The organism is Duganella sp. LjRoot269, from assembly GCF_964254095.1.
In the GTDB taxonomy this organism is placed as follows: domain Bacteria; phylum Pseudomonadota; class Gammaproteobacteria; order Burkholderiales; family Burkholderiaceae_D; genus Rugamonas; species Rugamonas hordei.
This window is the reverse complement of record NZ_CAXUSL020000001.1, coordinates 6,261,621-6,319,291: the sequence shown is the minus strand read 5'-3', so window position 1 is coordinate 6,319,291 and position 57,671 is coordinate 6,261,621. Positions and strand designations below refer to the sequence as shown.

Sequence of the window (57,671 nt, the reverse complement as noted above, 5' to 3'; positions counted from 1 at the left end):
GCGCGACGCCGCCACCGGCCGCGTCGACGATATCGCCATCGCGGGCGGCGTCAGCGACGCCGTGTTGTCGCTGAGCGAAAATGCGCAGGGCGGGGTGGTGTTCGGCACGTTCAGGAGCGGCATCGGCCTGGCCGGCGCGGACGCGGCCACCGCCGGCGCGCGCATGCTGGTGCTGGATCAGGTCAAGGACAGCAACAACGCCATGGTGCTGTCGCTGGCGGAAACCAAGCCGGGTCAGTGGTGGGCGGCCACCTACGGCGGCGGTATCATCGAGTTCGACGCCGGCGGCCATGGCCGGCGCATCGTGCACCGGCCGGCGATCGCGATCAGCCTGGCCAACGACCGCGTGGCGGCGCTGTGGCGCGACCGCAGCGGCCTGATGTGGGTCGCCAACGAGCGCGGCGTCGACGTGCACAATCCGCGCAACAGCATCTTCAGCACCATCCTCGACGGCGTGGGCATGCCGGAAGTCTCCGTACCCTCGTTCATGACCGATTCTGCCGGCCGGCTGTGGGTGGGGCTGGCCGACCAGGGCATCGACCTGGTGGCCGCCGACGGCAGCCGCACGGCCGGGCTGCGTCCCGATCCGCTGCATCCGGAAACGGCGCTGCCCAACCGGATGATCACGGCCATGGCCGAGGCCGAGCCGCAGGAGGCGTGGGTAGGCACCTTGCTGGGCCTGTACCACACCAGCGGCAAAGGCAGCCGCGTGGTCCGCGTGCCGCTGCCTCACACCGATCCGTTGCCGCGCATCGGCGCCATCGTGCCGCAGGACGGGGTGCTGTGGCTGGGCACGGCAAACGGCCTGCTGCGCTACGATTCGCGCGCCGGCAAAGTGCAGGTCTATGGCCAGGGACCGGCCGACTCGGGCGGCCTGTCGGACAGCCGCATCAGCACCATCCTGGCCGCGCCGGACGGCGCGCTGTGGATCGGCACCCGCAACGGCTTGAACCGCTTCGACCCCGCCAGCGGCAAGGCCGAGCAGATAATGCCGGCGCCGGAAATCGCCACCCGCCTGCCGCAGGGATTTATCAACTGGATGGCCTTCGATGCGCAGGGCCGGCTGTGGGTGGCCACCAACAGCGGCGGCGTCGCGGTGCTGGACGGCCGCGCCGCCGATGGCACGCGCCGCTTCCACCGCGTGGGCCTGGAAGCGGGCATGCCCAGCAAGTTCGTCAACGGCCTGCGCGCCGACGCCGCCGGACGCATGTGGGCCTCGACCAGCGAGGGCATCGCCGTCATCGATACCGGCACGCTGCGCGCGCAAGCGCTGGGCCGCGCCGACGGCCTGGTGTACCAGGCCTATTACGGCGGCTCGGTCGGGCAGACGGCCCATGGCGAGATCGTCTTCGGCACCTCCGGCGGCTATGTCGTGGTGCAGCCGGAGCCGCCGGCGCGCTGGACGTTCCAGCCGCCGCTGGTGGTCAGCTCGGTGCGCCTGGACCGGCAAAGCGTGTCGGCGGCGCCGCTGCTGGCGCCGGACGGCGCCAGCCTGAGCATCCCGGCCGGCACCCGCAATGTCGAAGTCGAAGTGGCGGCGCTGGATTTTTCCGCCAGCCAGCGCAACCGCTACGCCTTCCGTCTCGAAGGCTATGACAAGGACTGGGTGGAAAAGGATGCCAACCACCGCAGCGCCACCTATGCCAACGTGGCGCCCGGACGCTACCGGCTGCGCATGCGCGGCAGCAACCGCGAAGGCGTGTGGAGCCCGCAGGAATTGAGCATGACGCTGGAGTTCCTGCCGGCCTGGTACCAGACCTGGTGGGCGCGCTCGGGCGGCGTGCTGGCGATCCTGGCGCTGGGCTGGGGCCTGTACCGCTGGCGCGTGCGCCAGCTGCAGCGCGCGCAGATCGAACTCCAGCTGCAGGTGTATTCGCGCACGCGCCACCTGGAGCGGGTGCACGCCATCGTCAAGTCGATCAACGAGCAGCTGGACTTCGACGCCCTGCTGAACACCATCCTGCGCGAATCGAGCGCGATCGGCGCGGTGCGCATGGCGTATGCGCTGATCGGCGAAGCCGGCGAGGCCGGCGAGGCCGCGCTGGCGCTGCGCGCCGGCTGGCCGGACGGCGTGCCGCTGGCGCGTACCGGCATGACATTGGCCGAGGCCCATGCGCAGCTGGTCGACGCTGCCGACAGCATCGCGCCGGACATGTTCCTGAGCCGGGCCGGCGCCGTGCTGGCGGTGCGCATCTGCGTCGAGCAGCAGTTGCAGGGCTACCTGGTGTTCGAGCAGGACGCGCCGTTCGCCGGCGGCGACCTCGACATGTTCAAGGCGCTGAAGGAGCCTTTCGTCTCGGCCTTCCAGAAGGCCCACGCGATCCGCGCGATCCAGCAGGCGCGCGCCGACGCCGAGGCATCGACCCGCGCCAAGAGCGACTTCCTGGCCAACATCAGCCACGAGATCCGCACGCCGATGAACGCCATCCTCGGCTTCGCCGGCCTGGGCACCTACCTGGACCTGCCGGCCAAGCCGCGCGACTACTTCAACAAGATCGGCCGGGCGGGGCAGAACCTGCTTGGCATCATCGACGACGTGCTGGACTTTTCCAAGATCGAATCGGGCAAGCTGGAACTGGAAAACGTGCCCTTTGAGCTGTCCGACACGCTGAGCCAGGTGGCCGACCTGTTCTCCTGGCGCGCGGCGGAAAAAGGCCTGGAACTGGTGGCCTGGGCCGATCCCGCCGTGCCGACCCGGCTGTCCGGCGATCCGCTGCGCCTGAGCCAGGTGCTGGTCAACCTGGTGGGCAACGCGCTCAAATTCACCGCGCGCGGCTACATCGTGCTGCGCGTCGAACTGGACGGCCCGGCCGGTGCCATGGATGGCCAGGTGCGGCTGCGTTTCTCGGTGGCGGATACCGGCGTCGGCATCAGCCCCGAGCAGCAGGCGCGCCTGTTCCGCGCCTTCAGCCAGGCCGACACCAGCACCACGCGGCTGTATGGCGGCACGGGCCTGGGGCTGGCCATTTCGCAGCAGCTGGTGCAGGCCATGGGCGGCGTCATCGGCATCGACAGCCTGCCCGACAGCGGCAGCTGTTTCCATTTCAGCGTGGCGCTGCATTGCCTGGCGGACGAGCCGGACGGCTTGCCGGCGCTGCCCGAAGGCGCCGCCGGCAAGCGCGTGCTGATCGTCGACGACTGCGCGCCGGCGCGCGAGATGCTGGAGCGGCAACTGCGCAGCGCCGGCTTCGCGACCGATTCCGCCGCATCGGCCGCGGCCGCCATGCAGGTGCTGCGGGAGCAGCCGGCCGACCTGGTGCTGATGGACAGCCACTTGTCCGAGGGGGACGGCATCGAGGCGTCGCGCCGCATCCGCGCCGAGCCGGCGTGGCGCGCCCTGCCGGTGGTGCTGATGGTCACCGACTTCGCGCGCGAGCCCATCGTGCAGGCGGCAGCGGAGGCGGGCATCCACGCCTGCCTGGCCAAGCCGGTGCATCCGCCCCAGTTGATCAACAGCGTGCTGCTGGCGCTGGGCTTCGAGGCCGCCGAGCCGGCGCTGCCGGAGCCGGCGCCGGTGGCCTTGTCCGAGGCGGCATTGCGCATCGCCGGTGCCCGCGTGTTGGTGGTCGACGACAACGTCATCAACCAGCAGGTGGCGCGCGAAGTGCTGATGCGCGCCGGCGTGCAGGTCGAACTGGCCGGCAACGGCGTCGACGCGGTGCACATGGTCGACAGCGGCCGCTACGACGCGGTGCTGATGGATATCCAGATGCCGGAGATGGATGGCTACGAGGCGACCGCCCGCATCCGCGCCAAGCTGCAGCAGGCGAGCCTGCCGGTGATCGCGATGACCGCCCATGCGGTGGCCGGTTTCCGCGAGAACAGCCTGGCCATGGGCATGAACGATTACGTGACCAAGCCGATCGACCCGGAACGCCTGTTCGGCGTGCTGGCCAGCTGGATACGGCTGGACCCGGACCGGGTGGTGGTGGCCGCGCCAACGGCGGCGCAGGATGCGGCGCCGAATGTCCCAGGCGTCGACATGCCGGACGCGATGGCCCGGATGGGCGGCAATGGTCAGTTGGTGATGATCTTGCTGAACAAATTTGCCCGGGAATTCGAGGCCACTCCGCAACAGCTGCTGGAAGCCATCGACAGCGGCGACTTCGAGGAGGCCTCGGTGCTGGTGCACAAGATTCGTGGCGCGGCCGGCAATTTGTCGATGGCCGAACTGCACCGCGCCGCCGGCGGGCTGGAGAATCTGCTGCTGCCGCCGCGGTTAACCCAGCTCGACGAGGCGCTGGCGGCCTTTGGCGCGGCGCTGGAAACGGTGATCGACGGGGTGCACGCGCTGGACGGTGTGGCGCAACACTAAGTTGCTTGGCAAGGAGCATGGTTTACCGTAGCATGGATCGGCGGCAACGCTTAATTCCATCCATAAACTAGGGGATAACTATAATGACCAAGCATACTTCCGGCGAACTCAGCACGGTACTCGACAAACTGGCCAAGGACGACGCTTTCCGCGACCACATGCTGCGCGATCCGGTGGGCGCCCTCGGCGGCCTCGGCATCTCGCTCGACCCGGCACAGGTGCCTGCCGTGCGCAGCCTGCCGTCCAAGGACAGCATCGTCGCCGACCAGACCGCGATGCACAGCAATATCGTCAGCGAAGGCACCATGGTGGTCTTCCTGTTGTCGGGCGGCGCCGCCGCCTGAGTCGGCGCCACACGCCGGCCCGGCATCAGTCCGGGCCGGTTTCTCCATAACGCAGTTCGACCATATTGCGCGGGCCGGTGGATGCCGGCCCGCAACCGCAGACCGCGATGACGGCATGGCGCAGATGGTCCAGTTCCAGCAAGCGTTCGATGTCGACGTCGTTGATCGCGGCCGTGATAAACGCCGGCAAGCCCGCTTCCGCCGCCAGCAGGTAGAAGGTCTGCGACAGGTGGCCGGCATCGAGGGCGAGCGCGCGGTAGGCCTTCTGGTGGTTGCGGTACTTCCAGAAACTGCGTTCTATCCTTCCCACCATCACCACCTGCATGGGCGCGTCGGCCAGCCATTGCTGTTCGGCCACCATCAGCCGCGCCACGGCGGCCGCTTCCTCGCTTTCCATGGTGCGCAGCGGACGCAGTTCGTGCTCGATCGGATGATAGTAGTACAGTCCCGGCGCCACGCCGGCGATGCGCTGCACCAGCACGAAGGCCTCGACCGGATGCAGGCCGCCGCCCGACGGGCTGGTTTTCTTCAGCACGTTGGCATGCGGCCCCACCTGGCGCTGTTCCTGCGCGCCGAAGGTTCGTTGCAGCAGGCGCGCCGCCACGGCCAGTGGCAGGCTGGCCCCGGTGTCGAAATTGCGGCCGGTGTAGCGCTTCATCAGCGTTTCATCGAGGATGCCGCTGGCGGCCTTGGGCAGCTTGAAGGCGCTGGCGGGCGTGCCCAGGTCCATCGTCGGCGCCGGCGGCGCGCCGTAGCGGTCCAGCAGTTGCTGGATGCTGGGCGCTTCCATGCCGGTTTCGGTGCGCACGTCGTGCCAGCGCGAGAAGGTGTGGGCCAGCGCCGCCAGCGGCCGCCAGTGCTGGGCGCGCAGGGTTTCGTCGCGTTCGCGCAGGGCCTCGTGTTCGGGCGCGTCGCCGATCAGCAGGCCCAGCTCCAGCAGGCGCGCGACGCAGGCGGCGCCGTGGCGCTGCTCGCATGCTTCCAGTTCGGACCAGACCGTCTGGCTGACGGCGGCCATGGCGGCCAGGTCGGCGGCATCGACTTCGATTTCGCGGTCCAGGTGCGGCGCCAGCGCCAGCCAGCGCGTGCTGGCGGCCAGCGTGGTGGAACCGGCAAACAGGGAGGACCAATCGATGGCGAGTTCTTCGCGTGGTTCGATGTACAGTACAGCGCAACGTCGTATTTTCATGAACTCACTGGCCTTGCGGTGGTTGCCACAACTCGACCTTGTTGCCGTCCGGGTCCACTACCCATCCGAACTTGCCGTATTCCGATTCGTCGACCTTGTCCAGCACCTGGCATCCTTCGGCGCGCAGCGCGGCCAGCAGGGCGTGCAGGTCGTCGACGCGGTAGTTGATCATGAAAGAGGAAGAACTCGGAGCGAAGTAATCGGTGTCCGCCTTGAACGGATTCCACACCGTGGTTCCCGTGCCGCCTGGGTTGTCCGGATTGGACCACTGGAATGAGGCGCCGCCCCATGCCTCGACATTCAAACCAAGATGGACCCGGTACCATTCGGCCAGCCGCTTCGGGTCTGCGGATTTGAAGAACACACCGCCAATACCGGTGACACGTTTCATATGGGGCTCCTGAAGTAATCGGGCTACTTTACTCTGATGTAAGAGCGCGATCAAGATGCGGGGGCATGAACCAGCCCATCACGTGCGAGGCCACCGTCTCGGGCTGGATCGCCGTCATGCAGGGGCAGGGCACGGCCTGGTTGCTGGCGGCCTCCGATACCCTGCGCTCGCCGCGGCAGCGCACGCCGCTGTGGATCACGCTGGCCGATTCGCCCAGCGGCCGCCAGCGGTGGATGTCCACCTTGCGCGACTGGAACAGGCCCAGCGTGTTGATGCCCAGCGCCGCCGCCAGGTGCAGCGGGCCGGTGCTGCCGGCCACCAGGCCGTCGCAATGGCTCATGAAGCCCATGAACTCGGTCAGCGACATCTTGCCGACCAGGTTGGTCACATTGCCGGCCTCGGAATGGCGCAGCAGCAGCGGCTGCAAGGCTTCGCGGTCTTCGTTGGTGCCGCAGATGAACCAGTGCACCAGCTGCGGATCGATGCTGCGTATCAGCTTGGTGTAGTAGGCCAGCGGCCATTGGTGCGACTTGGCCGTCACCAGCGCGGGGCTGAGGATGACGGTCTTGCGTCCCTGCGCGAAGTGGCCGGGATGCAGCTCGGCCACCGCCTCGGCGATCCGTTGCGGCGGCGTCAGGCGGCACAGCGCGGGCAAGGTCTGCTGGTCGTCGATGACGATGCCGAGCGGCCGCAGGTACTGCAGGTCCAGCAGCCGCTTGTTCAGGCCCGAGGTGGGCGCGGAGATCGCCACCAGGTGGGTGCAGCGGCGCCAGTTGTAGACCCGGAACAGCGAGCCTATGCGCACCGGCACGGCGGCGTCGCAGGCGCCCCGCGCCAGCCTGCGGCAGGTGTTCACCTGGACGAAGATATCCAGCTTCAGCGACACCAGCAGGGCGGTCAGTTCCTCGTCGGATTCGGGAGCGGCGTAGACCTCGTCCACGTCCGGGCAGCGGCGGGCGATTTCCACCGTGCGGCGGTTGGTCAGCAGGATCACAGTGCAATGCGGGTCGCGCTGCTTCAGGGCGGCGGCCATCGGCAGGCTGATGACGAGGTCACCAAGCTGCGTGGTCTTGGCCAGCATGACCCGCCCGTAAGGCGCGGAGATCGCCCTCGGCGATCGAAGCAATTTCTGAAAAAACGTCATTGTCCCTGGCACTCCCGTTGTACCCGGCGAGTATCGCATATTCGCCGATTTTGCTGGCAATAATATGCTGCGGTGCCGCATGGTGAAACGGAAGGTGCCGGGATACGGGACGTGGAGGAAGGCGCCTTACTTGACGGGGATGCAGAACTCCGCTTCGAACACGCCGGTGGCCGGATCCATCGCGAAGTCGGCCGGGTAGCGTTCGAAGCAGGGGCCGGCGTCGGCCTTGCCTTCGGCGTGCAGCCGGCCGAAGAACGCGCCCCAGGCGCCCGGCACGTCGGCGCCGCTGCCCTTGAACCTGGCCACGGCGTAGCGGCCGGCGGGGATATGGGCTTCCCTGGCCGGCTCCCTGATCGGATAGTCGGCCGAGACCTCGACGCAGGCGTCGTAGCGGCATTCGGACGGCGGCGTGGTGGCCGGGTCGTCCTGCGCCACGCCGTACGTCACCTTGTTCACCAGGCCGCAAGCCTTTTGCCACGGCGTGAACACTTCCTTCCAGAACTCGCCGATCGGCGCGCCGAACGGGCCCTTGTAGCGTAGGTAGGCTACCCGCACTTCCGGTAGATCTTGTATCGTGTATTCCATGTCGGTCTCCTCGCAGATGCTGTGCTTAATGACCGCCGCCGGCGATCTTGCGCAGCGACGGCACGGTTTCCTGCTCGGGCGAGGCCGCCGGCTGGCGGCGCAGCTTGCCCATCACGCGTTTCAGGAAGTGCTCGAGGTCGTCGATGTAGGTGAACACGGCCGGCACCACCAGCAGGCTCAACAGCGTCGATGTGATCAGGCCGCCGATCACCGTGATCGCCATCGGCGAACGGAAGCTCGGATCGGCGCCCCAGCCCAGCGCCAGCGGCATCATGCCGGCGCCCATCGCGATGGTCGTCATCAGAATCGGACGGCTGCGCTTGTGGCAGGCGTCGACCAGCGCATCGAAACGGCTCATGCCTTCCTGACGTGCCAGAATAGCATAATCAACCAACAAGATTGAGTTCTTTGTAACGATCCCCATCAGCATGATCAGGCCGATCATCGACGGCATCGACAGCGCGCGGCCGGTGATCAGCAGCGCCACGAAGGCGCCGCCGATCGACAGCGGCAGCGCGGCCAGGATGGTCATCGGCTGCATGAAGTCCTTGAACAGCAGCACCAGCACGCAGTAGATGCACAGCACGCCGATCAGCATGGCGATGCCGAAGCTGGCGAACAGCGCGGCCATCTCCTGGGTGTCGCCCAGTTCGGCGATCTTCACCGACGGCGGCAGGCTCTTCATCGACGGCAGCGCGCGCGCCTCGGCGTTGACCTCGCCCAGCGAACGCTTGCCCAGCTCCACTTCCAGCGTGACGTTGCGGCTGCGGTTCAGGCGGTTGATCTGCGCCGGGCCGCTCTCCATCGTGATGGTGGCGACGGTGGCCAGCAGCACCGGACCGTTCTTGCCCGGCACCGTCAGGCGGCCGATGGCGTCGAGGTCGGCGCGCACGGCGTCCGGCAGCTTGACGCGGATCGGCACCTGGCGCTCCGGCAGGTTCATCTTGGTCAGGTCGGTGTCGTAGTCGCCGGCGGTGGCCACGCGCACCGTCTGGCCGATGGACGAGGCGGTCACGCCCAGATCGGCGGCCTTGGCGAAGTCCGGCGTGACGATGATCTCGGGACGCACCAGCGAGGCGCTGGAGCGCACGTTGCCGACGCCCTTGAGCGTGCGCATTTCACGTTCGACCTTTTGCGCGGTTTCCTTCAGCGCCACCGGGTCTTCGCTGCGCAGCACCAGCTGCATCTTGACGCCGTTGTCCGGCGGGCCCACCTTGAAGCGGGCGCCGGGAATCGCGTCGAGCTTGTGGCGGATTTCCGCTTCCAGGTCGGCCATCGATTCCTTGCGCTTGTTGCGGTGGACGGTGGTCAGCGTCAGCACGGCGCTGCGCGCCTCGGCCGCCGCGCCGGGCGCGAAGGCGTCGCCGGACGAGCCGCCGCCGATGGAGCTGAACACGGCCTTGATGCCCTTGACCTGCATCGCGGCCTGGCGCGCGCGCTCGGCCACCACGCCGGTTTCGGCCAGCGTGGAGCCGGGCGGCAGTTCCAGGTTGATCTGCGTTTGCGCGCGGTCGGCCGCCGGCACGAAGCCGGTCGGCAGCAGGCCCACCAGCATGATCGAGCCGGCGAAGAACAACGCCGAGGCGATCGCCGTCACCAGCCGGTGTGTCAGGCACCAGCGCATCACGCGGATGTAGCGCGTCATCAGCCAGCCATCTTTTTCCTCGCCGTGGATGGCGGGCTTGAGGATGTAGGCCGCCATCATCGGCGTCAGCAGGCGGGCCACCACCAGCGATGCCAGCACGGCCACCACGGCGGTCCAGCCGAACTGCTTGAAGAACAGGCCGGGCACGCCGCCCATGAAGGCGGTCGGCAGGAAGACGGCGACCAGCGCGAAGGTGGTGGCGATGACGGCCATGCCGATTTCGTCGGCCGCTTCCATCGCCGCTTCCATCGGCGTCTTGCCCATGCGCAGGTGGCGCGCGATGTTTTCGATTTCCACGATGGCGTCGTCGACCAGCACGCCGACCACCAGCGCCATCGACAGCAGGGTCACGGTGTTGAGCGTGTAGCCGAACAGGTACAGGCCGAGGAAGGCCGGCATCACCGACAGCGGCAGCGCGGCGGCGGCCACCAGCGTGGCGCGCCAGTCGCGCAGGAACCACCACACCACCAGCACCGCCAGGATGGCGCCTTCGTACAGCAGCTCCATCGAGCCGGTGAAGTTTTCCTCGACCGGGAAGGCGTTGTCGATCACCTGTGCCAGCGCCACTTTCGGATTGTTCTTCTGCAGTTCCTCGATGGCGGCGCGGGCGCCCTTGGCGACGGCCACTTCGCTGGCGCCTTTGGTGCGGAAGATTTCAAAGCCGATCACCGGCACGCCGTCCTGCAGCGCGACGGCGCGCGGTTCGGCGACGGTGTCGGTGACGGTGGCCACCTGGTCGAGGCGGATGCGGCGGCCGTCCGGCAGCGGCAGGTCCATCGCCGCCAGTTCGGCCGCGCTCTTGACGGTGCCGATGGTGCGCACCGATTGCTCGGCGCCGCTGATGTCGCCGCGTCCACCCGGGGCTTCCTTCTGCACCAGGCGCAGCTGGCGCGACACGTCCAGCGCGGACACGCGCAGCGCCGCCATGCGGGCGTCGTCGAGCTCCACGCGGATCTCGCGGTACACGCCGCCGACGCGCTTGACCGCGCCGATGCCGGGCACCGCCAGCAGGCGCTTGGCGACGGTGTTGTCGACGAACCAGCTCAGTTCCTGGTTGTCGAGCTGTTCGCCGGTGGTCTTGGCGGCCGATGCGGTGAAGGTCAGGATCACGCGGCCGGCGGTGGACGCCTTGGTCACCGTCGGGTCGCGCAGCTCGGCCGGCATGTCGGCCTTGACGCGGGCCACCGCGTCGCGCACCTCGTTGACGGCGTCGGAGATCTGCTTCTCCAGGATGAATTCAACGGTGGTGGTCGAGACGCCGTCGAGCACCGTGGTGTAGATGTTCTTCACGCCTTGCAGCGTGGCCACCGAGTCTTCGATCTTGCGCGCGACTTCGGTTTCCAGCTGGGCCGGCGCGCTGCCGTCCAAGGTGGCGACAATGGTGACGATGGGCAGTTCGATGTCCGGGAAGTCCTGCACCGGATTGGCCTTGTAGGCCAGCATGCCCGCCAGCGTCAGCAAGGCGAACAGCATGATCGCCGGGATCGGGTTCTTGATTGATAAGGAAGAGAAGTTCATGGCGCGTCCTTACTTGGCAGCCAGCTTGGCGGCGGCCGGCGACGATTCGGCGACGTTGTTCACCAGGTCGCCGTCGTTGAGGAAGCCGGCGCCGCGCACCACCACCTGCGAGTCGGCGGTCAGGCCGCCCAGCACTTCGATGCGGTCGCCCAGGCGGCGGCCCGGCTGCACCTTGATCTGGCTGACATGCTGGTCGGCGTTCAGGCGGAACACGAAGCTGAAGCCGTCGCGCACGACGATGGCCTGCTGCGGCAAGGTCATCGCATCCGAGGTGCCCAGTTCGAACTGGCCGCTGGCGAACATGCCGGCCTTGAACGGCGCGTCCTTGGCCGTGGCGCCTGCGCTGGCCGGCAGGTCGACGTAGACCAATGCCGAACGGGTTTGCGTGTCGACGGTCGGCGCGATCATGCGCACCTTGCCGGTCACTTCGCTGCCGTTGGCGGCCTTGACGACGGCGCTGGTGCCGGTCTTCAGGTTGCGCAGGTCGGCGGCCACCACTTCGGCGCGCCATTCAAGGCGGCCCTGGCGGATCATGCGGAACAGTTCCGTGCCGGGGCCGGACACGGCGCCGACGGTGGCGCTGCGCGCGGAAATCACGCCGCTGTCCGGCGCCACCACCTTGGTGTACTTGAGGCGCAGCTGCTGGCTCGCCAGCGCGGCCTTGGCCGAGGCGATGCGGGCGTTGGCGGTTTGTTCGGCGGTGGTGTACTGGCTGATCTGCTGCGCGCTCAGGGCGCCGGTGTTTTGCAGCGTGCGGGCGCGGGCCGCGTTGGCGACGGCGTCGGCGGCGTTGGCTTCGGCCTCCTGCACGGCGGCTTTCGCCTGCGCCAGGTCGGCGTTGACGGTATCGGCCGAGAACACGGCCAGCACGTCGCCGGCCTTGACCACGTCGCCGACATTGACGCGCACTTCGGTCAGACGCAAGCCGTTCGATTCGCTGCTGACGCTCGCTTCCTGCCAGGCGGCGACGTTGCCGTTGGCCGCCAGCTTGATCGGCAGGCGCGCGGCCACCGGCTTGGTGGTGGTGACGGTCAGCGCCGGCTTGGCGGTGGCGGCTTTCTTGTCGTCGGCCGCCTGCGTGGCGGGCGAGTATAAAGCGATGCCGGTGCCGCCGATGGCGAATACGGCCAGCAGGACGACAGCGACGGGTTGCAGCTTGGTTTTCAGATTTTTCATGATGTCGTTCTTTTAGTTGACGCTGATGTCGGCGACGGCGGGGGCGCCGTCGGTCGGGGCGGTCCAGCCGCCGCCGGCGGCGCGGTACAGCGCTACCCAGGCGGCGCTGCGTTCGCGCTGCAGGTTGATGACGGTTTGTTCGGCGGACAGGCGGGTGCGGCGCGCGTCCTCCAGTTCGAACAGGCTGGCCAGGCCGTTCTTGTAGCGGTCCTCCACGGCGGTGAAGTTGACGCGGTAGCCTTCCAGCGCGGTTTGCGCGTCGGTGGCGCGTTCGCCGGTGGCGTCCAGGTTGACCAGGGCCTGCTCGACTTCGCTGACGGCCTGGCGCACGGTGGCGCGGTAGGCCGAGACGGCGGCGTCGTAGCGGGCGCTGGCCGCGTCGACGTTGGCGCGGCGCCGGCCGGCGTCGAAGATCGGCAGCGACAGCGAGACCGGGCCGATGTTCCAGGTGTCGGTCTTGGTGTTCTCGCCGGCGGCGCGGAAGTTGGCCACGCCGACCGCGCCGGACAAGGTCAGGCGAGGGTAGCGCTGCGCCTGCGCGGAACCGACATCGGCGCTGGCCGCCGTCACTTCGCGTTCGGCGGTGAACACGTCGGGCCGCTGGCTCAGCGTGCGTGCCGGCAGTTCCGCGATCGCGATCGACGGCGCCACCGCGGCGGATGCCGCGCCCGCGGCCAGCTTCTGCCGCAGCTCAGGCTCCGGCATCGATGTCAGCGCCACCAGCGCCTTGACGTCGACATCGCAAACGGCGCGCTGGGCGATGTAGCGGCTGTTGCCGTCGGCCGCGCTGGCGCGGGCCAGCGCCATGCTGGCGGGAGACTGGAAGCCGGCCTTGGCACTCAGCTCCGTCAGGCGCGCCGTATCGGCGCGGGACGATGCATCCTGCTTTGCCACCGCCAGCAGCTGCTCGCAGGCGCGCAAGCCGTAGTACTGGTTCGCCACCTCGGCAGCCACCGACACCCGCGCATCGTGCCAGCCGGCGTGCGCGCTGTCGAGCCGCGCCTGCGCCGCGTCGCGCGCCGCCCGCTTGCCGCCGAACAGATCGATCTCCCACGAAGCCTGCAGGGCCGCCTGCGAGGTGGTCCCGGTCGGCAGTGCCGATTGCTGGTTCGAGCGGCTGACGCTGGCCGCCGCGTCGAGCGACGGCGCCAGCGCCGCACCGGCCGCCACGCGCTCGGAGCGCGACTGCGCGATGCGCGAGCCGGCCGAGGCCACGGTCGGGCTGACCGCCTGCGCCGATTCGATCAGCTGCACCAGCAGCGTATCGGACTGCTGCTTCCACCAGCTGGCCAGGTCGGCCTGGCTGCCGTTGTGCGGCAGCGGCGCCTGCCACTGCTGCGGCGCCTGCGCGGCCACGTGCGGCGCTGGCGCCTGCGTGACGCAGCCGGCCAGCGCCGCGGCGACGGCCAGTGCCGCCGCGCGTAAGAATATCTTCATGCTTTCCCTTTTTGGAGTTTGAGTTTTTCGGCGTTGACCAAGGCTTCGGCATAGCCGACCAGATGGTCCACCCAATGTGCGATCGTGTCCGTGGACTCCAGCATGTGCGGCGTGATGGCGTTGACGACATCGCGCCCGATCATGATCTGCAGCGCCATGCCGACGATGGCGTACGCCAGCCGGTGCGCAGCGTCGGTGGGCTGCTCCAGCCCCAGATGGCGGCTCAACACTCCGACCATCGCCAGATGCTCCGGCATGATATTGTTTTGAATTTCCTGCTCCCACAGCCCGGTGGGTTCCAGCATCTCCCGATAAAACAAACGCAGCAGCAGTTGCGCATCCTCGCCGGCCATCAGCGGCGCCATCATCTGCCGGTAGAACCCCTCCAGCGATTGCCGCAGCGTGAAGTGCGGCTGGTCGAACATGGCGATGTTCTCCGGCGACGGCGAACACATGGAGCCGAAACAGGCCTGGTACAGGCCGGCCTTGTCGCCGAAGTAGTAGCTGATGGCCGCGACGTTGGCGCCGGCCGCCTGCGAGATTTCCCGCGTCGAGGTCTTGGAAAAGCCCTGGCTGGCAAACAGCCGCATGGCCGCCAGCAGCAGGCGCTCGCGCGACTGCTCGCCGTCCGAACGTGGCTTGCGGCCTTCTTCGGCTGGCTGGCTGGTATCGATGGAAGTAGGTTTAGGATTCATTGCGACATTACAACACATAATTTAAACAATTGATATAAGTAAATCGATTGTTTAATTTATTGCTGAGGTTACCGTAACAGGCCGTTACAATCGATACATGGGAGTCGTTTGAGCGGCGAGGATATTGCGTTATAAAGGAAATATTTCCTGAATGGAGTGCCGCCATGACCATGACACGCTGGATTGCCGCCGCCGCACTGATGGCGTCCGCCATCGCCGCCGTCGCCGCCACCCCGACGCCGCTGGCGCCCGAACAGGCCGCGGCCCATGTGCTGAACCGCATCGCCTACGGTCCCAAGCCGGGCGACATCGAGCGCGTGACGCAGATGGGCGTGCAGCGCTACATCGACGAGCAGCTCAATGCCGCCGCGCCGCTGCCCCCGGCGCTGACCGGACGCCTGGCCAGCCTCGACGCGGCGCAGCAGCCTGCCGGCGAAGTGCTGCGCCGCTTCCTCGCCGTGCGCGGCATGGCGAAGAACGAGTCCGAAGAGGACAAGGCCAGGCGGCGCGAGGTGGTCACCGCGATCACGCAGCAGACGGCGGAGGCGCGCATCGCCCGCGCGGTCGACAGCCCGAACCAGTTGCAGGAGGTGATGGTCGATTTCTGGTTCAACCACTTCAACGTCTTTTCCGGCAAGGGCGTCGACCGGGCGTTGGTCGCCAGCTACGAGCGCGATGCGATCCGTCCTTACGCGATGGGGAATTTCCGCGATCTGCTGGGCGCCACCGCGCATCATCCGGCGATGCTGTACTACCTGGACAACTGGGTCTCGACCGCCAACGGCTATGTCCCGCGCGGCAAAAAGCAGGGCGGCCAGAAGGCCAAGAGCAGCGGCCTGAATGAAAACTATGCGCGCGAGCTGATGGAGCTGCACACCATGGGCGTCGACAGCGGCTACACGCAAAAGGACGTCACCGAACTGGCGCGCATGCTGACCGGCTGGACCTACGACCAGCGCGAGCTGGCCGCGCGCAACCGCACCTTCGCCTTCGATCCGGCGCGCCACGACCGCGACGACAAGGTCTGGCTGGGTCGCCGCATCAAGGCCGGCGGCCAGGAGGAGGGCGAGTATGCGCTGGACGTGCTGGCGATGCTGCCGGCCACCGCGCATCACCTGAGCTTCCGGCTGGCGCAGTACTTCGTGCAGGACCAGCCGCCGCCCGCCCTGGTCGACCGCATGGCCAAAAGTTACCTCGACAGCAAAGGCGATATCCGCACCGTGCTGCGCACGATGCTCACCAGCGCCGAGTTCATGGCGCCGGAAGCGGTGGGCGCGAAATTCAAGACGCCTTATCAGTACGTGATTTCCGCCGCCCGCGCCAGCGCCGCGCCGGTCACCGACATCAAGCTGACGATGGGCGTACTGAACCGCCTCGGCATGCCGTTGTACGGCTGCCAGACGCCGGACGGCTACAAGAACACGCAGGACGCATGGCTCAATCCCGACGCGCTGAGCCGCCGCATCGGCTTCGCCACGATGCTGGCGCCGGCACTGGATGCGCAGGCGCTGCAGGCCACGCTGGGCGGTTCGATCTCGCCCAAGACGCAGCTCGCCATCGCCGGCAGTCCCGAACCGCTGCGCGCGGCCATGCTGCTGGGCAGTCCCGATTTCATGCAGCGCTAATCACCTCGGAGTTCACCATGCAACGCAGAGACTTCCTCAATACGCTGGCCGCCAGCGCCGGCCTGATGATACCGCTGGGCCGCGGCGCCTGGGCGGCGACGTCCGCCACCGCGGGCGACAAAGCCACCGGCCGCAAGCTGATCGTCATCATGCTGCGCGGCGCCGTCGACGGCCTCAACGTGGTGGCGCCGGTGGCCGATGCCAATTACGCTCGGCTGCGGCCGACCATCGCGCTGGCCAGGCCGGGCGAGGACGGCGGCGCGCTGAACCTGGACGGCTATTTCGGCCTGCATCCGGCGCTGGCGCCGCTGCTGCCGCTGTGGGAGCAGAAGAAGCTGGCCTTTGTCCACGCCAGCGGCTCGCCGGACGCCACGCGCTCGCACTTCGATGCGCAGGACTACATGGAATCTGCCACGCCCGGCGTCAAGAGCACGCAGGACGGCTGGATGAACCGGCTGGTGGCGGCGCTGCCCGGCGCCACCACGCCGACGCGCGCGCTGAGCATCGGCCCGACCATGCCGCGCATCCTGTCGGGCCGCGCGGTGGCGGTCAACCTGGCCAACGGCGCGGCCGGCACCAAGGCCAATGTGCTGGACCGGCCGGCGGTGAGCAAGGCCTTCGACCAGCTGTATGCGGGCAACGAGCGCTTCGGCGCGGCCTACCAGCAGGGCCAGGACGCGCACAGGGAAGTGATGGATGCGGCGGCCGGCAAGATGGTCGGCGGCGGCATGGGCGGCGGCGGGATGTCGGCCGAGATGCAGGCCGCGAACGGCGGCGCGCCGCTGCCTAACGGCTTCCCCGACGACGCGGCGCGGCTGGCGGCGCTGATGCGCAACGATCCGAATATCCAGCTGGCCTTCGTGGCGCTGGGCGGCTGGGACACGCACGCCAGCCAGGGCGCGGCGCGCGGCCAGCTGGCCAATCGCCTGCAGCCGCTGGGGCAGGGGCTGGCGGTGCTGGCGCAGCGGCTGGGTCCCCTGTTCGACGACACCACCATCGTCGTGATGTCGGAGTTCGGCCGCACCGCGCGCGAGAACGGCAACGGCGGCACCGATCACGGTCACGGCAACGTGATGTGGGTGCTGGGCGGCGGCGTGGCCGGCGGCAAGGTGCTGGGCGACTGGCGCGGCGTCGGCGACGCCGACCTGAACGAGGGCCGCGACCTGCCGGTCACCACCGACTTCCGCAACGTGCTGGCGACCGTCGCCGAGCGTCATTTGCGGCTGAGCGACAAGCAGCTGGTGCAGGTGTTCCCGTCGCTGCCGCGCATGAGCGGCAAGCTGGATTTGCTGCGAAGCTGAAGCCAAGTCAAGGACAAAAAAAATGCCCGCTACCTTGACGGTGCGGGCTGAATTCCAATGTTCAGCGAACGGTTGGAGGAGACAGTTCCCACTATATCCTCATTTATGTTGCGGTGCAATACCGTAGAACTACGGTGTCTAAGCTTCTACAGTATAAAAATGCCAAAGTTTTTATGCTGCGCCGCACAGGTCAGCGTTTCGGCAGCGCCAGCGTGAACGTGCTGCCGTGGCCGAAATCGCTCTTGAAGAACAGCGAGCCGCCGATCAGGTTGGCCAGGTTCTGGCACAGGTACAAGCCCAGGCCGGCGCCTTCGGCGTGGCGGGTCGAGGTCGAATCGAGTTGCGAAAACGCCTGGAACAGCTTGGCCTGGTCTTCCTCGCGGATGCCGGCGCCGCTGTCGGCCACCGAGAATTCGATGATGTCCTGTCCCAGGCTTTCCCCCTGACGCTGCGCCAGCGTCACGCTGACCTTGCCGGTCTCGGTGAACTTGATCGCGTTGTTGGCCAGGTTGAGCAGGATCTGCGTCAGCGCGCGGCGGTCGGTATCGAGCACGATGGGTTCGTCGGTCAGCGCCACTTCCAGCTCCAGGCCTTTTTGCGCCGCCAACGGCCGCAGCGTGTCGACCACGTCCTGCACCAGGTCCTGGCAGCGCACCGTCTCCAGTTCCAGCGTGACCTTGCCGGCCTCGATCTTGGCCACGTCGAGGATGTCGTTGATCAGCGAGAGCAGGTGGCGCGCGCTGGTGCGGATGGTGTTGAGCTGCTTGTCCTGCTCGACCGTCAGCGGGCCGGGCAGCTTCATCAGCAGCGCGCCGGTGAAGCCGATGATGGCGTTCAGCGGCGTGCGCAGCTCGTGCGACATGTTGGCGATGAACGCCGATTTCATGCGGCTCGCCTCGGCCAGCTCCAGGTTCTTCAGCGCGATTTCGCGGTTGATGGTTTCCAGTTCGCCGGCGTGGTGCGCCAGCCGCATGTTCAATTCGATCACCTGGCGTTCGCGCGCCTGCAGCTCGCTGTTGACCTGCACCGCCTGTTCGTAGGTGGAGATCAGCAGGTCGAGGATCTGCTGGCGTTCGGCGTTGATGAAGTGTTTTTGATCGCCCAGGTACAGGGCGATGCCGATCTCCATATTCTGGTTCTTGCGCAGCTTCTGGTTCATCAGCATGTGGCCGATGCGGTTCAGCAGATAGTCTTCCGCGTACGGCTTGCGGATGAAGTTGTCGGCGCCGCATTCGATGCCGCGGATGATGTCCTTCGGATCCATCAGCGAGGTCACCAGGATGACCGGGATGGTGCGCAGTTCGGGGTCGTTCTTGATCGCGCGGCACAGCGCGTAGCCGTCCATTTCCGGCATCACGATATCGGACAGCACCAGGTCCGGCTTGCGCACGCGGATCGCTTCCAGCGCCAGCTGACCGTTGCCGGCCACCCGCGCGCCGTAGCGCATGGACTGGATCAGGCGGCGCAGGCGCTCGGCCTGGGTCGGGCTGTCTTCGACGATGAGGATCTCTATCTCATCGGGCTGTATTTCGTAGCTGGTGTCCACAGGCCACCCCTCCTGGATGCTTAGTATAGGCTGTTGTGACTATATCGGATTTAGTCCGTCAGGGGTGAGTTTCCTGTCCCTGGAAACCGCCCGCGCGCCAGGTCAGCACCAGGGTGTCGCGATAGCCGTGCGCACCCAGCGGCTGGATCGGCGTGGATTCATGGATGACAGTCGCATCGTCCAGCAACAGCAGGGTCCACGGCTCGGTCATCGTGAAGCGTTTGCCGTTGGGACCGTCGGCTTCGAAGATGCGCGTCTCGCCGCCCTTGATCTGCTCGCGGCCGATCAGGATCACGGCGACGAAGTCGACGCCGTCGCGGTGCGCGCCTTCCGGCGTCGGGCGGCCGATGCCGTCCGTGGTGTCGATGCGGAACTGGTGCGCCTCGACGAACCACGGCGTGGAGGTGCGGCGGGCCGCGCTGCATACCCGGCCCAGCGCGCCGACCAGCGCCTGCCATGCCGGCTGCGCCACCGTGGCCGGCAGCATGGGTTCGAACAGGCGGTTCATGCCGCCGTGCAGCGCGTTGTATTCCAGCGGCTGCCAGTGGGCGCGGTGCGCCGTCTGCGTCAGGCTGTCGCCGTCCTGGACAAAGCAGGAGTGGCGGCGGCGCCGGTAGCGGCCGCCGTCCTTCAGGTAGTTGTCCAGTTCCAGCGTGTTCCAGCTGGGCGCCAGCGCGTCCAGCGCGTCCGGCGTGACGCCGGCCAGCGCCGCCACGTCCTGGGGCGGCAGCACGGCATAGCCGTCCTTGCGCAATGCGTCGGCCACCTGGGCCGGATGGGTGAAGATCGGGGCGGAAGTACTCATCGGCGCGCTCAGGCCTCCGACATCAGGCCGGCGCGCAGGGCGTCGATCTGCTGCTTCATGTTGACCACTTCCTCCAGCGTGCACTTGGTCGCCTGCAGGATGGACGGCGGCAGCTTGGCCGCCTCGTGGCGCAGCGCGTCGCCGTGCGGCGTGAGCGAGATGATGACCTGGCGCTCGTCGCTGGCGGCGCGCGTGCGGGTCAGCAGGTCGGCCTGCTCCATGCGCTTGAGCAGCGGCGTCAGCGTGGCCGAATCGAGGAACAGGCGCTCGCCGACCTCGGACACGGTCAGTTCGTTTTTCTCCCACAGCACCATCATGACCAGGTATTGCGAATAGGTCAGGCCGAGGGGGCGCAGCAGTTTGCGGTAGATTTTGCTCATCGCCAGCGAAGTCGAATACAGCGAGAAGCAAAGCTGGCCGTCCAGCCGGGGAACGGCGGCGGATGGCGTGTGTGGGGCGGTTTTGGTATCCATGACCACAGTATAGGTAGTGCACTATACAATTGCAAGCTAACAGAGAAAAAATGTTTTGAGAGTAAATCCGCTCGGTTATGATGTGGAAGTAACTAATCAATCGGGAGTTGGGGCGGATGAACATTAAAAAGGCCATCGTGCTCATCGTCGACGAGGCGCCGGACAACCTGATCCTGATGAACGGCCTGCTGCAGGAGCAGTACCAGGTCATGCTGGCCAACAGCGGCCGCGCCGCGCTGGACGTCATGCAGCAGGTGCCGCGCCCGCACCTGGTGGTGCTCGACGTGGCGCTGCCGGACATGAGCGGCTACAGCGTGTGCCATCAGCTCAAGTCCAGCCCGGACACGGCGGGCATTCCTGTCATTTTCCTGCAACAGCAGCCCGACGAGGCGCGCGCCTTCCAGGAGGGCGGCGCCGACGTCGTCGCCAAGCCGGTCGCCGGCGACGTGTTGCGCGCCCGCGTCGACACCCATCTGCGGCTGAGCCACTCGACCGAGCTGCTCAAGCAGCAGCGCAACCTGCTCGAGCACGTGGTCGAGGAAGTGACGCTGGAACTGAGCCAGATGCTCGACGCGATGATCTGGGCGCTGGCATCGCTGGCCGAAACGCGCGAATACGAAACGCCGAATCACCTGAGCCGCGTGCAGCACTATGTGGCCGCGCTGGGCCGCCAGCTGCAGACGCACAAGCGCTTCTCGGAGGAGCTGAGCGACGCCAGCATCAAGGCGCTGTTCAAGGCCGCGCCGCTGCACGACATCGGCAAGGTGTCGATACCGGACGCCATCCTGCTCAAGCCGGACCGGCTCACCGACGAGGAGTTCAGCGTGATGAAGATGCATACGGTGTATGGGCGCGACGCCATCGTCGACGTCGAGAACCGCCTGGGCTACACCAACACCTTCCTGCGCTACGCGCGCGAGATCGCCTATTCGCACCAGGAGAAGTACGACGGCTCGGGCTATCCGGAAGGACTGGCCGGCGACGCGATTCCGATGTCGGCGCGGCTGATGGCGGTGGCCGATGTGTATGACGCGCTGATCTCCAAGCGCGTCTACAAGCCGGCCTTCACGCACGAGACGGCGATGGAGATGATACGCCAGGGCAGCGGCGAGCATTTCGATCCGGACGTGGTGGACGCGATGCTGACCGTCGAGGAGGAATTCATGGCGATCGCGGAGCGCTACAGCGATCCCGCCTAGCGATGCTTCCGCATATGCTACGCTCGCGCGGCTACCTGGCCTTCATCGTCGGCATCTGCCTGACGGTGGGAACCTGTTACCTGGTGACGACGGCGCAGCATCAGCAAGCCAAGGCCAATTTCCAGCGCGACGCCGACAAGGTCCGGCGCGACGCCGAAGTCCGGCTGCAAACCTATTTCGACATGCTGCTCGGGATCAAGGGCATGTATGCGCTGGAAGACCGCATCGACCGCGCGCGCTTCGACCGCTTCCTGAGCGAGCTGCAGCTGGACCGGCGCTATCCCGGCTTCCAGGCGATCCAGTTCGTGCGCACGGTGCCGGAGGCGCAACTGGCCGCCTTCAGCGAGGCGGTGCGCGGCGACACCACGCTCGATGCACAGGGTTATCCGGACTTCCACATCCATCCCGCCAGCCGCCGTCCGCTGCACTACATCATTGAAATCACCAAGCCGCTGAAAGGCAACGAGAATGCCTTCGGCCTCGATCTGGCCGCGCTGCCGCCGCACCTGAAGGCGCTGGAGCTGGGCCGCGATACCGGCGAGATCGTCGCCACCGAGCGCATCACGCTGGTGCAGGACGCCAGCGGCGAACCGGGATTCGTGGCGCGCGCGCCGGTGTACCGCAACGGCGCGCCGCTGCAGTCGGTCGGACAGCGGCGCGCGGCGCTGGTCGGTTTCGTCGCCATCGTCTTCCGCGTCAACACGCTGATGCGCGAAGTGATCGATCAGTCGCTGCTGGAGCACCTGCACGTGCGCATCGAGGACGGCGGCTATCTGTCCGACGTTCTCGCCACGCCGCATGGCGCCGACTCGCTGATGTACGACAGCGACGGCAAGGCCGAGACCCATCAGCCGCGCGGCGCGCGGCTGGACGGGCTGGTGGCGGAAAAGATGCTGCCGGTCGGCCAGCGGCGCTGGGTGATGCGCTTCGAAGGCTACGACGGCGCGCGCTACGGCCGCAATCCGCTGCCGGTGCTGCTGATCGGCGTGGCCGGTTTCATCATCAGCGCGCTGATCGGCGCGTTGCTGGTGTCGACGCGGCGCGTGGTGGACGCCAAGCACGGCCTGGAATACAGCCTGGCCGAGCTGGAACGGCAGAAGGGCAATGTGGAGCAGGCGCGCAGCGACCTGTCGGTGGTGGCGGAGACGCTGAAGCAGGCGCAGACCAATCTGCTGACGTCGGAAAAGATGGCGTCGCTGGGCGCGCTGGTGGCGGGCGTGGCGCACGAGCTGAATACGCCGATCGGCAACAGCCTGCTGACGGCCAGCGCCCTGAGCGACATGGTGCGCGATTTCGAGCGGCGGCTGGCGGATGAGGGCGGGTTGAAACGCTCGGCGCTGGAGGCGCACCTGGCCGACGCGCGCAAGGCTTGCGACATCATGAACAGTTCGCTGACGCGGGCGGCTGACCTGATCACGTCGTTCAAGCAGGTGGCGGTGGATCAGGCCAGCGGCCAGCGGCGCCGCTTCCATCTCGACGAGGTGGTGCACGACACGCTGGCCACCTATGCGGCGCAGCTGCGGCGCAATGTGTGCCTGGTCAGCGCCGACGTGCCGGAGGGGCTGGAATTCGATTCCTATCCGGGCAGCTTGAGCCAGGTGCTGACCAACCTGATCGGCAACGCGCTGCTGCACGGCTTTGACGGCCGCGATTGCGGCACCATCGCCATCGAGGCGCGGCGCGAGGCCGGCGACATGGTGCGGCTGACCTTCAAGGACGACGGCGTCGGCATGTCGCCCGGTACGCTGCACAAGATCTTCGATCCCTTCTTCACCACCAAGCTGGGACAGGGCGGCTCGGGACTGGGGATGAATATCGTTTATAACATTGTCACCGGGGTGCTGCGCGGGACCATCAAGGTCGAATCCGTGCAGGGCGTCGGCACCACCGTCACGCTGGTGCTGCCGATGCGGGCGCCGGACGGTGCGGCCGTCCAGGCTTCAGGTTCGGTTTTGTAGCGGCGGCGCAGCAGGTCCAGCATCGCCAGGTTCAGCTCCCACGCGTTCGATACTTCCTTTTGCGTGTAGGGCAGCGTTTGCGTGTACGGCACGGGACCGAATTCCGGCGTCAGCGTCACGCGTTCGGCGCCGGCGGCGCGGCGCAGGCGTATCACCTCATCCCACCACGACAGGTGCGCCTGCAGCGCGGCCTGCGCTTCCGGCGCGCGGAAGTCGGCCACCTGCGGGCCTTGTTGGTGGCCGACGCGCGCATGGATGTGGCGCACGTGCGGCAGCGTGGCGGCCAGCGTTTGCGGCTGGTCTTCCAGCAGCGATTCGCAGGCGCAGCACCAGTGCGACAGGTCGGCCGTCAGCTCCAGCCCGGGCATCTGTTGCAGGTAGGGCAGCAGCAGCATCGGATGGCCGCTGAAGCGGCTGCGGTGGATCTCATGGACGATGGGCACGCCGTGCTCGCGCGAGATGGCGGCCGCCAGCTCCAGCAGTTCGCGGTTTTGCTCCGGTGTGAAGTAGTCCTTGCCGGTGTGCGAGTTCACGTGCAGCGGCCTGGCGGCGCAGGCGTTGTGCAGCAGTTCGGCCAGCGCCGCCTTGTGCGGCTCGAAGGTCGGATGGAATACCGTTTCCCACTGCGCTGCAATCAGCCCGAGGCCTGCCGCGGCGATGCGGCCGGTCCAGTCCTCGCGCGCGGCGGCGTCCAGCGGCAGCGACATTTCGATGCCGTCGAAGCCGGCCTGCTTGACGCGGTCGATGAATACTTGCGGCGCCAGTTCGTTGTTGCCCCAGTGGGCGGCGAAAATTTGAATTTGCATTGTTGTCGTTAGCCCGTCGCTCCCGCGAAAGCGGGAGTCCATAGGCACTGTGCTTGCAAGCTAAGTATGGATCCCCGCGTGCGCGGGAATGACGTTAGAGGAAGCCTCGGACCGGGAAGGCGGCGTCGCGCTGTATCCAGTTCTGCGGCGAATATTCGGTGGCGCCGTCGGTCACGTGCAGCGTGTAGGCGTGGCGCGAGACGGCCGAGCGGTTGGGCGCGCTGTAGTGCGGCAGCAGGCCGTGGAAGCACACCAGGCTGCCGGCCTTGCATTCGAGCGGCACGGCGGTGCTGTTGTCCGGCCATGGCATGTCGCTGAGTTTTTCCATGCGCACGTCGTCGCCGTTGCGCAGGAAGCGTTCGCGCATCGGGCCGCGGTGGCCGCCCGGTTCGGCCCACATGCAGCCGTTGTCCAGGGTCGCGTCTTCCAGCGCGAACCAGAAGGTGGTGACGCTGACGGGCGTGGTGTCGAAGTAGGTGGCGTCCTGGTGCCAGCGCACTTCGCCGCCGATGCCGGGCTGCTTGAAGATGTACATCGATTGCCAGATATGGGCGTCGGACAGGCCCAGGTCGCGCGCCACGGCGGCCAGCCGCACGTCGGTGGAGAAGGCGCGGAACACCGGGTCGAGGTCGTGCATCGCGTGGCCGATCTTGTTGATCGACAGCGACTTGTCCTGTTTCAGCTCACCGTCCGGGCCGAAGGCTTCTTCCTCGAAGAAGCAGCGCACCGTGTTGTCCGAGCCGAGGAAATAGTCGTCGGTGGTCTTTTCCTGTTCGATGGTGCTGAAGATGCCGGCGCCTTTCGGGTCGAATTCGTTGACAATCTCCGCGGCCCGCCCGCGCAGCGCCGCGATCTCCTGCGGTGTCTTGAAGTTTGGCAGGATGATGTAGCCGTCGGCCTGGAATTGTTGTTTTTGCGCGTCTGTCAGCATGGCGGGCTCCGGATGGGAAGTATCGATGATGCCATTGTAAGTCCGGGTCCCGGGCCTAACAATCCGCAAAAGGTTGACACATTGTCGCCAATATGGAGACAATCGGGCCATGGACCAGTTACGGGCAATGGAGATTTTCGTCGAGGTGGCAAGGCTGCGCAGCTTCAGCGAGGCGGGCCGCCGCCTGGGGCTGACGCGCGCCATGGTCAGCAAGGCCATCCTGCAGCTGGAAGACAAGCTGCAGGCGCGCCTGCTGCACCGTTCGACGCGCGAGGTGAGCCTGACCGATGCCGGGCTGGCCTACCTGGCGCCGTGCATGGCGACGGTGTCGCAGGCCCAGGAGGCGGCGCGGGCCGTCAACCAGGCCGCGCAGGGTGGCGCCGAACTGGCCGGCCCGCTGCGGATACAGGCGCCGTCCAGTTTCGGCAGCGAGTGGCTGGCCGACGCCGTGGCGCGATTCAGCCTGCCGCACCCGCAACTGGCGCCGATGCTGACCGTGGACGACGCGCTGCTCGATCCGATCGAGCACGGTTTCGATTTGACGATACGGGTCGGCGGCATACCGGACGTGCATGCGCTGGCGATGCGGCCTCTGGCGCCGTGCCGCGGCGTGCTGTGCGCGTCGCCGGCCTACCTGGCGCGGCACGGCGTGCCGCAGGCGCCGCAGGACCTGGCGCAGCACCGCTGCCTGCATTTCAGCCATCTGACCGGCGGCACGGCGTGGCATTTCACGCGGGGCGACGAGCGGCAGACGGTGCGGGTGCAGGCGGCCTTCACCGCCAACAATGGACTGGTATTGCAGCAGGCCGCGCAGCGCGGGCTGGGCATCGTCTACAACACCACCTTCCTGGCGTGGCGCAGCCTGATGGAAGGCACGCTGGTGCCGGTGCTGGCGGACTGGGAGCTGCCGCTGAACCACTTGAGCGCGCTGTATCCGGCCAGCCGCCAGCCGTCGCCCAAGGTGCGTGCGCTGATTGATTTCCTGGTGGCCGAGTACCAGCCGGTGCCGCCATGGGACCGCGAACTGGCCTCCGCCGGGATGATGTAGATGGTATTTTATTCAATTAAAAAAAAAGATAGTTAAGTATCTAGAAATCATAGTGAAAAAAGATACTATACTGTCGATATACGCTAATTGGATAGAAAATTATCATGAAGACGCTTATCGAAGTCGGCAATGCATTGCAGGAGGCCCGGGCAGCCAGAAAGATCAAGATGGGGCAGCTTGTCGACAGCACGGGGTTGACGGCGGTGACTTTGCGCGGTCTGCTGGAAGGTAAGACAGACGCAAGATTATCCTCGGTCTTTGCCGTGGCGCAGGAGCTGGGACTGGAGTTGATGCTGGTACCCAAAGAGCTTGCGTCATCCTTTTCGGATAACGCCGCCGGGGCTGCGCCGGTGGAATCCGCAGTAGAGCGCGCCTTGCGGGAACCCGGTGCATTCAAGCTCAGAAGAATGCCATGAAGTTCCGGGTCCTGGAGATACGGATAGGCGAGCGCCGTGTCGGCCACCTTTTCCAGTACGGCGACATCGTCAGGTTGAGCGTCGCCCCCGGCTATGCGAACGATCCCCGGAGGCCGGTGTTGTCGCTGTCGATGCTGGCCGGCGCTCCCGAGCAGCAAGTCGCGTTCTTCCTCGATCAGCTTAATCCCGCGCTGAACTCGCCGGGGGAGGGGAAGCTGCCTGCATTTTTCCAGAACCTGCTGCCGGAAGGCGTGCTCCGCACACATATTGCGCTGGAACGCAGATGCGATGAAAACGACCATCTCGAAATTCTTGCCGCTTGCGGCGGCGACCTCCCGGGCAACGTCTATGCATTCCCGTCGCGCGATGCCGGCCTGGTTGAGGAACTGGTGACGCAACGACACGATGCGCTGGAAATGAGCGTCATCGACGAGCCCATGGAGGACGGATTTTCGCTCTCGGGGATGCAGCCGAAGCTGGCGCTGATCCGGCAGGGCGGGCGTTTCGTGGTGGCGCGCCATCTGGAAGGCGGGCACGTCATCGGCAAACTGCCCACTGCAGCCTATGACTTCCTGCCACAGGTAGAACATCTGTCATTGAAACTGGCTGCCGCCGCCGGCGCCACGGTGTGCCAAGCCTCTCTGCAACCGATGAGTCTGGTCATGGCCGACCATCAGTTTGCGCTGGGGAAGTCGGACCACTTCCTGGCCGTCGAGCGCTTCGACAGGGACCACGAAAACCTTCCCGGCGGGCGCTTGCACGCAGAGGACTTCGCGCAGATCCTGGGCAAGGATCCCAGGATGAAGTATGCCGGCGCGACCTACGCCGAGATGGCGCTGGTGATGCTCGCATTTGAAGGGCTCGGCGTTGAAGCGGTACATGAACTGCTTCGGCGCATCACTATCAATGAGCTGCTGGGCAACTACGACGGGCACCTCAAAAATACCGGCATCCTGCATTATCCGGACGGCAGCATCGCACTCTCTCCGGCTTACGACGTGGTGGCTTATTCGGTCTATCTGAAAGGCGAAGGACATGCGCTGGCATTTGCGCCTGGCCTGCCGAAGCGGCAAATTCTGAATCCTCAGGCATTGCGCGCATTGAGCAATGCAACCGGGCTTCCGGAGGCGCCGTTGCGCAAGCTGGTGCGCACCGTTTGCGAGCGGGCCCTGGCGCTATGGCCGGCGATGATCGCCGACAGCGATCTGCTGCCGGAGCAGAAGGAACGATTGTCGGCCTTCTTCATGGCGCGGCCGCTGATGGTGTCGCTGCTCAAGCGTCGCCGCGCTGGCGCCTAGGCCGCGGCGACCTGCCAGGCGCCGTCGCGGTGGACCGGTTCGTCGTCGAGGTAGACGGCTTCGGTGACCGCGAACACGTCGACGTGGTAGCGCGCCTCGGTGAACACTTCGCCCAGCGGGAACTGGCCGCCGACGTTGTTCATCCCGCTGTAGTCGCCGATATTCAGCTCGGCCATGTCGACCGTGTGCTCTGGAATGTCGCCGAAACGGCTGACTGATTGCTCGACCCGATCGAGCACGGTTTCGATTTGACGATACGAGCGGCAGACGGTGCGGGTGCAGGCGGCCTTCACCGCCAACCATGGGCTGGTGCTGCAGCAGGCCGCGCAGCGCGGGCTGGGCATCGCCTACAACATCACTTTCCTGGTCTGGCGCGCGCTGAAGGAAGGCACGCTGGTGCCGGTGCTGGCGGACTGGGAGCTGCCGCTCAACTATCTGAGCGCGCCATATCCCGCCAGCCGCCAGCCGTCGCCCAAGGTGCGCGCGCTGATCGATTTCCTGGTGGCCGAATACCAGCCGGTGCTGCCCTGGGACCGCGAGCTGACAGCGGCGGGCCTGCTCATTCCCGGTCAGGTCGCGGCCAACCGGTACTGATGCGGGCTCATACCCAGCCGGGCCTTGAACGCCGAACCCAGATGCGATTGATGGGCGAATCCGCAATCGAGCGCGATCGCGGCGAGTGGCGCATTCGTCGAGCGCAACAAGGCGCGTGCCCGCTGCAGCCGGCGCTCGGTGATGTAGGCGTGCGGGGTGGTGCCGATGGCGCTTGAAAAACTGCGCAGGAACCGCAGCGGCGGCATGCCGGCCAGCCGCGCCAGCTCGTCGAGACCGAGCGCGCCGTCGATGGTGTCGTCGATGTATTCCAGCACGCGCGCGTGGATGGCGCGATCCAGGCCGTAGCTGCGCGGTGCCGCCTCCGGCTTCGCCAGCAATGCGACGCCGCGATCCAGAAACAGCGCCGCCTGTTCCTCGATGAGCTGGATGTCCGGTTGTGATTTCAGCATCAACCACCGCAAGCGCGAGCCAAGCCGGACGGCATGCCGGTCTCCATGGAAGACGACCCGTGGACCATCCGGCGAGGCGCCGGGCGTGCGCGCCACATGCAAAGCCAGGTATTCCCCGCCGTGCGCGGACTCCGAAAAGATATCCACCTCCGGCGCGGCGAGGGCCAGATCGCCGGGCCACGCATCGAAATCGCATCGACTGCCGCCGCCGATGGCGTGCACGCCGCGTTGCCGTTCAAACGCCATGCCGATCACGCAGGACGGCGAGGCGTCGCTGATGGAATACGGCGCCGAGGCGAACAACTCCATGCTGGCCCAGCCGAGATCGAGCTTCATGAAATTTCCTGATAGATGAGAGCCGTGTATCGAATTATTGTAGCCCAATTCAAACACAGCACAAGGAGCGGACATGAAGACCATAGGCTTGATTGGCGGGATGAGTTGGGAATCCACCGTTCCCTATTATCGCCAGATCAATGAAACGATCAAGGAACGCCTGGGCGGCTTGCACTCCGCGAAAATCATCCTGTACAGCGTGGATTTCCATGAGGTGGAGCAGCTGCAGCGCGCCGGAGACTGGGAGGGCGCGGGCGCGCTGCTGGCCCATGCCGCGCGCACGCTGGAATCGGCGGGAGCGGATTTCCTGGTGGTCTGCACCAACACCATGCACAAAGTCGCTTCCGCCATCGAGGCGGCGGTGCGCATCCCGCTGTTCCACATCGCCGATCCGACGGCGGCCGCCATCAAACGGGATGAATACGCGAAGGTCGGCTTGCTGGGAACGCGTTTCACGATGGAGCAGAGCTTCTATCGCGACCGCCTGCGCGAGCGGCACGGGATCGAGGTGCTGGTGCCGGAACTGGAGGACCGCGACCTGGTCCACCGGATCATCTATGAAGAGCTATGTCTTGGCAAGGTCCTGCCGGAATCGCGCGCGCAATACCTGCGGGTGATGGCGGAGCTGGCGGCGCGGGGCGCGCAGGCGATCATCCTTGGATGTACGGAGATCTCGCTATTGGTCGATCAGCGCGACGCGACGATACCCTTGTTCGACACCACCGGCATTCACGCGCGGGCGGCGGCGGAGCTGGCGCTGTCGACGGCGACCTGCCAGGCGCCGTCGCGGTAGACCGGTTCGTCGTCGAGGTAGACGGCTTCGGTGACCGCGAACACGTCGACATGGTAGCGCGCGTCCTTGCGCTTGAACTGCGGCTTGGCGTACACGCCGTGCTTGGCGCCCAGCGACAGGTGGATGCCGCACATGCGCTCGAACGTGCCGATGTCGTTGACCATACACTCGCGCGAGAACGCGCGGTTCATGCCGAAGCCCAGTTCGCGCAGCCATACCTCGCCCTCATGCGCGCGGATGATGGCCAGCATGTTGTCGAATTCCGGCGTGGCGTTTTCGGCGCCGGTCACGCGGCCCTTTTCGACGATCAGCGTGACCGGCGTGGCCGGCTTGTTGACCATGAACGAGGTGTCGCCGAACACGAAGATCCGCACCCGGCCGTTCACCGCCTCCAGGTCGCGCGCCTCGGTGAACACTTCGCCCAGCGGGAACTGGCCGCCGACGTTGTTCATTTCGCTGTAGTCGCCGATATTCAGCTTGGCCGATTCGAACGGCGAACCGAAGACCAGCCGCTCGCCGTTGCCGCTGTCGACCATGCCGTGTCGGGCGCTGTCGATGCGGGCCTTGAGCGCGTGGCCGACGCCCCGGTAGTAGGCCGGGTCGTAGGCCAGCGAAGCGATGTAGTGCAGGCCCTGCTCGCCGGGCATGCGCGACAGGTGCACGTGTTCGATCACCTTCAGGCCGCGCTTGAACAGTTCGATGCGGATGCGGAAGGCTTCAAGCCGGAAGCTGGTCGACTGGACCAGCACCACCAGGTCGCCGCTGTGCATGCCGGCGAAGGCGGACAGCACGTCTTCCGGCGCGACGGTGTCGAAGTCGACGAAGCGCGCGTCCGGCACCACGCGGCGGTAGGCCTCGGTCAGCGCGCGGTTGAGGTCGGTGCGGGTGTCGTAGACGATCAGCGCGGCCTGCGGCGCGGCGTGCTCGATGGCCAGCGCCAGCGTGTCGCGCACGTTGCGCTCCGCCGTGTCGACCGCGTGCTCTGGAATGTCGCCGAAACGGCTGGCGGAGGGGGAAAACGTCATGGTGGTGTCGGACTGAAGGATCAGCCGACATTATAAAGTAAGCGTCGAGCCCGATTACCCGGCGCGCCACGGTGGCGCTGTTTCTCCTTGTATTGCCCGGACCCGCGATATAGAATCACAAATATAGCCTAGCAGCAACTCCGGCGTAGAGAACAGGAAGCGTGATGAGCGTATTAATGGGACAGGATTTGCCGCTGGAGCGACCGGATTCCACCGGGCGCGCAGCGTTGTTTGTGCCGACGGCAACGATCAAGGACGATGTGCTGGAAACGGTGCGCATGGGGGCGGCGATAGTCGGCTTCGGCAATCACGACCGCACGCTGACCATCTACTACGAGAGCAACCGCTTCAACGAACCCAACCTGGTGAAGTGGGAGCAAAAGGCGCGCAAGGCCTTCGAGCGCCTGGCGGACAACCTGCCGACGGTGTCGAAGATGGTCAGCAAGCCGGAAAACTTCGAGCAGGTCGGCTACATCAGCAGCAAGGGCATCCTGATCCGCCGCATGGAAAAGCTGATGAACTGGCTGGAAAAATCCGAAGCGCTGGACACCGCGCCGGCCGGCGAAAACATCGTCTTCACGCCACCGCCCCCACCCAAGAAAATCGCCTGACCCGGCGCCCGCATCGGCGCCTGCCCTGGCGCCTTCAACCAAGGAGACCCGCCATGAAAAACCTGTTCCAGTTCCTGCTGGCCGCAGCGCTGACGCTGACCCTGACCGGCGCCGCCACGGCGCAGGACGCGCCCAGGCGCGGCACCGCCGACGAGGCGGTGGCGATGGTCAAGCGCGCCAGCGAATACCTGCAAAAGAACGGCAAGGACAAGGCGATCGCCGCGTTCAACGACCAGAAGGGCGAGTTCGTGCAGGGCGACTTGTACGTGTTCATGTTCGACAAGACCGGCACCGCGCTGGCACACGGCAACAACGCCAAGATGATCAACAAGCCGCTGATGGAACTGAACGCGGGCGGGGTCTATCCGGTCAAGGAGTTCCTCAAGATCGGCGCCAGTCCGGCCGGCAAGGGCTGGGTCAAATACATGTGGCCCAACTCCATCACCAAGAACCTCGAAGAGAAAAACACCTACGTTGAAAAGTCCGGCGACTATGTCATCGGCGTCGGCATCTACAAATAGCCTGCCGTGCGCTGCGTCGCGCCGCGTCGTTGTATGCTGTTGGAAATATTTCATTCCTCTTGGAGACGATGATGACAAGCAAAACAACGATGGGCGGCGCAGCCGCCGTACTGATGATGCTGGCGCTGCTGGGCGGCTGCCAGAAGAAGGACGACACCGGCGCCGGCCCCGCTGAAACGGCGGGCCGCAGGCTGGACCAGGCCACCGACAAGGCCGGCCGCCAGCTGACCGAGGCGGCGCAGCAGGCCAACCAGCAGATCACCGATGCCGCCAAGGAAACCAGCCAGCAGATCGACAAGGCCACCGACGCGGCCGGCGACAAGCTGAACAAGGCGACCGAGGCCGCCGGCAAGAAGCTGGAGCAGGCCGGCGAGAAGATGCAGGAAAAGGCGCGCGAACGCGAAGCGAGCGCGCCGGCGAAGTAGGCCCTGCGGCCCCCTGGCGCCCTACAGGCCGGCGTTGACCGGCTTGGCCGGTAATCCGGGCGCCTCGCTCAGCACCAAACTCAAATCGACGAGGCCGGCGTGCCAGGCGGCTTCCAGGTTCTGTTCGATCGCCTCGATGGAGGCGGCCCCGATGTTGTCGAAGCCGCGCACGCCATAGGCGCGATTGCGGCCGCCGGTCTTGGCCAGGTACAGCGCCATGTCGGCCAGGTTGACCACGCGCTCCCACGCCAGCGGCACGCCGGCCGGCGCCAGCGGGAACGGCGCGAAGCCGACCGAGACCCGGACCGAGATGTCGTGCCCCTGGTAGCTGACGGTCTGCGACGAAACGCCGGCCAGGATGCGGTGCGCCACCTCGTCGATGCGCCCGCGCCGGATCGCGGGCAGGAAGGCCAGGAATTCCTCGCCGCCCCAGCGCACGATCATGTCGGTCTCGCGCAGCGCCACGCGCAGGCTGTTGGCCACCATCTTCAGCACGATGTCGCCGGCGGCGTGGCCGTAGTGGTCGTTGACCTGCTTGAAGTGGTCGACATCGAGCAGGAACAGCGCACCGATGATGTCGTCGTCGCGCGGCGCGCGCCGTTCGGCGGCGTTGCCCTCGGCCGCCAAGCGCTGCATGTGGTCGCGGAAGTGGCGGCGGTTGTACAGCGCGGTCAGGGGATCGAGCATGGACAGCGCCTTGAGCTCCAGGTTCTTGGTCTCCAGCCGCCCGTGTGCCTGGCGCACCTTGCGATACAGCAGGGCGCCCGCCACCGAAGCCAGCCCAAACACCAATGCCAGCAGCCACCACAGGCGCTGCTGAAGGCGGCGGTTGTCGATCTCGACATCCTTGATCCGGTTCTCGCGGCTGAGCAGCGCGATCTGGCGCTGCTTCTCGTCCGCCGCGTAGCTTTCCTGCAGTTCCAGCACGGCCTGCCGCCGTTTGGACTCGAACAGTTCGTTCGAGATGAGGCGTTCGCGGTGATAGGCCTGGATCGCCCCGGCCATGTCGCCGGCGTCTTCCAGCGCCTGCCCGTATTCCAGCAAGTTGGACTGTATGTCGGGCTTGCTTTGTACGTGTTCGAACCAGGCCAGGCTGGCCTCGAAGCTTTTTTTGCCTTCGGCGATGCGTCCCATGCCCAGGTAGGCCTGGCCCAGATTCGAGTGCGCCGCCGCGTCGCTGCCGGTGAGGTTGAGCCCCTTCGCCTCCCGCAGCGCTTCGGACGCGTACTGCGCGGCCCGCGCGTAGTCGCGCGCCTTCAGATAGTTATCGGCCAGGTTGTTGAGCGTGGGAGGCAGCATGTACCTGGCGCCCAGCTTGCGTTCCAGGGCCACGCAGTCCAGCAACGCGCGCAGCGCGCGTTCGCGCTGGCCGAAGTTGATCGTCACGATGTATTCGCTGGTTTTCAGCTGCACCATTTGTATCGGCCGGCGCTGTTTTTCCGTCGTCGCCGTCAGTTCGTCCAGCGTGGCGTAGGCCTTCGCGCGATCCTTGGTCTGGACATACAGCCGGGTCAGCGCCCTGAGCGCGTAAAACAGCAGCATCTGGTCGTCGTCCACCCCACGCGCGGCGCCGACCGCCGATTGCAACGTGGCCAGCGCGGCGGGAAAGTCGCCCAGCTCGGCGCGGGCCACACCGGCCTCCACCTCGACCTGGGCCAGCAGGGATTTGTCGCCGGCGCGCTGCGCCAGCTGTTCCGCCTCGAAGATATGCCGATGCGCCGCCTTGCTGTCGTCCCGAGCGTAGGCCACCGTTTCCTGTGCCAGCAAGCCCTTGGCCACGATGACGTCGTCGCGCTGGGATCGCCCGTAGGCGACGATTTGATCGGCCGTATCCGCTGCCGCGGCGAGCTGGTTCAGGCGCGTGCGCACCGCGCTGATCTGGGTCAGCAATTCAGCCTGCGTGCGCGGCGCTTCGACGCCGATCCGGGGCTGCAGCTCGAGCAGTTGCGCCAGCGCCTTGTCCGGGAACATGCGGATCTGGTCGCGCAGCTCGATGATGCGTTGGTCCATCTCGGACAGCGGCCGCGCCGATGCCGGCGCCAGCGCCAGCGCGGCGGCCATGACGGCGAGGGCGGGCCGCACCGTCGGGCGCCAAGGCCAAGCGAGGCGGCCGGTTTGCACAGACATCAGGGCGCCGCCTTCGCCGCCGGTTTGAGCGCCCGCACGTTGCCGTGTTCCGAAGGCGGCTGCGGCTGCGGCGCATCGCCCAGCACCACGCTCAGGTCGACGAAGCCGTCACGCCATGCCCGTTCCAGGTCCTGCTCGATCGCTTCCATCGAGGTGTGCTGGAATTTGTTGAAACCGCGTACGCCATAGGCGCGGTTGCGGCCGTGGGCCTTGGCCAGGTACAGCGCCATGTCGACCAGGTTGACCGCGCGCTCCCACGGCAGCGGCGCGTCGGCCGGCACCAGCGGGTAGGGCGCGAAGCCGACCGACACATTGACCGAGATATCGTGCTCCTGGTAGCGGATGGTCTGCGACGAAATGCCGACCAGGATGCGGCGGGCGATTTCATCGATGCCGTGGCGCGGTATCGCCGGCAGGAAGGCGAGGAATTCCTCGCCGCCCCAGCGCACGATCATGTCGGTCTCGCGCAGCGCCACGCGCAGGTTCTCGGCGATCATCTTGAGCACCACGTCGCCGGCGGCGTGGCCGTAGGTGTCGTTGATGTGCTTGAAGTGGTCGACGTCGAGCAGGAACAATGCGCCGACGATGTCGTCGCCGTGCTGGCCGCTCTGCCTGTCGGCCAGGTTCATGGTGCGCATGAAGTCCTGGAAGTGGCGGCGGTTGTACAGGGCGGTCAGCGGGTCCAGCGTGGACTGCGCCTTCAGTTCCATGTTCTTCACTTCCAGCCGCGCGTTGGCATGACGCACCTTGCGGTACAGCAGGCCGACCACCATCGACGCCAGCGCGAACGCCGCGGCCAGCAGCCACCACACGCGCTGCTGCAGCCGGCGGTTGTCGATCTCCGCGCCCTTGACCTGGTTCTCGCGGCTCAGCAGCTCGATCTGGCGCTGCTTCTTCTCGGTCTCGTACTTCTGCTGCAGTTCCAGCATGGATTTGCGGCGCTGCGCCTCCGACATCTCGTCCGACAGCGCGCGCTCGCGGTGATACGCCTGCACCGGGCCGGCCATGTCGCCGGCGGCTTCCAGCGCCTGGCCATATTCCATCAAGGCTTCCTGCAGATGGGGCTTGAGGTCGTTCTTGTCGAGCCATGCCATGCCGGTCTCGTAGTATTTCTTGCCCTCGGCGACGCGCCCCAGGCCCAGGTAGGCATGCCCCAGGTTCATGCGCGCCTTCGACTCGCCCAGCGGGGACTTGTTGGCCACCGCCTGCCGCAGCGCTTCGGACGCGTGGTGCGCCGCCGATGCGTAGTCGTGGCTCTTCAGATAGAGATTGGACAGGTTGACCTGGGTCGAGACGAGCAGGCGCCGCGCGCCCAGTTTGCGTTCAAGATCGAGATTGTCGAGCAGCGCCTGCAGCGCGCGCTTGGGTTGGCCGAAGCGGTTCGCCACCTCGTATTCCATAAACTTGGCTTCGATCGACAGCGCCGTGGAGCGCAGCCTGGCCGTCTCCTTCTCGAGTTCGTCCAGCGAGCCGAAAGCCTTGTCGCGCTCGCTGGTCTGGACATGGAGATACGTCAGCTGCAGCAGCGCGTTGACCAGCAATACCGGATCTTCGCCGGCCTGGCGCGCAAGCCGGACCGCCGCTTGCAGATGATCCAGCGCGGTCAGGAAATTTCCCTGGCGCGCGCTGATCTCGCCGGCGGTGGTGGCGGCCTGCGCCTGCAGCGCCTTGTCGTTGGTGGTGTAAGCCAGCTTTTCCGCGTCGAGGGCCAACTGGTGGGCAGCCTTCGCGTCGCCGCGCGCCCCGACCGCGATCGCCTTGACGCGCATGCCGTGGGCGATGACGACATCGTCGTGCAGGGATTGGCCGTAGGCGATGATCTGCTCGGCCGTCGCCAGGGCCGCGTCGTTCTGGCGCATGAGCCGCTGTGCAAGGCCGATCTGCACCAGCCGCTCTGTCCGGGTGAGCGGAGGCGCGTCGTCCATCCGCGGCTGCAGCGCGAGCAGTTGCGCCAGCGCCTGGTCGGGATCGATGCGACCTTGTTCGCGCAGGTCCAGGATGCGCTGATCCAGCTCGGAATGGGCCAGTGCCGGCCCCGCCGCCAGCGCGGCCAGGACGGCCGCGCCCAGCGCCAGCGACCGTGCTCCGGACAACCACCCTCGATGCTTGCTAACCTCCAACTGACGCCCCCGATCTATATTTTGACAAAGATGCGCTGTCAGTGCCCGGGTTCCTGGAGCACGCGCTTGAGCGGCACGACATTGCTGTGCTCCGATGGCGGTTCGACCCGTTCGCCGCCGAACACCACGCTCAGGTCGACGAAGCCGGCGCGCCAGGCGCCCTCCAGATCCTGCTCGATCGCTTCCATCGAGGTGTGCTGGAAGTTGTTGAAACCGCGTACGCCGTAGGCGCGGTTGCGGCCGTGGGCCTTGGCCAGGTACAGCGCCATGTCGACCAGGTTGACCGCGCGCTCCCACGGCAGCGGCGCGTCGGCCGGCACCAGCGGGTAGGGGGCGAAGCCGACCGACACATTGACCGAGATATCGTGCTCCTGGTAGCGGATGGTCTGCGACGAAATGCCGACCAGGATGCGGCGGGCGATTTCGTCGATGCCGTGGCGCGGTATCGCCGGCAGGAAGGCGAGGAATTCCTCGCCGCCCCAGCGCACGATCATGTCGGTCTCGCGCAGCGCCACGCGCAGGTTCTCGGCGATCATCTTGAGCACCACGTCGCCGGCGGCGTGGCCGTAGGTGTCGTTGATGTGCTTGAAGTGGTCGACGTCGAGCAGGAACAATGCGCCGACGATGTCGTCGCCGTGCTGCGCGCGTCGTTTTTCGTGCTGGTCCCGTTGGTCGCCCTGCAGGTTCATGCTGCGCATGAAGTCCTGGAAGTGGCGGCGGTTGTACAGCGCGGTCAACGGGTCCAGCGTGGACTGCGCCTTCAGTTCCATGTTCTTCACTTCCAGCTGCGCGTTGGCATGGCGTACCTTGCGGTACAGCAGGCCGACCACGATCGACGCCAGCGCGAACACCAGTGCCAGCAGCCACCACACGCGCTGCTGCAGCCGGCGGTTGTCGATCTCCGCGCCCTTGACCTGGTTCTCGCGGCTCAGCAGCTCGATCTGGCGCTGCTTCTTCTCGGTTTCGTATTTCTCCTGCAGCTCCAGCACGGATTTCTGCCGCTGCGCTTCAAACAGCTCGTTCGACAGCGCGCGTTCGCGGTGATAGGCCGACACGGCGCCCGCCAGGTCGCCCGCCCGTTCCAGCGATTCGCCGTATTCGCGCAGGGCCGACTGCAGGTCAGGCTTGTTGTTCTCCTGCTCGTAGCGGGCCATGCCGGCTTCGTAGCTCTTCTTGCCTTCGGCGATGCGGCCCAGGCCCAGGTAGGCCTGGCCCAGGTTGACGCGCGCCGTGCCCTCGGTGGACTTGTCGCCGGTCAGCAGCGTCGAGCGCAGCGATTCGGCCGCGTACTGCGCGGCGCGCGCGTAGTCGTGCTCTTTCAGGTAGCTGTCGGCCAGGTTCACCAGCGTCACGCCGATCATGCGCTCGGCGCCCAGCTTGCGCTCCAGGTCCAGGCTTTGCAGCAGCGCGCGCAAGGCGCGCTTGGGCTGGCCGGAATCGATGGCCAGGCCGTACTCGGTATTCTTGGCGATCGCCATGCGGCCGGGCGACTTGAGCTTTTCGCTTTCCGTCAGCAGCTCGTCGAGCGTGGCGGAGGCCTTGTCGTATTCCTTCATCTGCGTGTACAGCGTGGTCAGCGCGTTGAGCGCGGCCGGCAGCATCGCGGGATCGTCGTTGACCTGGCGCGACATGTCGACCGCCGCCTGCAGCTTGACCAGCGCATCGGGGAAGTTGCCCTGCTCGGCGTAGGTCTGGCCGGCGGTGACGGTGGCCTGCGTGCGCAAGGCCAGGTTGCTGGTGGCGAGCGCCAGCTTCTCGGATTCGAAGGCCAGCCGGTGCGCGGCCTTGACGTCGGCCTGGGCGAACAGCACGTAGACCTTGGCCAGCATGCCCTTGGCGATGATGACGTTGTCGCGCAGCGTCTTGCCGTAGCTGATGACCTGCTCGGCCGCAGCCAGCGCCTCCTCGTTCTGGCCCAGGCGCATGCGCGCGGCGCTGATCTGGGTCAGCAGTTCGGCTTGCGTGTAGGGGGCTTCGGTGCCCACCTCGGGCGCCAGCTTGAGCAGCTGGGCCAGCGCCTTGTCCGGCACGAAGCGGCTTTGCTCGCGGATGTCGAGGATGCGGTGGAACAGTTCGTTTTTCGCCGTGTCGGCCGCGGAGATGGGCGCCGCCGATTGCGCCAGCGCCGGCGGCAGTGCCAGCGACAGCGCCAGCAAAGTCCCCGCCGCGACGGCGCGCGGCCTTGCCTGCTTCAGCAACCAGCCATTTTTCATCCCTGCCAACACACGCCCCCGATTGTCGTTTGCACTTGTAAAGTGTCTAGACAATTATATTCTTGTTGCAGTCGAGAAAGCCCGCGCGGCGATGATTTTTTCCATCAAAATGCACAGTATTTGTGGTGAAAAAATTAACAATGTGGCCGACCGTGCCATTTATTTCTACTGTTTTGACAATGTTGTTCAAGCTGCCAGTTGCTGCAGCAGGTACAGCCGCTGGTACAGGCCGCCGTCGATCTGCATCAGGTGCTCGTGCGGTCCGGTCTCGGCGATGCGGCCGTGATTGAGCACGATGATGCGGTCGGCGTCGCGGATGGTCGACAGGCGGTGGGCGATGGCGATCACCGTCACCTTGCCGCGCAACTCGTCCAGCGCGGTCTGCACGATCTGCTCGGTTTGTGAATCGATGTGCGAGGTCGCTTCGTCGAGCAACAGGATGCGCGGCCGGCCGGCCAGCGCGCGGGCGATGGCGACCAGCTGCTTCTGCCCGACCGACAGGCGCGAGCCGCCTTCGCCCAGCGCGGTGTCGTAGCCCCGGTCGAGCGCCATGATGAAGTCGTGCGCGTGGGCGGCGCGGGCGGCCGCTTCGATCTGCGCCTGCGTCAGGCCGCGGCCCATGTCGATGTTCTCGCGGGCCGAGGCGGCCAGCAGGAAGGGGTCCTGCGGCACCAGGCCCACTTCGGCGCGGAAGCGCTCGTTGGCGATGGCGTCGAGCGGCATGCCGTGGATGGCGATGCTGCCATGCCTGGCCGGATAAAAGCGCAGCAGCAGCGACAGCAGCGTGGACTTGCCGCTGCCGGTGTGGCCGACGATGCCGAAGAAGGCGCCTTGCGGTATCTCCAGCGACAGGTCGTGCAGCACGGTGTTGCCTTCGTTGTAGGCGAAGTTGAGGTGGCGGATGGCGACGGCCGGCACGTGGCTGTCGTTGGCGGCGGCGCGCGCGGTGGCCAGGCCGGCGTCCTTGCCGGCGTCGCTGGCGGCGTCGTGCTCGTAGGCGGTCGCCTCGTCCAGCAGCGTGGCCACGCGCGCGGTGGCCACCACCGATTGCTGCAGCTGGCTGAATTGCATGGTGATCTGGATCAGCGGTTCGATCACGCGCGCCAGGTAGCTGATGAAGGCGTACAGCACGCCGACTTCGGTGGCGGTCATCTCGCGCTTGCCGAACATGAAGATCACCGCCGCCAGCAGGATGATGTTGAACATGTCCAGCGCGGGACGCAGCAGCCAGGCGTTGGCGCGCAGCTCGGCCAGGCGCGCCGTGTAGTGCTGCTGGTTGGTGTCGGCGAAGCGGGCGCCGAAGCGCGCCTCCGCGTTGTTCGCCTGCAGCACGCTCATGCCGCCTATCGATTCGGCCATCTGGCCGTTGATGTCGCTGCGCAGCGCGCGGGCGCGGGTGACGGCCGGCGCGCTCCAGCGCTGGTACAGCCAGACGATCAGCAGCACCGCCGGCAGCAGCGCCAGCACGATGAGCATCAGGTGCCAGTCCAGCCACGCCATCGCGGCGACGGTGCCGACCAGCACGATGGTCGAATCGAGCATGACGAACAGCACCTGGATGTACAGCGTCTTGACGGCTTCCGTATCGTTGGTCACGCGCGAGACCAGCTGGCCGGTGATGGCGCGGTCGAAGAAGGCCATCGGCAGCAGCAGCACGTGGCCGTAGACCATCTCGCGCAGCCGCATCACCGAGCGCATCGCCAGGCCGGACAGGCGCACCAGCTGCAGGTAGCGCAGGCCGCTGGCGATCCAGCCGGTGAACAGCACGCCGGCCAGCAGGGCGGCCATGCGCGGCCAGTCCAGGTGGTGCGGCAGCAGGTGTTCGTCGATCAGCGCCTTGCCCATGATGGGGCCCAGCACTTCGAGCAGCGCGGCCAGCACCAGCCACATGACGGCCCAGCCGAGATGGTGCTGGTCGGGCAGCGCGGCCCGGCGCAGCAGGGAGACCGCCTGCCAGGTCTGGCGGCGGGCGGAGACTGCGGGGGAGGCGGCGGGTTTAGAGTGCATCGAGGCTGGCTTCCAATTGTTGATAGCGCCACTGGCTGGCATACCAGCCGTCCTGCTCCAGCAGCTGTTCGTGGCTGCCGGTTTCGCTGATGCGGCCGTCGCGCAGCACGACGATCAGGTCGGCGCTGACGACGGAACTGAGGCGGTGGCTGGCGATGACGGCGCTGCGGCCCTTGCGCGCCTGGCGCAGTTCTTCCAGGTGCTGCAGGATGCGCGTTTCGGTGCCGGTGTCGACGGCGGACAGCGCATCGTCGAGCAGCAGCAGGTCGTTGTCGGCCAACAGCGCGCGGGCGATGGCGACGCGCTGGCGCTGGCCGCCCGACAGCGTGATGCCCTTCTCGCCGACCTGCGTTTCGTACCCCTGCGGGAACTGCAGGATGTCGTCGTGGATGGCGGCCAGGTTGGCGGCATGCTCCACCTGCGCGCGGCTGGCGCCGGGGCGGGCCAGCGCGATGTTGTCGGCGATCGAGGCCGAGAACAGGAAGGACTCCTGCGGCACCCAGCTGATGGCGGCGCGCAGCGCGTGCAGCTTGTATTCGTCCAGAGCATGGCCGCTCCATTGCACGCTGCCCGATTGCGGCGTCAGCTGGCGCAGCAGCACGCGCAGCAGGGTCGACTTGCCGCAGCCGGTGGGGCCGACCAGGCCGAGCGTCTGGCCCGGCTTCAGTTCGAGGTCGATCTCTTTCAGCGCCGGAATGCTTTGCTCGGCATAGGCGTAGCTGACGCCGCGCAGCGACAGCGGGCCCGGCGCGACGCTGGCCAGCGTGCCGTGATCGTCGATGGCCAGCGGTGCGTCGAGCATCGGCTGCAGGCGCTGCCAGGCCGCGCGTCCGCGCTCGATCAGCGACAGCACCCAGCCGGCGGCGAACATCGGCCAGATCAGCTGCCCGAGATACATGGTGAAGCTGGTCAGCGCGCCGATGGTCAGCTGCTGTTGCCAGATCAGGTAGCCGCCCAGGCCCAGCGTCAGGCCGCCGGCGGCGGTCAGGGTCAGGCCGACCGCCGGTTCGTAGGCGGCCTCCCACACCTGCGCGCGCAGGCTGGCGTTGGACGCGTGCTGCGCCAGCTCGCCGAACTGTTTGGCGCTGCGCTGCTCGAGGCCCAGCGCGCGCAGGGTGCGCACCCCGGACAGGGTTTCCTGCACGTGGTCGTTGAGCGCGCTGAAGCGCTTCAGCGAATCGGTGGAGGCGGTGTGGATATGGCCGGAGATGTACCAGAACGCCCACGCCATCAGCGGGAACGGCAGCAGCGCGATGCAGGCCAGGCGCCAGTCTACGCCAAGCAGCATCACGCCCAGCACCATCACCAGCGTCAGCGCGCCGTCGAAGCCGGCCAGCATCGCTTCGCCGGCGGCCATTTCAATCGCGTCGATATCGTTGGTGGCCAGCGCCATCAGGTCGCCGGTGCGCTGGCGCTGGTAGAAGGCCGGGCCTTGCAAGGTCAGGCGGGTGTACAGGCGGGTGCGCAGCGACACGCCCAGCTGGTAGGCGGCGCCGTACAGGATCTGGCGCCAGCCGACGCGCAGGAAGTAGATGCAGGCGCCGATCAGCAGCAGCGAACCGATTTCCATCAGCAGCGCGTTGCCGCCCAGCGTGTGGGCGGCCAGGCCGTCGATCATGGCGCCGACCTTGCGCGGCACCCAGACGGTGAGCGTGGCGACACCCGCCAGCATGGCACCGGACAGGATATAGGCGCGGCTGTGCTGGCGGACGAAGCCGCCGATCAACGCGGATAATTTTGACATGTTGCCTCAGAAGCGTGGGGCCGGCGGACAAGCACCGGCGCTTAGCCCGCTAGGATACAACATGGCTGCCGGATCCGCCCGGCACGCTGCGGGACTTTTATTTCTTGGCTTTGGCGCCGCTCAGCATGTCGAGCTGCTTGCCGGCCGGTTTGGCGGCCTGCTTGGCTTTCGGCGCCTCGACGGATTTCAGCGCGGGCTTGCCTTCAGCCGCCACCGGCTTAGGCGGCGCCGCCGGGAACGATGGCTTGGCGGCGACCTTGACGTCGATCACGTCGCTGGCTTCGGGCACCGGCGCGGCGGCCGGTTTCGGCTTGGCGACCTTGGCGGGAGTTTTCGGCACGGCCACCGCTTCGTTGGCCGGCGCGGCGGCGGTTGCGGCGACCACCGGCGGCTTGGCGACCGTGGCAAGCGGGGCAGGCGGCGCCACCGCTGCCGAGACGGCGGCCGCCAGCGCCGGCGGCGTTGCCTTGGCGGCGGCGGTCACCGGCGCGGTGGTCAGCTCGGTCACTTGCTTGATGGTGCTTTGCGCGGTCTGGATCAGTTCACTCTGGACGTCGGTGGCGATGGCGTACAGCTGGCGGCCGTAGGCCAGCAGGCTGTCGAAACTGGCCGGCTCGGCGGTGCTGAGGCTGAAGAATTCCTTGGGATCCTTGGCTTCCAGCAGTTTCTTCGCGGCGGCGGACGACTTTTCCACCGAAGCCTTGGTGGTGCTGATGTTCAGGGCGATGACCTTTTCCGCGCTTTCCACGGCGGTGCTGGCAAACGTGCTGAAGATGTTGAACTGGGCTTCCAACTGGGATTTCGTAGCTGCGGAAAACTGTTCGGTGATCGAAGACATGGTTTCTCCTGGGGCGATAGAATGATCAGTGCGTATTGGCGTATGGATATGGCAGCGCGGTATGGCAGTGCCCGGAAGGCGCATTATGATGCAATGCAATAATCCCATTCTAGCGACGAAAGTGGGGCTTGGAAAGTTATTTTTTCTGCTATGACGCAAAGCTTGCAACAAGTAAAAATGCCGCATAGACACTATCTGTCTATAATTTGATTTATAACAACACGCACGGCCGGAAATGCAGACAATTAGTGCATCGCAACAACTTACTGGAGAACGCTGAATGGATGTCGTCATACGCAATGCCAACCTGGCCGACGGACAACAAGGCGTCGACATCGCCATCGAGCACGGCCGCATCGCCGCCATCGGCAAGGCGCTGCCGCTGCGGGCCGCGCGCGAGATCGACGCCGGCGGCGATCTGGTCAGCGCGCCCTTCGTCGACGCCCATTTCCACATGGACGCCACGCTGAGCTACGGCCTGCCGCGCGTCAACGCCTCCGGCACCTTGCTCGAAGGCATAGCGCTGTGGGGCGAGCTGAAGCCTGACCTGACCCAGCAGGCGCTGGTCGAACGGGCGTTGCAATATTGCGACTGGGCCGTGGCGCGCGGGCTGCTGGCGATCCGCACCCACGTCGACGTCTGCGACGACCGCCTGCTGGCGGTCGAGGCGCTGCTGGAAGTGAAGCGGCTGGTGGCGCCCTACCTCGACCTGCAACTGGTGGCCTTTCCGCAGGACGGCGTGCTGCGCAGCCCGACCGCGCTGGCCAACCTGAAGCGCGCCATCGCGATGGGCGTCGACGTGGTCGGCGGCATACCGCACTTCGAGCGCACCATGGCCGACGGCGCGGAATCGGTGCGCATCCTGTGCGAATTCGCCGCCGAACAGGGCCTGATGGTGGACATGCATTGCGACGAGTCGGACGATCCGCTGTCGCGCCACATCGAAACGCTGGCCTATCACAGCAACCGCCTCGGCCTGCACGGCCGCGTGGCCGGCTCGCACCTGACGTCGATGCATTCGATGGACAACTACTACGTCAGCAAGCTGCTGCCGCTGATACGCGAGGCGGGCGTGGCGGCGATCGCCAATCCGCTGATCAACATCACCCTGCAGGGCCGCCACGATAGCTATCCGAAGCGGCGCGGCATGACGCGGGTGCCGGAGTTGCTGGCGGCCGGCGTCGAGGTGGCGTTCGGCCACGACTGCGTGATGGACCCGTGGTACAGCCTGGGGTCGGGCGACATGCTGGAAGTGGCGCACATGGGCCTGCACGTGGCGCAGATGACCGGGCAGGACGCGATGCGCGCCTGCTTCAACGCCGTCACGGCGGCGCCGGCGCGCATCCTCGGGCTGCAAGGCTATGGCGTGGCGGTCGGCTGCCATGCCGACCTGGTGCTGCTGGACGCGGCCGATCCGGTCGAGGCGATCCGCCTGCGCGCGGCGCGACGGCTGGTGATGCGGCGCGGACAGGTGATCGCCGAATCGCCGCGCGCGCAGGCGCAGTTGAGCTTGCCTGGCCGGCCGCCGGTGGTCGGTTTCCGGCTCGGCCGCTGAGACGGGCGCGGCCGTCCGCACGGCTGCGCAAACTGGACTTGCCATCGGAAATACATGACAATCGAACACTGTTTAACCGGCTTGGAGCTACCGTGAAAGAAATCGCCATCCGGCCCGCGGCGGAAGCCGACTTCGCCGCCATGTGGGGCATCTTCCAGGAACTGATCGCCAGCGGCGACACGTTTTATTTTGCCGCCGACACCAGCCGCGAAGATTGCCACGCCTACTGGTTCGGCCCCGGCGTGCAAACCTTTGTGGCGATCCACAACGGCGAGCGGCTGGTCGGCATGTACCGCCTGATCGCCAACCAGCGCGACCGCGGCGCCCATGTGGCCAACGCCTCGTTCATGGTCAGCCCGGCGGCGCAGGGCGTCGGCGTGGGCAAGCTGCTGGGCCGCGACTGCCTGGACCGCGCGCGCCGCCAGGGCTACCTGGCGATGCAGTTCAACTACGTGGTCAGCTCCAACACGCCGGCCGTGCTGTTGTGGAAAAAGCTCGGCTTCTCGATCGTCGGCACCTTGCCGCGCGCTTACCATCACCGGCTGCTGGGCTACGTCGACGTCTACGTCATGTACCAGTTGCTGGAAGACCCCTCTCATTGGCCCGACGCATGAAAATACTGGACACCGAACGCCTCACGCTGCGCACCATCGGCGCCGATGACGCAGCCTTTTATTATGAACTGGTCAACGATCCAACCTGGCTCGAGCATATCGGCGACAAGGGCATCCGCAGCGTCGAAGGCGCGCGCGCGGCCATCCTCGAAGGCCCCTGCGCGATGCAGGAGCGGCTGGGCCATTCGCTGTACGTCATGGAGCGCAAGAGCGACGGCAAGCCGCTGGGCTTGTGCGGCCTGATCAAGCGCGACAGCCTGCCCGGCGTCGACATCGGCTACGCGATCCGTCCGGCCTGGTTCGGCCAGGGCTATACCTACGAGGCCGCCGCCGCCGTGGTGCGCTACGCGCGCGAACAGCTGGGCATGAAGCGGCTGCTGGGCATCACCAATCCGGCCAACACCAATTCCATCAATCTGCTGGAAAAGCTGGGCATGAGCTTTGTCGAGTTGCAGATGCTGCCGCCGGATGGCCGTCCTACCAATATTTACTGCATCGAGTTCCCGCCCGGTTGAGCTGATATGTTGCAGGGGTGAGAATTCGATAGAATTTTCATGCCACGGCCTTGGATTTTCCGGCCGCTGGGCGCATGATGAATCTGAAGAAACTGAAGTTGCCTATTGCCGAAAGGGTCAATATGAAACTCTCCAATCTGAAGATCGGTGTGCGTTTGGGACTGCTGGGCGCGTTCTTCTTCGTTGCGCTGGCCGTCGTGGCCACCGGCGGCTGGCGCGCGCTGGAGAGCAGCAACGTGCGCAGCGCCGAGGCCATGCAGCGCTCGGTGACCCTGAGCCAGGCCATCGACGTGGCGCGCAGCGCCCAGGTCGAATTCAAGATCCAGGTGCAGGAGTGGAAAAATACCCTGTTGCGTGGCAACGATCCTGCGCAGTTCGACAAATACAGCAAGGCCTTCGTCAAGGGCGGCGAAACCACCCGCGCCGAACTGCAAAGACTGCAGGCATTGCTGGCCAAGCTCAATCTGCGCACGCCACTGGTCGACGAGGCGATCGCCACCCAGAACCAGCTGGTGACGCGCTACATGGCGGCGCTGGAAAAATACGATCACGCCAACCAGGAAAGCGCCCATGTGGTCGACGCGCTGGTCAAGGGCATGGACCGCGAGCCGACCAAGAAGATCGACGACATCGTCGCCTTCATCGGCAAGGAGTCGCAGCGGCTGATGCAGGAAATGGACGCCGAAAACCAGGCCGCGCATGCGCGCGCGATGCTGGCGATGGGCATCACGCTGCTGGTCACGCTGGTGGTCGGCTGCGTCACGGTGGTGTGGCTGATCAAGAGCATCACGGTGCCGCTGGACGAGGCCGTCAGCATGGCGCAGACGGTGGCCGGCGGCGATCTGCGCAGCGAGGTGCATGTGACCAGCACCGACGAGATCGGCGCGCTGCTGGGCGCGCTCAAGCTGATGCAAAATAACCTGTGCAGCATCGTCGGCAAGGTACGCACCGGTACCGAGAGCATCCACGGCGCGGCGGTGGAAATCGCCGCCGGCAATCTCGACCTGTCGGGCCGCACCGAGGAGCAGGCCAGCTCGCTGGAGGAGACGGCTGCCGCCATGGTGCAGCTGACCACCACCGTGCAGCAGAATAACGTCAACGCCGCCGAGGCCTGCAAGCTGGCCGATACGGCGTCCACCGTGGCCGCGCGCGGCGGCGACGCGGTCGAGCAGATGGTGCGCACGATGGGCTCGATCAACGAGTCGTCGAAGAAGATCGTCGACATCATCGGCGTCATCGACGGCATCGCGTTCCAGACCAATATCCTGGCGCTGAACGCGGCGGTGGAGGCGGCCCGCGCGGGCGAACAGGGCCGTGGCTTCGCCGTGGTGGCGTCCGAGGTGCGCAACCTGGCCCAGCGTTCGGCGGCGGCGGCCAAGGAAATCAAGGCGCTGATCGGCGATTCGGTCGAGCGCGTGGAGGCAGGCAGCCGGCTGGTCGGCCAGGCCGGCGAAACCATGGGCGAGGTGGTGGCCAGCGTGCAGCGCGTGACGGCCATCATCGGCGAGATTTCCATCGCCAGCGGCGAGCAGCGCGACGGCATCGAGCAGATCAGCCTCGCCATCAACCAGATGGACAGCGTGACCCAGCAGAATGCCGCGCTGGTGGAGGAGGCCGCCGCCGCCGCGGACGCGCTGGAGCAGCAGGCGGCCAGCCTGACGGAGGCGGTCAGCGTGTTCAAGCTGCAGGAACAGAGCGCCGCGCCGGCCGCGCATGGGCCGTCACGCCGGATGCTGGCGGTTGCCTGACATGCCTGAGGCGGCTCGCACGATTTGATGCGTCTCAATTGTGCGTTGGAAGCACCGGCGAGGTCCGCCGGTATCCACTATGATGCCCTCTTCCCCGGTGCACCGGATGGAGAGGGACAGCATGAACAGCCTATGGCCGGCGCTGGCCGGCATCGCACCTTGTTTGCTGGCGTTGTGGTATGGCGAAGCACGTGTCCGCGTCCTGCGCGCGCGCTGCACCCAATTGCAGGGCGCGCTGGAATCCCACCGCGACGCCGAAATGCGCCTGGACTACATCGCCCACCACGACAGCCTCACCGGCCTGCCCAACCGCCTGCAGTGCCAGCTGCGGCTTGAGCACGGCATCGCCTACGCGCGCCGCCACAGCAGCCTGCTGGCGGTGCTGTTTATCGACATCGACCATTTCAAGGCCATCAACGACAACCTCGGCCACGACGCCGGCGACCAGGTGCTGGTGCAGTTTTCCCAGCGCCTGCGCAGTTGCGTGCGCGAGGTCGACACGGTGGCCAGGCAGAGTGGCGACGAGTTCATCGTGCTGCTGACCGAACTGCACAGCGCGCTCGATGCGCAGCAGGTGGCCGACAAGATCATCGCCGCCATCGCCGCGCCGTTCCTGGTCCACGGCGAAACGCTGGCGGTGGCGGCCAGCATCGGCATCGCCGTCTATCCGGACGACGCCGCCGACACCGACGCGCTGCTGGAAAAAGCCGACCTGGCGATGTATGCGGCCAAGCAGCGCGGCAAGGGCAGCGGCCTGCGCTTCGTGCCCAGCATGCAGGCCAAGGCGTATTCGCGGCTGGTGCTGGAAACCTCGCTGCGGCATGCGCTGGAGCACAACGAGTTCGTGCTGACCTACCAGCCCAAGCTGAACCTGAACGAGCAGAAGATCACCGGCGTGAAGGCGCTGATACGCTGGCGCCATCCGGAGCTGGGGCTGGTGATGCCGCCGGATTTCCTGCCGGTGCTGGAGGAGAGCGCGCTGATCCTGCCGGTCGGCGTGTGGGTGATGGCGACGGCGGCGGCGCAGGCGCGGCGCTGGATGGAACTGGGCCGTCCGCTGACGGTGTCGGTGCACCTGTCGCCGCGCCAGTTCTACCAGAAGGATATCGCGCACGACTTCGGCGAGATACTGCGGCAGGCCGGCGTGCCGGGCCGCTACATCGAACTGGAAATCACCGAGGACATGTTGATCGACAAGGGGCAGAACTGCGACGCCATCCTGCGCCAGTTCAAGCAGCTGGGCGTGGGCATCTCGATCAGCGACTTCGGCACCGGCTATGCGTCGCTGAACTACCTGCGGCGCTTCCCGGTGGACCTGGTCAAGATCAACAAGTCCTTTATCGACGACCTGCGGCGCAGCGCGCGGCAGCCGACCGACCGCCTTGCCGACGGCCGGACGGCGGACGAGGGGGCGATGGTGCGCGCCATCATCGCGATGGCGCATACGTTGAACATGCGGGTGGTCGCCGGCGGCGTCGAGACCGGCGACCAGCTGAGCCAGCTGGAGGCGATGGGCTGCGACGAGGCCTTCGGCTTCTGCCTCAGCGGGGCGGTGTCGCCGGACGAGCTGGAGGCACTGCTGCTGAGCCGCCAGCGCCGCCTGGAAGCGCTTACTTCGTCGTGATCGCTGGCAGCGTCGTCGGCGGCGCGAAGAACCACGTCAGCGGCCGCTGCACGCGCGCCGCCCACGAGCGCTCGTTGTGGATGGCGCCTTCGGCCGGGTAGAACATCAGGTCTTCATTCAGGCGGTAGCCTTTGGCCAGCATGGCGTCGCGCATTTTCAGCGTGTCGGCCAGGCCGTCGTCGTCGCTGCCGGCGTCGAGGTAGAACTTGACGTCCGACGGCGCCGGCACCCTGGCCGTCATGTCGCCCTTGTTCCACCAGAACGAACTCGATACGCCGCCGGCCATGGAAAACACGTCCGGCCGGCGCTGGGCGATGTAGACCGAGGCGATGCCGCCCAGCGAGGAACCCATGATGGCGGTGTGCTCGCGGCCGGGCAGCGTGCGCAGGTTGGCGTCGGCCCACGGCTTGACGGTATCGACGATGAAGGCCATGTAGGCTTCGAGCTTGCCGCCGCCGTATCGCGGGTCGCAGCAGGGCGTGTATTCCGGCAGGCGGTCGGAGGTGTTGTCGATGCCGACGACGATGGCCGGGACGATGGCGCCGCCGGCGATCAGCCGGTCCATCGTCTGCGCGATGTCCCAGGCGGCGCCGTAGGCGGCATCCTTCGGATCGAACAGGTTCTGGCCGTCGTGCATGTAGAGCACCGGATAGCGCTGCTGCGGATGGGCGTCGTAGCCGGGCGGCAGGTAGATGCGCAGCTTGCGGCTGTTGCCCAACTGCGGCGAGGCGAGCTGCTCGACGATGCGGATCGTGCCCGCCGGCGGCACGGCGGCCCAAGCCGGAACAGTGGTGACGGCGCCTGTGGCGGGTTTGGTCGCGGCGCGCGGCAACGGCATGACGCGGATGCCATGAAGTTCGAAACGGTTCGACGGTCCCTTGACGCCGCCCGCATCCGCATAGCTGGTGTTGGACTTCAGGTAGCTCATGTTGTAGAAGTCGGACAGCTCCAGGCTGTAGCTGCCGGCCGTCAGGTCGGCCTTGACCGGCGTCGACCATGACGGTCCCGCATCGGCGGGCGAGTGCGGCAGCTGCACCACGCCTTGCGCCGCGACCTTGCCGCCGCCATCCCTGACCGTCAGCCATTTCACGCCGCCGCTGATGCCCAGGTTGATCTGGTGCGCGGTGTTGCGGTACTTGAGCTGCAGCGCGTAGCTGCCGTCGCGGTCGACCTTGATGCCGGGCAGCGCGGCGACATCGGCGGCGATTTCCACGCCGGTATTCAGGCATACGGGCGCGCTGTGGTGGCTGCGGTTGCCGGAGCCGGTGTACAGCGCCTCGACCGCGTAGCACAGGTTGTCGTTCTCGCCTTTGCCGAGCAGCGGCGCGCGGCGGTCGGCCCAGGTCCTGGCGGTAACGCGCTGGGTCGCCAGCTTGCCGTTGCGGTAGATGTTGACCACCGCTCCCTTGTCGACGCCGTCTATCGTCAGCGTCGGGAAATCATAGGTGCCGCGTTCCAGTTTGACGATGCGCGGCTCGGCGGGAGAGTAGACCGCGGGATCGCTCGCCAGCGGTTGCGCGCTCACGCGGTGGATCGACTGCTGGCCAGCGATCAGTTTGCCGAGCGCGATCTCGATGACGTTGTCGTCGGCGAGCGCCGACCACGGCATCGTGGCGGAATTCACCGGCTTGCCGTTCAGGCGCGCCGACTCGATGGCGTAGTAACCGTCGCCGCGTACGGCCGGCGGCAGCGACAGGCGCAACTGCATGCGCTTGCCGCGCAGGTTCAGGCGGTTCATCGTCACCGTATCGCTGCCGGCAAAGGTCTCGCGGCGCAGCTTCGCCGTCACGAACGGTTGCAGCGCTATGCCGTCATCGGTGGTCTGCACGCCGAACACGCCGCCGACCACCATGCCGAGATAGGCGCCGACAGACCACAGCTGGCGGCGCGAATCGACCACTGGGCCGCTCAGGTCGCCCTGCGCGCGCTTGTCGCTCAACATCGGCAGGCCGGACAGCCACTCCAAGTTCTCCATGTTCGACAGGTTCAGCGCTGCGCCGCGCATCAGCGTGTCGTAGGCCGCGTCGGCCACCGCCGTGTTGCCCGCCTTGGCGGCCGCCTTCAGTCCGAACGCCGTCACGAAAGGCCAGATCGCGCGGTTGTGGTAAATCGCCACGCCCGGCTGCTGCGGATAGATCACCGGCGCGCCCATCGGTCCGTGCGGATAGTGCGCCAGGATGCTCTGCGCCTGCTTGTCGTCGGCGATGCCGGTGACGATCGCCAGCGTCTGGCCGAGCCAGTCATACTTGTACAGCGGGGCGCCGTCGAAATGGCCGGCGGTCACGCTGCTGTACATGCCAGCGTCGGGCTGCCACAGGCGCTGGTTGATGGCGCGCTTCAGGTCCGCCGCCCATGCGGTGTACTTGTCGGCCAGCGCGTTGTCGCCCTGTTCGCGCGCCAGCCGCGCCGCCAGCGTCAGCGCCTTGTAGTGGCCGGCGTTGGTGGACAGCGCCTTGGAGGTCGCCATGCTGGCCAGGTCGCGCGGGATCCAGGCGGCGTAGCTTTGCTCGCGCCAGTCGAGGAAGGATTCCTCGCCGTTGTACAAGCCGTCGGTCTGGTCGTAGACGGCAAGGCGGTCGTTTTCCAGCGTGTTGTAGAGCGCCTTGAGCGCGGTCGCCGCGAAGGCCTTGCGCTCATCGGGGGCCAGCGCCTTCAAGGCCTCTTCGGCACCGAAGGCCCAGCTGACGCGGTCCGTGCTGACCGGCCAGCTGCCACCGCTGCCGGTGTCCTGAATGACCTGCAGGCCGTCGGCGGTGCCGGCGACGTGCGCGCCGGGCGTGACGCCGTCGCGATAGCCGGACAGCTTGAACTCCAGCGAATTGCGCACGCGGCGCGGATCGAGCATGCCCAGTCCCAGCGATGCCGCGTAAGACAGGTCGCGGGTCCAGACGTAGTGCCACAACTCGCCCGTTTCAAAGCAGTTGCAGGAGATGGCGTTGCCGCCGTTGTAGCTGCCGTCGCGGATTTCGCTGACGGAGTCCAGCCGCATTTCGTTGGCGGCCATGGCGAACAGCGCGTCGAAGGCCAGGTTGCCGCTGCGGACGGTCGGGAAGTGCTCCGATTCCTGGTAGCTGATTTCCTGTTTGCCGCCTTCGCGCACGCGCATCGTGGTCGATTGCGTGTAGCTGCGCACCGCCGCGCCGGCGTCCGGCGTGGTGTAGCGGACGGTTTCCTGCTTGCCGTCGTAGGTGGCGTAGCTGGCGCTGACGGTGGTCGCCGCCATCGACGGCAAGGAGGGCAACGTCAGCGCGACGGCGGCGCACAGCAGGCTCAAACGAAAACTCATCATTCGATCTCCAGGATCAGCGCCGAGCGCGCCGGCAGTGTGACTTCGCCGTCCAGCGACACGCGCCGGCCGGTGGCGACGTCCACGCCCGAGCGCACGCCGTCCAGCATCTCGTGGAAGCGCGCGGTTTTCAGCACGGTGTCGGTCTTGTTCTTGTTGAAGGCCACCATCACCTTCTTCGCGCCATCGTAGCGGAAATAGACATAGGTGTTCTGTTCCGGACCGTAGTGCATCATCTTGCCGTGATGGATAACGGCGGCGCCCTTGCGCCAGTTGAGCAGCTTCTTCACATACGCCTGCGCCGCCAGCTGCTGCGCGCTCAGTCCCGCGCCGGTGAAGGCGTTGACGGCATCGCCGCTCCAGCCGCCGGGGAAGTCGTGGCGGTAGGAGGCGTCGTCGCGGCCCTTGGTGGTGCTGGTCATCTGGATCTCGGTGCCGGCGTAGAACTGCGGAATGCGCGGCGCCGTCGCGACGAAGGCCATCGCCATGCGGAACAGCCCGTCGTCGGCATTGAGCTCGCTGTAGATGCGCGACACGTCGTGATTGCCTTCAAACAGCACCAGATTGCCCGGATTCGGATACAGGTAGTCCTGCGACAGCGTTTCGTACAAACTGGTCAGGCTGTATTGCTCGCCGTCGGCGGCCGAGAGGGCGCGGCGCAGCGTGTCGGTGAGCGGGAAGTCCATCATGCTCGGCATGTGCGACACGTAGCCGTTGAAATTCTGCTTGCCCTCCTGCCAGTGCGCGACGACCGGAATCAGCGGGCTCCATTCCTCGCCCACCAGGTTCAGTTTCGGGTACTCGGCCATCATGCTGCCGGACCAGCGGGTGAGGAAGTCGTTGTTGGAGTAGCCGTAGGTGTCCACGCGCAGGCCGGACAGGCCGGCGTACTCGATCCACCAGATGTCGTTCTGGATCAGGTAGGTCGCGACATAGGGATTGGCCTGGTTCAGGTCCGGCATGCCCTGCACAAACCAGCCCTCGGTGAAGTTGCGCTTGTCCTCGTCCGACGCATAAGGATCCTGCAGCGCGACGCGGTGATGCTCGGTCGGCACGTACTTGCCCTGGTAGGTCAGCCAGTCCGGCGCCGGCATGTCCTGCATCCACCAGTGCTTGCTGCCGATGTGGTTGAGCACCACGTCCTGGATCACGCCCAGTCCCTTGGCCCGCGCCTGCGCGACGAAGCCGCGGTACTCCTCGTTGCTGCCGTAGCGCGGATCGATGCGGTAGTGGTCGGTGGTGGCGTAGCCGTGGTAGGAGCCGTCCGGCATATTCGACTCCAGCAGCGGCGTCGGCCAGATCTGCGTGTAGCCCATGCCGGCGATGTAGTCCAGGTGGTCGGCGATGCCCTTGATATCGCCGCCGTGGCGGCCGGAGCCGTCCGCCCGGTTCACGCGGTCGGCCATGCCGGCGGCGTTGTCGTTGGCCGGATTGCCGTTGGCGTAGCGGTCCGGCATGACTTCATAGATGGCGTCGGCGCTGCTGAAGCCGATGCGTTGGGCCGAGTCCCTGGCGCGCGCCAGCAGTTGATAGCTGTAGTGGACATCCTGGTTGCCATGCTTGAAGGCCAGGTCCATCTTGCCGGGCGCCGCGTCCGGGGCGATCTCCAGGTCGATGAACAGGTAGTTCCTGTTGGCGACCCGCGACACCGAGGCGATGCGCACGCCCGGATACGCCAGCGCCGGCTCCAGGTCGGCGATCCGCGGCCCGTGCACCATCAGCTGCAGTTTGCTGTTGTGCATGCCGGTCCACCACAGCGGCGGGTCCATATGGTCGATGCGGTAAGGCTCCGCGTGAGCGACAAAGGGCAGGGCGGCCAGCAACGCGGCGGCAAGGGTTTGGTTCATGGCGTCTCCAAGTAGTCGGACTACAGGTTGGTTATCTAGGCTTGTCGGGCGAGAATACTATGAAACAAACGGGCTATCAAACGACAAATTCTAGTTTTAATACAATTCCAGCTGCCATTTTTGCTGGCATCCGCCGCCATTTGTTTTTCCGACAAGGTTAGTGGTGGCTTTTAGTTTGAAATGCTACGAACTGAAGTGGTATGGTAGGTAAAAATGTAGTTCCACTACACGTTGCTATGCCTTGGTCTGTAGCCGAAATACAACGGGGACAACGTTTTCATAGGGAGTCTACGGGCTGCCACCACTCTGCGGGCGTAGGCCGATTGAAGTTTAATTGACATGGAATCTAGTTTTAGTACAAAATTCTTCGTAGAACGTCTTTTAGAACGTTTGCATTCCTTGGAACCCGTGTAGTCGATGTAGCGAGAGCTGGCTGTAGTGTCGCGGGTATATTTTTAGATGAGTGAGGGGACATTAATGAAGAAATCCGCCAACCAGCGTGGTGCCGGCTCCGCGCCGACCAATGTTGCATTCAAATTGAGCCCGGTTGCCGCCGGCTGCGCCATTCTGCTGTCCGCAATGGTCACCCCATCGTACGCGCAAGACGCGACGACGGGCGTCGGTGCCGATGGCAAGCCGCTGCAAACGGTGACTGTGTCCGGTATTCGCCGCGGTATCGAAGACGCTATCTCCGTCAAAAAAGACGCCAGCTCCATCGTTGAGGCCATCTCCGCTGAAGACATCGGCAAACTGCCCGATACCACCATCGCCGAATCGCTGGCCCGCCTGCCAGGCCTGACCACCCAGCGTACCAAGGACGGCAGCGCCTCCACCATCAGCATCCGCGGCCTGGGCCCGGACTTCGCCGGCTACCTGTTGAACGGCCGCGAACAGACCAGCACCGGCGACAGCCGCGCGGTCGACCTGAGCGTGTACCCGGCCGAACTGATCGCCGGCGCCACCGTCTACAAGACCAATGACGCCGCCGTCGTCGGCCAGGGCCTGGCCGGCACCATCGACCAGCAACTGATCGACCCGCTGGCCTTCGGCAAGCGCACCATCTCGGTCAAGGCGCAGAAGACCAAGAACGGCCTGGGCCTGGACGTGCAGGGCTCCGGCCGCCGCGCCAGCCTGACCTACATCGACCAGTTCGCCGACCGCAAGATCGGCGTGGCGATCGGCTACGTGCACCAGACCGGCAGCTCCGGCCAATTCGAATTCGGCACCTGGGGCGACTACACCGGCCCGGTGACCACCACCGGCGGCGCCACCGTCAACGCCAAGGTCCCGGGCGGCAACGGCTTCAACATCGACACCCGCACCGTCACCGACAAGCGCGACGGCGTGGCCGCCATCCTGGCGTTCAAGCCGAACAAATCGTTCAACAGCCAGATCGACATGTTCTGGTCCAAGATCGACGACTACACCAAGATCGACCAGATCCAGATCCCTGGCACCGGCAAGTTCATCAACGCCAACGTCGCCAACGGCGTCGCCACCTCGGCCACCATGACCGGCGTGGGCCTGATCGACCGCAACGAAGGCATCTTCGACCACGACAAGATCAAGTCGATCGGCTGGAAGAGCAACCTGAAAATGGCCGACGGCTGGAGCGCGATGGTTGACTTCAGCCACAACTCGGCCGTGCGCGTCGAGCGCGACGACGAATACTACGGCGGCACCCCGACCAACGCCAATCTGACGATGACCGGCCTGGACGGCCGTACGCCGCAGCTGAGCTACGGCAACAGCCTGACCGATCCGAACACCATGGCCGTGCGCAACCAGTGCGGCTGGTCCGGCATCGCCAACAACTCCGCCTGCGGTTCCGTGGCGCAGGCCGGCTACGCCAAGGGCCCGACCGTGACCGACCAGGTCAACGCGATCCGCGCCGAAGGCAAGTATGAGCTGCCGGACGGTTCGATGTTCAGCACCCTGAAGTTCGGCGCCAACGTCACCAACCGCACCAAGGACCGCGTCACCGACGAAGGCCTGATCGTCTCGGCCAGCGGCGGCGGCTACGACCGCGTTCCATTCCCGACCGGTTCGTCCGTGGCGCACAACGTCGGCGGCGTCGGCATCGACATGCTGGTGTTCGCGCCGCAGGAGCAGCTGATTCCAGGCGCCGCGCTGCAGCGCAAGTACAACAACGACATCCTGTCGAAGAGCTACGGCGTGAAGGAAAAGGTCACTACCGGCTATGCCCGCCTGGACATCGACACCAAGCTCGGCGAGTTCCCTGTGCACGGCAACGTCGGCGCCCAGCTGGTCCATACCGACCAGTCGTCGACCGGCTTCCGCGCCAACGTCGGCTCCAGCCCGACCCTGACCAACCCTTCGCCAGGCATGTCGGAAGACGGCACCAAGTACCACGACTTCCTGCCGGCGTTGAACCTGAACTTCGACCTGGGCAACAGCTACCTGGCCCGCTTCGGCCTGTCGCGCCAGATCGCCCGTCCGGACATGACCGACATGCGCAACTCGTTCAGCTTCGCGGTCAACACCAACCCGACAGCCGTGAACGGCGTGCCGCAGCCGGCCCGTTATGAGGGTTCGGCCGGCAATCCGCACCTGAACCCGTTCCGCGCCAACGCGCTGGACCTGTCGCTGGAGAAGTACTTCGCCAAGAAGGGCTACCTGAGCGCCGCCGTGTTCTACAAAAAGCTGAACAGCTACATCGTTCCGCAGACCTACTCGGACTTCGACTTCACGCCGTTCCTGGCGACCTTCGGCCTGCCTAACCTGCCGAGCGGCAACAAGGGCATCTACACCACGACCACCAACGGCACCGGTGGCGACCTGAAGGGCCTGGAGCTGAGCGCGTCGGCGCCGTTCGAGATGATCCACCCGATGCTGAACGGCTTCGGCGCCAG

43 protein-coding genes and 1 pseudogene (2 of these 44 cut by a window edge) are annotated in these 57,671 nt (G+C 66.3%); 20 read left to right on the top strand and 24 right to left on the bottom strand.

The features are described 5' to 3' along the window. Both ACSQ3S_RS28240 and ACSQ3S_RS28235 read left to right on the top strand, forming a co-directional pair. Positions 1 to 4,315: the 3' portion of a response regulator gene (locus ACSQ3S_RS28240; protein WP_436144445.1), read on the top strand. Its footprint begins 707 nt before the window's first position; 4,315 of the gene's 5,022 nt are visible here — the last part of the coding sequence; the start codon falls outside the window, past its left edge; the stop codon is at positions 4,313 to 4,315. A gap of 83 nt (positions 4,316 to 4,398) precedes the next feature. Next, positions 4,399 to 4,659 (top strand): NHLP-related RiPP peptide, encoded by a 261-nt coding sequence (locus ACSQ3S_RS28235; RefSeq protein ID WP_436144444.1) that lies wholly within the window; start codon positions 4,399 to 4,401, stop codon positions 4,657 to 4,659. A gap of 25 nt (positions 4,660 to 4,684) precedes the next feature. Here the strand turns inward: ACSQ3S_RS28235 and ACSQ3S_RS28230 are convergent, their stop codons facing one another. From ACSQ3S_RS28230 to ACSQ3S_RS28195, 8 genes are all read right to left on the bottom strand, one after another. Continuing rightward, positions 4,685 to 5,848 (bottom strand): putative peptide maturation dehydrogenase, encoded by a 1,164-nt coding sequence (locus ACSQ3S_RS28230; RefSeq protein WP_436144443.1) that lies wholly within the window; start codon positions 5,846 to 5,848, stop codon positions 4,685 to 4,687. Positions 5,849 to 5,852: 4 nt separating this feature from the next. Continuing rightward, positions 5,853 to 6,239 carry a VOC family protein gene (locus tag ACSQ3S_RS28225; RefSeq protein WP_436144442.1) on the bottom strand — a complete coding sequence of 129 codons (387 nt, stop codon included), beginning with the start codon at positions 6,237 to 6,239 and terminating at the stop codon, positions 5,853 to 5,855. A gap of 28 nt (positions 6,240 to 6,267) precedes the next feature. Then, a complete protein-coding gene (locus tag ACSQ3S_RS28220) occupies positions 6,268 to 7,320 on the bottom strand; it encodes a glycosyltransferase family 9 protein (protein WP_413449019.1) in 1,053 nt (350 codons plus the stop codon). 189 nt (positions 7,321 to 7,509) lie between these two features. Beyond that, complete coding sequence (locus ACSQ3S_RS28215) at positions 7,510 to 7,968, bottom strand: AraC family transcriptional regulator (RefSeq protein WP_436144441.1); 459 nt, start codon at positions 7,966 to 7,968, stop codon at positions 7,510 to 7,512. 25 nt (positions 7,969 to 7,993) lie between these two features. Next, positions 7,994 to 11,131, bottom strand: a complete 3,138-nt coding sequence (locus tag ACSQ3S_RS28210) for an efflux RND transporter permease subunit (RefSeq protein ID WP_353403376.1) — start codon at positions 11,129 to 11,131, stop codon at positions 7,994 to 7,996. 9 nt (positions 11,132 to 11,140) lie between these two features. Next, the gene (locus tag ACSQ3S_RS28205) at positions 11,141 to 12,307 is read right to left on the bottom strand and encodes an efflux RND transporter periplasmic adaptor subunit (RefSeq protein WP_436144440.1); all 1,167 of its coding nucleotides are present in this window, start codon (positions 12,305 to 12,307) and stop codon (positions 11,141 to 11,143) included. 12 nt (positions 12,308 to 12,319) lie between these two features. Further along, positions 12,320 to 13,744: an efflux transporter outer membrane subunit gene (locus ACSQ3S_RS28200; RefSeq protein WP_436144439.1), complete on the bottom strand. Its 1,425-nt coding sequence runs from the start codon at positions 13,742 to 13,744 to the stop codon at positions 12,320 to 12,322. Beyond that, entirely contained in the window at positions 13,741 to 14,439 is a 699-nt protein-coding gene (locus ACSQ3S_RS28195; protein WP_436144438.1) for a CerR family C-terminal domain-containing protein, read from the bottom strand. Before ACSQ3S_RS28195 ends, ACSQ3S_RS28200 begins: the two co-directional genes overlap by 4 nt. Before the next feature lie 164 nt (positions 14,440 to 14,603). Between ACSQ3S_RS28195 and ACSQ3S_RS28190 the strand changes: the two genes are divergently transcribed. After that, on the top strand, positions 14,604 to 16,064 hold the full coding sequence (locus tag ACSQ3S_RS28190) for a DUF1800 domain-containing protein (RefSeq protein ID WP_436144437.1): 1,461 nt from the start codon (positions 14,604 to 14,606) through the stop codon (positions 16,062 to 16,064). A 17-nt stretch (positions 16,065 to 16,081) separates the two neighbouring features. Beyond that, positions 16,082 to 17,365 (top strand): DUF1501 domain-containing protein, encoded by a 1,284-nt coding sequence (locus tag ACSQ3S_RS28185; protein ID WP_436144436.1) that lies wholly within the window; start codon positions 16,082 to 16,084, stop codon positions 17,363 to 17,365. Between the two features lie 190 nt (positions 17,366 to 17,555). Here the strand turns inward: ACSQ3S_RS28185 and ACSQ3S_RS28180 are convergent, their stop codons facing one another. From ACSQ3S_RS28180 to ACSQ3S_RS28170, 3 genes are read right to left on the bottom strand one after another with little or no spacing between them, the layout of a single operon-like run. After that, positions 17,556 to 18,911: a hybrid sensor histidine kinase/response regulator gene (locus ACSQ3S_RS28180; protein ID WP_436144435.1), complete on the bottom strand. Its 1,356-nt coding sequence runs from the start codon at positions 18,909 to 18,911 to the stop codon at positions 17,556 to 17,558. A 58-nt stretch (positions 18,912 to 18,969) separates the two neighbouring features. Continuing rightward, a complete protein-coding gene (locus ACSQ3S_RS28175; RefSeq protein ID WP_176652725.1) occupies positions 18,970 to 19,716 on the bottom strand; it encodes a 2OG-Fe dioxygenase family protein in 747 nt (248 codons plus the stop codon). A gap of 8 nt (positions 19,717 to 19,724) precedes the next feature. After that, on the bottom strand, positions 19,725 to 20,189 hold the full coding sequence (locus ACSQ3S_RS28170) for a MarR family winged helix-turn-helix transcriptional regulator (protein ID WP_436144434.1): 465 nt from the start codon (positions 20,187 to 20,189) through the stop codon (positions 19,725 to 19,727). Positions 20,190 to 20,305: 116 nt separating this feature from the next. Here ACSQ3S_RS28170 and ACSQ3S_RS28165 point away from each other — a divergent pair, with 116 nt between their 5' ends. Together ACSQ3S_RS28165 and ACSQ3S_RS28160 are read left to right on the top strand one after the other, a co-directional pair. Then, complete coding sequence (locus ACSQ3S_RS28165) at positions 20,306 to 21,388, top strand: HD domain-containing phosphohydrolase (RefSeq protein WP_176652727.1); 1,083 nt, start codon at positions 20,306 to 20,308, stop codon at positions 21,386 to 21,388. 14 nt (positions 21,389 to 21,402) lie between these two features. Continuing rightward, on the top strand, positions 21,403 to 23,346 hold the full coding sequence (locus tag ACSQ3S_RS28160; RefSeq protein WP_436144433.1) for a CHASE domain-containing protein: 1,944 nt from the start codon (positions 21,403 to 21,405) through the stop codon (positions 23,344 to 23,346). A 260-nt stretch (positions 23,347 to 23,606) separates the two neighbouring features. Here ACSQ3S_RS28160 and ACSQ3S_RS28155 read toward each other — a convergent pair. Together ACSQ3S_RS28155 and ACSQ3S_RS28150 are read right to left on the bottom strand one after the other, a co-directional pair. Further along, a pseudogene (locus tag ACSQ3S_RS28155) lies at positions 23,607 to 24,152 on the bottom strand (sugar phosphate isomerase/epimerase); the annotation flags it as partial. Positions 24,153 to 24,246: 94 nt separating this feature from the next. Next, positions 24,247 to 25,083 carry a phytanoyl-CoA dioxygenase family protein gene (locus ACSQ3S_RS28150; protein WP_436144432.1) on the bottom strand — a complete coding sequence of 279 codons (837 nt, stop codon included), beginning with the start codon at positions 25,081 to 25,083 and terminating at the stop codon, positions 24,247 to 24,249. 109 nt (positions 25,084 to 25,192) lie between these two features. On the opposite strand from ACSQ3S_RS28150, the gene ACSQ3S_RS28145 reads away from it, so the two are divergent. The 3 genes from ACSQ3S_RS28145 (at position 25,193) to ACSQ3S_RS28135 (ending at position 27,845) form a co-directional block, all read left to right on the top strand. After that, a complete protein-coding gene (locus ACSQ3S_RS28145) occupies positions 25,193 to 26,131 on the top strand; it encodes a LysR family transcriptional regulator (protein ID WP_436144431.1) in 939 nt (312 codons plus the stop codon). A gap of 104 nt (positions 26,132 to 26,235) precedes the next feature. Continuing rightward, the gene (locus ACSQ3S_RS28140) at positions 26,236 to 26,547 is read left to right on the top strand and encodes an XRE family transcriptional regulator (RefSeq protein ID WP_436144430.1); all 312 of its coding nucleotides are present in this window, start codon (positions 26,236 to 26,238) and stop codon (positions 26,545 to 26,547) included. Beyond that, a complete protein-coding gene (locus ACSQ3S_RS28135) occupies positions 26,544 to 27,845 on the top strand; it encodes a type II toxin-antitoxin system HipA family toxin (protein WP_436144429.1) in 1,302 nt (433 codons plus the stop codon). The genes ACSQ3S_RS28140 and ACSQ3S_RS28135 overlap by 4 nt, the downstream gene beginning before the upstream one ends. On the opposite strand, the gene ACSQ3S_RS28130 is transcribed toward ACSQ3S_RS28135, so the two are convergent. After that, complete coding sequence (locus ACSQ3S_RS28130) at positions 27,842 to 28,138, bottom strand: hypothetical protein (RefSeq protein WP_436145106.1); 297 nt, start codon at positions 28,136 to 28,138, stop codon at positions 27,842 to 27,844. The genes ACSQ3S_RS28135 and ACSQ3S_RS28130 overlap by 4 nt on opposite strands. Here ACSQ3S_RS28130 and ACSQ3S_RS28125 point away from each other — a divergent pair. Further along, a complete protein-coding gene (locus tag ACSQ3S_RS28125) occupies positions 28,122 to 28,439 on the top strand; it encodes a LysR substrate-binding domain-containing protein (protein WP_436144428.1) in 318 nt (105 codons plus the stop codon). The genes ACSQ3S_RS28130 and ACSQ3S_RS28125 overlap by 17 nt on opposite strands. Here ACSQ3S_RS28125 and ACSQ3S_RS28120 read toward each other — a convergent pair. Further along, entirely contained in the window at positions 28,415 to 29,185 is a 771-nt protein-coding gene (locus ACSQ3S_RS28120; RefSeq protein WP_436144427.1) for a helix-turn-helix transcriptional regulator, read from the bottom strand. The two genes, ACSQ3S_RS28125 and ACSQ3S_RS28120, sit on opposite strands and share 25 nt — an antisense overlap. Positions 29,186 to 29,258: 73 nt before the next feature. On the opposite strand from ACSQ3S_RS28120, the gene ACSQ3S_RS28115 reads away from it, so the two are divergent. After that, positions 29,259 to 29,978, top strand: coding sequence for an aspartate/glutamate racemase family protein (locus ACSQ3S_RS28115; protein ID WP_436144426.1), 720 nt, complete (start codon positions 29,259 to 29,261; stop codon positions 29,976 to 29,978). On the opposite strand, the gene ACSQ3S_RS28110 is transcribed toward ACSQ3S_RS28115, so the two are convergent. Beyond that, positions 29,915 to 31,003 carry a hypothetical protein gene (locus ACSQ3S_RS28110; RefSeq protein ID WP_436144425.1) on the bottom strand — a complete coding sequence of 363 codons (1,089 nt, stop codon included), beginning with the start codon at positions 31,001 to 31,003 and terminating at the stop codon, positions 29,915 to 29,917. The genes ACSQ3S_RS28115 and ACSQ3S_RS28110 overlap by 64 nt on opposite strands. Before the next feature lie 164 nt (positions 31,004 to 31,167). Here ACSQ3S_RS28110 and ACSQ3S_RS28105 point away from each other — a divergent pair, with 164 nt between their 5' ends. The 3 genes from ACSQ3S_RS28105 (at position 31,168) to ACSQ3S_RS28095 (ending at position 32,560) form a co-directional block, all read left to right on the top strand. Beyond that, the gene (locus tag ACSQ3S_RS28105) at positions 31,168 to 31,614 is read left to right on the top strand and encodes a hypothetical protein (protein ID WP_176652731.1); all 447 of its coding nucleotides are present in this window, start codon (positions 31,168 to 31,170) and stop codon (positions 31,612 to 31,614) included. 53 nt (positions 31,615 to 31,667) lie between these two features. Beyond that, positions 31,668 to 32,135, top strand: a complete 468-nt coding sequence (locus ACSQ3S_RS28100) for a cache domain-containing protein (protein ID WP_176652732.1) — start codon at positions 31,668 to 31,670, stop codon at positions 32,133 to 32,135. A gap of 71 nt (positions 32,136 to 32,206) precedes the next feature. Beyond that, entirely contained in the window at positions 32,207 to 32,560 is a 354-nt protein-coding gene (locus ACSQ3S_RS28095) for an apolipophorin (protein ID WP_176652733.1), read from the top strand. A 21-nt stretch (positions 32,561 to 32,581) separates the two neighbouring features. Here the strand turns inward: ACSQ3S_RS28095 and ACSQ3S_RS28090 are convergent, their stop codons facing one another. From ACSQ3S_RS28090 to ACSQ3S_RS28065, 6 genes are all read right to left on the bottom strand, one after another. Next, the gene (locus tag ACSQ3S_RS28090) at positions 32,582 to 34,687 is read right to left on the bottom strand and encodes a diguanylate cyclase (RefSeq protein ID WP_436144424.1); all 2,106 of its coding nucleotides are present in this window, start codon (positions 34,685 to 34,687) and stop codon (positions 32,582 to 32,584) included. Then, complete coding sequence (locus ACSQ3S_RS28085; protein WP_436144423.1) at positions 34,687 to 36,780, bottom strand: tetratricopeptide repeat-containing diguanylate cyclase; 2,094 nt, start codon at positions 36,778 to 36,780, stop codon at positions 34,687 to 34,689. Before ACSQ3S_RS28085 ends, ACSQ3S_RS28090 begins: the two co-directional genes overlap by 1 nt. 65 nt (positions 36,781 to 36,845) lie before the next feature. Continuing rightward, entirely contained in the window at positions 36,846 to 39,020 is a 2,175-nt protein-coding gene (locus tag ACSQ3S_RS28080; protein ID WP_436144422.1) for a diguanylate cyclase, read from the bottom strand. A gap of 186 nt (positions 39,021 to 39,206) precedes the next feature. Next, entirely contained in the window at positions 39,207 to 41,027 is a 1,821-nt protein-coding gene (locus tag ACSQ3S_RS28075) for an ABC transporter transmembrane domain-containing protein (protein ID WP_176652736.1), read from the bottom strand. Further along, complete coding sequence (locus ACSQ3S_RS28070) at positions 41,017 to 42,771, bottom strand: ABC transporter ATP-binding protein (protein WP_436144421.1); 1,755 nt, start codon at positions 42,769 to 42,771, stop codon at positions 41,017 to 41,019. Before ACSQ3S_RS28070 ends, ACSQ3S_RS28075 begins: the two co-directional genes overlap by 11 nt. A 97-nt stretch (positions 42,772 to 42,868) precedes the next feature. Then, entirely contained in the window at positions 42,869 to 43,609 is a 741-nt protein-coding gene (locus tag ACSQ3S_RS28065) for a phasin family protein (RefSeq protein WP_436144420.1), read from the bottom strand. Positions 43,610 to 43,889: 280 nt separating this feature from the next. On the opposite strand from ACSQ3S_RS28065, the gene ACSQ3S_RS28060 reads away from it, so the two are divergent. From ACSQ3S_RS28060 to ACSQ3S_RS28040, 5 genes are all read left to right on the top strand, one after another. Next, positions 43,890 to 45,164 (top strand): amidohydrolase family protein, encoded by a 1,275-nt coding sequence (locus ACSQ3S_RS28060; protein ID WP_413448548.1) that lies wholly within the window; start codon positions 43,890 to 43,892, stop codon positions 45,162 to 45,164. Between the two features lie 92 nt (positions 45,165 to 45,256). Continuing rightward, positions 45,257 to 45,778, top strand: a complete 522-nt coding sequence (locus tag ACSQ3S_RS28055; RefSeq protein ID WP_413448549.1) for a GNAT family N-acetyltransferase — start codon at positions 45,257 to 45,259, stop codon at positions 45,776 to 45,778. After that, complete coding sequence (locus ACSQ3S_RS28050) at positions 45,775 to 46,293, top strand: GNAT family N-acetyltransferase (protein WP_176652740.1); 519 nt, start codon at positions 45,775 to 45,777, stop codon at positions 46,291 to 46,293. The genes ACSQ3S_RS28055 and ACSQ3S_RS28050 overlap by 4 nt, the downstream gene beginning before the upstream one ends. A 122-nt stretch (positions 46,294 to 46,415) precedes the next feature. After that, a complete protein-coding gene (locus ACSQ3S_RS28045) occupies positions 46,416 to 48,041 on the top strand; it encodes a methyl-accepting chemotaxis protein (protein ID WP_436144419.1) in 1,626 nt (541 codons plus the stop codon). A 121-nt stretch (positions 48,042 to 48,162) separates the two neighbouring features. Then, complete coding sequence (locus ACSQ3S_RS28040) at positions 48,163 to 49,665, top strand: EAL domain-containing protein (protein ID WP_176652742.1); 1,503 nt, start codon at positions 48,163 to 48,165, stop codon at positions 49,663 to 49,665. Here ACSQ3S_RS28040 and ACSQ3S_RS28035 read toward each other — a convergent pair. Both ACSQ3S_RS28035 and ACSQ3S_RS28030 read right to left on the bottom strand, forming a co-directional pair. Next, complete coding sequence (locus tag ACSQ3S_RS28035; RefSeq protein ID WP_436144418.1) at positions 49,652 to 52,954, bottom strand: alpha/beta hydrolase-fold protein; 3,303 nt, start codon at positions 52,952 to 52,954, stop codon at positions 49,652 to 49,654. The genes ACSQ3S_RS28040 and ACSQ3S_RS28035 overlap by 14 nt on opposite strands. Continuing rightward, positions 52,951 to 54,798, bottom strand: coding sequence for a glycoside hydrolase family 13 protein (locus ACSQ3S_RS28030; protein ID WP_436144417.1), 1,848 nt, complete (start codon positions 54,796 to 54,798; stop codon positions 52,951 to 52,953). The genes ACSQ3S_RS28035 and ACSQ3S_RS28030 overlap by 4 nt, the downstream gene beginning before the upstream one ends. 477 nt (positions 54,799 to 55,275) lie before the next feature. Here ACSQ3S_RS28030 and ACSQ3S_RS28025 point away from each other — a divergent pair, with 477 nt between their 5' ends. Continuing rightward, a protein-coding gene (locus ACSQ3S_RS28025) for a TonB-dependent receptor (protein WP_413448554.1) crosses the window boundary here: on the top strand, positions 55,276 to 57,671 show its 5' portion. The gene runs 433 nt beyond the window's last position; only the first 2,396 of its 2,829 coding nucleotides appear in the window; its start codon is at positions 55,276 to 55,278; its stop codon lies beyond the right edge, outside the window.

Bases quoted from the DNA above. Each gene is read 5' to 3' on its own strand.
- ACSQ3S_RS28235 (WP_436144444.1), top strand. From the start codon at position 4,399: ATGACCAAGCATACTTCCGGCGAACTCAGCACGGTACTCGACAAACTG.
- ACSQ3S_RS28230 (WP_436144443.1), bottom strand. From the start codon at position 5,848: ATGAAAATACGACGTTGCGCTGTACTGTACATCGAACCACGCGAAGAA.
- ACSQ3S_RS28225 (WP_436144442.1), bottom strand. From the start codon at position 6,239: ATGAAACGTGTCACCGGTATTGGCGGTGTGTTCTTCAAATCCGCAGAC.
- ACSQ3S_RS28220 (WP_413449019.1), bottom strand. From the start codon at position 7,320: ATGCTGGCCAAGACCACGCAGCTTGGTGACCTCGTCATCAGCCTGCCG.
- ACSQ3S_RS28215 (WP_436144441.1), bottom strand. From the start codon at position 7,968: ATGGAATACACGATACAAGATCTACCGGAAGTGCGGGTAGCCTACCTA.
- ACSQ3S_RS28210 (WP_353403376.1), bottom strand. From the start codon at position 11,131: ATGAACTTCTCTTCCTTATCAATCAAGAACCCGATCCCGGCGATCATG.
- ACSQ3S_RS28205 (WP_436144440.1), bottom strand. From the start codon at position 12,307: ATGAAAAATCTGAAAACCAAGCTGCAACCCGTCGCTGTCGTCCTGCTG.
- ACSQ3S_RS28200 (WP_436144439.1), bottom strand. From the start codon at position 13,744: ATGAAGATATTCTTACGCGCGGCGGCACTGGCCGTCGCCGCGGCGCTG.
- ACSQ3S_RS28195 (WP_436144438.1), bottom strand. From the start codon at position 14,439: ATGAATCCTAAACCTACTTCCATCGATACCAGCCAGCCAGCCGAAGAA.
- ACSQ3S_RS28190 (WP_436144437.1), top strand. From the start codon at position 14,604: ATGACCATGACACGCTGGATTGCCGCCGCCGCACTGATGGCGTCCGCC.
- ACSQ3S_RS28185 (WP_436144436.1), top strand. From the start codon at position 16,082: ATGCAACGCAGAGACTTCCTCAATACGCTGGCCGCCAGCGCCGGCCTG.
- ACSQ3S_RS28175 (WP_176652725.1), bottom strand. From the start codon at position 19,716: ATGAGTACTTCCGCCCCGATCTTCACCCATCCGGCCCAGGTGGCCGAC.
- ACSQ3S_RS28170 (WP_436144434.1), bottom strand. From the start codon at position 20,189: ATGGATACCAAAACCGCCCCACACACGCCATCCGCCGCCGTTCCCCGG.
- ACSQ3S_RS28165 (WP_176652727.1), top strand. From the start codon at position 20,306: ATGAACATTAAAAAGGCCATCGTGCTCATCGTCGACGAGGCGCCGGAC.
- ACSQ3S_RS28160 (WP_436144433.1), top strand. From the start codon at position 21,403: ATGCTACGCTCGCGCGGCTACCTGGCCTTCATCGTCGGCATCTGCCTG.
- ACSQ3S_RS28150 (WP_436144432.1), bottom strand. From the start codon at position 25,083: ATGCTGACAGACGCGCAAAAACAACAATTCCAGGCCGACGGCTACATC.
- ACSQ3S_RS28145 (WP_436144431.1), top strand. From the start codon at position 25,193: ATGGACCAGTTACGGGCAATGGAGATTTTCGTCGAGGTGGCAAGGCTG.
- ACSQ3S_RS28140 (WP_436144430.1), top strand. From the start codon at position 26,236: ATGAAGACGCTTATCGAAGTCGGCAATGCATTGCAGGAGGCCCGGGCA.
- ACSQ3S_RS28135 (WP_436144429.1), top strand. From the start codon at position 26,544: ATGAAGTTCCGGGTCCTGGAGATACGGATAGGCGAGCGCCGTGTCGGC.
- ACSQ3S_RS28120 (WP_436144427.1), bottom strand. From the start codon at position 29,185: ATGAAGCTCGATCTCGGCTGGGCCAGCATGGAGTTGTTCGCCTCGGCG.
- ACSQ3S_RS28115 (WP_436144426.1), top strand. From the start codon at position 29,259: ATGAAGACCATAGGCTTGATTGGCGGGATGAGTTGGGAATCCACCGTT.
- ACSQ3S_RS28110 (WP_436144425.1), bottom strand. From the start codon at position 31,003: ATGACGTTTTCCCCCTCCGCCAGCCGTTTCGGCGACATTCCAGAGCAC.
- ACSQ3S_RS28105 (WP_176652731.1), top strand. From the start codon at position 31,168: ATGAGCGTATTAATGGGACAGGATTTGCCGCTGGAGCGACCGGATTCC.
- ACSQ3S_RS28100 (WP_176652732.1), top strand. From the start codon at position 31,668: ATGAAAAACCTGTTCCAGTTCCTGCTGGCCGCAGCGCTGACGCTGACC.
- ACSQ3S_RS28095 (WP_176652733.1), top strand. From the start codon at position 32,207: ATGACAAGCAAAACAACGATGGGCGGCGCAGCCGCCGTACTGATGATG.
- ACSQ3S_RS28090 (WP_436144424.1), bottom strand. From the start codon at position 34,687: ATGTCTGTGCAAACCGGCCGCCTCGCTTGGCCTTGGCGCCCGACGGTG.
- ACSQ3S_RS28080 (WP_436144422.1), bottom strand. From the start codon at position 39,020: ATGAAAAATGGCTGGTTGCTGAAGCAGGCAAGGCCGCGCGCCGTCGCG.
- ACSQ3S_RS28075 (WP_176652736.1), bottom strand. From the start codon at position 41,027: ATGCACTCTAAACCCGCCGCCTCCCCCGCAGTCTCCGCCCGCCGCCAG.
- ACSQ3S_RS28070 (WP_436144421.1), bottom strand. From the start codon at position 42,771: ATGTCAAAATTATCCGCGTTGATCGGCGGCTTCGTCCGCCAGCACAGC.
- ACSQ3S_RS28065 (WP_436144420.1), bottom strand. From the start codon at position 43,609: ATGTCTTCGATCACCGAACAGTTTTCCGCAGCTACGAAATCCCAGTTG.
- ACSQ3S_RS28060 (WP_413448548.1), top strand. From the start codon at position 43,890: ATGGATGTCGTCATACGCAATGCCAACCTGGCCGACGGACAACAAGGC.
- ACSQ3S_RS28050 (WP_176652740.1), top strand. From the start codon at position 45,775: ATGAAAATACTGGACACCGAACGCCTCACGCTGCGCACCATCGGCGCC.
- ACSQ3S_RS28045 (WP_436144419.1), top strand. From the start codon at position 46,416: ATGAAACTCTCCAATCTGAAGATCGGTGTGCGTTTGGGACTGCTGGGC.
- ACSQ3S_RS28040 (WP_176652742.1), top strand. From the start codon at position 48,163: ATGAACAGCCTATGGCCGGCGCTGGCCGGCATCGCACCTTGTTTGCTG.
- ACSQ3S_RS28035 (WP_436144418.1), bottom strand. From the start codon at position 52,954: ATGATGAGTTTTCGTTTGAGCCTGCTGTGCGCCGCCGTCGCGCTGACG.
- ACSQ3S_RS28030 (WP_436144417.1), bottom strand. From the start codon at position 54,798: ATGAACCAAACCCTTGCCGCCGCGTTGCTGGCCGCCCTGCCCTTTGTC.